General features: G+C 64.3%; 51 protein-coding genes and 2 pseudogenes (1 of these 53 cut by a window edge). 30 read left to right on the forward strand and 23 right to left on the reverse strand.

Going from position 1 to position 55,990, the window contains the following annotated elements; all coding sequences use genetic code 11:
- From ACV1FX_RS26675 to ACV1FX_RS26690, 4 genes and pseudogenes are all read left to right on the forward strand, one after another.
- Positions 1-150: pseudogene (locus ACV1FX_RS26675) on the forward strand (chemotaxis protein CheW); the annotation flags it as partial.
- A gap of 74 nt (positions 151-224) precedes the next feature.
- The gene (locus tag ACV1FX_RS26680; protein WP_008138864.1) at positions 225-590 is read left to right on the forward strand and encodes a response regulator; all 366 of its coding nucleotides are present in this window, start codon (positions 225-227) and stop codon (positions 588-590) included.
- Between the two features lie 76 nt (positions 591-666).
- Complete coding sequence (locus tag ACV1FX_RS26685) at positions 667-1,854, forward strand: protein-glutamate methylesterase/protein-glutamine glutaminase (protein ID WP_473120550.1); 1,188 nt, start codon at positions 667-669, stop codon at positions 1,852-1,854.
- Entirely contained in the window at positions 1,851-2,723 is an 873-nt protein-coding gene (locus tag ACV1FX_RS26690) for a CheR family methyltransferase (RefSeq protein WP_473120551.1), read from the forward strand. The genes ACV1FX_RS26685 and ACV1FX_RS26690 overlap by 4 nt, the downstream gene beginning before the upstream one ends.
- A 61-nt stretch (positions 2,724-2,784) precedes the next feature.
- Here ACV1FX_RS26690 and ACV1FX_RS26695 read toward each other — a convergent pair whose 3' ends face one another.
- From ACV1FX_RS26695 to ctrA, 5 genes are all read right to left on the reverse strand, one after another.
- Positions 2,785-3,945: a glutathionylspermidine synthase family protein gene (locus ACV1FX_RS26695; protein ID WP_473120552.1), complete on the reverse strand. Its 1,161-nt coding sequence runs from the start codon at positions 3,943-3,945 to the stop codon at positions 2,785-2,787.
- A 3-nt stretch (positions 3,946-3,948) separates the two neighbouring features.
- Entirely contained in the window at positions 3,949-4,176 is a 228-nt protein-coding gene (locus tag ACV1FX_RS26700) for a hypothetical protein (protein WP_473120553.1), read from the reverse strand.
- 66 nt (positions 4,177-4,242) lie between these two features.
- Entirely contained in the window at positions 4,243-4,635 is a 393-nt protein-coding gene (locus ACV1FX_RS26705; protein ID WP_473120554.1) for a hypothetical protein, read from the reverse strand.
- A 2-nt stretch (positions 4,636-4,637) separates the two neighbouring features.
- Positions 4,638-5,042 (reverse strand): DUF350 domain-containing protein, encoded by a 405-nt coding sequence (locus ACV1FX_RS26710; RefSeq protein WP_473120555.1) that lies wholly within the window; start codon positions 5,040-5,042, stop codon positions 4,638-4,640.
- Positions 5,043-5,210: 168 nt separating this feature from the next.
- The gene (gene ctrA, locus ACV1FX_RS26715; protein WP_016848562.1) at positions 5,211-5,912 is read right to left on the reverse strand and encodes a response regulator transcription factor CtrA; all 702 of its coding nucleotides are present in this window, start codon (positions 5,910-5,912) and stop codon (positions 5,211-5,213) included.
- A 391-nt stretch (positions 5,913-6,303) separates the two neighbouring features.
- On the opposite strand from ctrA, the gene fliI reads away from it, so the two are divergent.
- From fliI to ACV1FX_RS26750, 7 genes are all read left to right on the forward strand, one after another.
- Complete coding sequence (gene fliI, locus ACV1FX_RS26720) at positions 6,304-7,629, forward strand: flagellar protein export ATPase FliI (protein ID WP_284269950.1); 1,326 nt, start codon at positions 6,304-6,306, stop codon at positions 7,627-7,629.
- A gap of 119 nt (positions 7,630-7,748) precedes the next feature.
- Positions 7,749-8,168, forward strand: coding sequence for a flagellar export protein FliJ (fliJ, locus tag ACV1FX_RS26725; RefSeq protein ID WP_473120556.1), 420 nt, complete (start codon positions 7,749-7,751; stop codon positions 8,166-8,168).
- 185 nt (positions 8,169-8,353) lie between these two features.
- A complete protein-coding gene (locus ACV1FX_RS26730) occupies positions 8,354-8,899 on the forward strand; it encodes a sigma-70 family RNA polymerase sigma factor (protein WP_473120557.1) in 546 nt (181 codons plus the stop codon).
- Between the two features lie 74 nt (positions 8,900-8,973).
- The gene (locus tag ACV1FX_RS26735; RefSeq protein WP_473120558.1) at positions 8,974-9,966 is read left to right on the forward strand and encodes an anti-sigma factor; all 993 of its coding nucleotides are present in this window, start codon (positions 8,974-8,976) and stop codon (positions 9,964-9,966) included.
- Between the two features lie 444 nt (positions 9,967-10,410).
- Positions 10,411-11,373, forward strand: a complete 963-nt coding sequence (locus tag ACV1FX_RS26740) for a helix-turn-helix transcriptional regulator (protein WP_473120559.1) — start codon at positions 10,411-10,413, stop codon at positions 11,371-11,373.
- A 292-nt stretch (positions 11,374-11,665) separates the two neighbouring features.
- Entirely contained in the window at positions 11,666-12,598 is a 933-nt protein-coding gene (locus ACV1FX_RS26745) for a formylglycine-generating enzyme family protein (RefSeq protein ID WP_473120560.1), read from the forward strand.
- A gap of 20 nt (positions 12,599-12,618) precedes the next feature.
- Positions 12,619-13,821, forward strand: a complete 1,203-nt coding sequence (locus ACV1FX_RS26750) for an NAD(P)/FAD-dependent oxidoreductase (protein WP_473120561.1) — start codon at positions 12,619-12,621, stop codon at positions 13,819-13,821.
- Between the two features lie 361 nt (positions 13,822-14,182).
- Here the strand turns inward: ACV1FX_RS26750 and ACV1FX_RS26755 are convergent, their stop codons facing one another.
- From ACV1FX_RS26755 to ACV1FX_RS26790, 8 genes are all read right to left on the reverse strand, one after another.
- Complete coding sequence (locus tag ACV1FX_RS26755) at positions 14,183-14,383, reverse strand: hypothetical protein (RefSeq protein ID WP_473120651.1); 201 nt, start codon at positions 14,381-14,383, stop codon at positions 14,183-14,185.
- 303 nt (positions 14,384-14,686) lie between these two features.
- Positions 14,687-16,828, reverse strand: coding sequence for a flagellar biosynthesis protein FlhA (gene flhA / locus ACV1FX_RS26760; RefSeq protein ID WP_473120562.1), 2,142 nt, complete (start codon positions 16,826-16,828; stop codon positions 14,687-14,689).
- 287 nt (positions 16,829-17,115) lie between these two features.
- Positions 17,116-17,418: a copper-binding protein gene (locus ACV1FX_RS26765; RefSeq protein ID WP_473120563.1), complete on the reverse strand. Its 303-nt coding sequence runs from the start codon at positions 17,416-17,418 to the stop codon at positions 17,116-17,118.
- Positions 17,419-17,433: 15 nt separating this feature from the next.
- Positions 17,434-17,889, reverse strand: a complete 456-nt coding sequence (locus ACV1FX_RS26770; RefSeq protein WP_473120564.1) for a cupredoxin domain-containing protein — start codon at positions 17,887-17,889, stop codon at positions 17,434-17,436.
- A gap of 36 nt (positions 17,890-17,925) precedes the next feature.
- Entirely contained in the window at positions 17,926-19,248 is a 1,323-nt protein-coding gene (locus ACV1FX_RS26775) for a copper oxidase (RefSeq protein WP_473120565.1), read from the reverse strand.
- Between the two features lie 13 nt (positions 19,249-19,261).
- On the reverse strand, positions 19,262-20,686 hold the full coding sequence (locus ACV1FX_RS26780; protein WP_473120566.1) for a TolC family protein: 1,425 nt from the start codon (positions 20,684-20,686) through the stop codon (positions 19,262-19,264).
- 9 nt (positions 20,687-20,695) lie between these two features.
- Positions 20,696-20,983, reverse strand: coding sequence for a hypothetical protein (locus ACV1FX_RS26785; protein ID WP_473120567.1), 288 nt, complete (start codon positions 20,981-20,983; stop codon positions 20,696-20,698).
- 77 nt (positions 20,984-21,060) lie between these two features.
- A complete protein-coding gene (locus tag ACV1FX_RS26790) occupies positions 21,061-21,504 on the reverse strand; it encodes a hypothetical protein (protein WP_473120568.1) in 444 nt (147 codons plus the stop codon).
- A 121-nt stretch (positions 21,505-21,625) separates the two neighbouring features.
- Between ACV1FX_RS26790 and ACV1FX_RS26795 the strand changes: the two genes are divergently transcribed.
- Complete coding sequence (locus ACV1FX_RS26795; RefSeq protein WP_473120569.1) at positions 21,626-22,915, forward strand: MFS transporter; 1,290 nt, start codon at positions 21,626-21,628, stop codon at positions 22,913-22,915.
- Between the two features lie 973 nt (positions 22,916-23,888).
- On the opposite strand, the gene ACV1FX_RS26800 is transcribed toward ACV1FX_RS26795, so the two are convergent.
- Together ACV1FX_RS26800 and ACV1FX_RS26805 are read right to left on the reverse strand one after the other, a co-directional pair.
- On the reverse strand, positions 23,889-24,290 hold the full coding sequence (locus ACV1FX_RS26800; RefSeq protein ID WP_473120570.1) for a DUF4864 domain-containing protein: 402 nt from the start codon (positions 24,288-24,290) through the stop codon (positions 23,889-23,891).
- Between the two features lie 13 nt (positions 24,291-24,303).
- Entirely contained in the window at positions 24,304-24,939 is a 636-nt protein-coding gene (locus ACV1FX_RS26805; RefSeq protein ID WP_473120571.1) for a TetR/AcrR family transcriptional regulator, read from the reverse strand.
- A gap of 240 nt (positions 24,940-25,179) precedes the next feature.
- Between ACV1FX_RS26805 and ACV1FX_RS26810 the strand changes: the two genes are divergently transcribed.
- From ACV1FX_RS26810 to ACV1FX_RS26820, 3 genes are read left to right on the forward strand one after another with little or no spacing between them, the layout of a single operon-like run.
- Positions 25,180-25,671: a (2Fe-2S)-binding protein gene (locus tag ACV1FX_RS26810; protein ID WP_473120572.1), complete on the forward strand. Its 492-nt coding sequence runs from the start codon at positions 25,180-25,182 to the stop codon at positions 25,669-25,671.
- Entirely contained in the window at positions 25,668-26,717 is a 1,050-nt protein-coding gene (locus ACV1FX_RS26815; protein WP_473120573.1) for an FAD binding domain-containing protein, read from the forward strand. Before ACV1FX_RS26810 ends, ACV1FX_RS26815 begins: the two co-directional genes overlap by 4 nt.
- Entirely contained in the window at positions 26,710-28,971 is a 2,262-nt protein-coding gene (locus tag ACV1FX_RS26820) for a xanthine dehydrogenase family protein molybdopterin-binding subunit (RefSeq protein ID WP_473120574.1), read from the forward strand. The genes ACV1FX_RS26815 and ACV1FX_RS26820 overlap by 8 nt, the downstream gene beginning before the upstream one ends.
- A gap of 15 nt (positions 28,972-28,986) precedes the next feature.
- Here the strand turns inward: ACV1FX_RS26820 and ACV1FX_RS26825 are convergent, their stop codons facing one another.
- A complete protein-coding gene (locus ACV1FX_RS26825) occupies positions 28,987-29,535 on the reverse strand; it encodes a cupin domain-containing protein (protein WP_027552747.1) in 549 nt (182 codons plus the stop codon).
- A gap of 149 nt (positions 29,536-29,684) precedes the next feature.
- On the opposite strand from ACV1FX_RS26825, the gene aptA reads away from it, so the two are divergent.
- From aptA to ACV1FX_RS26840, 3 genes are all read left to right on the forward strand, one after another.
- Positions 29,685-31,013 carry an omega-aminotransferase AptA gene (aptA, locus tag ACV1FX_RS26830; RefSeq protein ID WP_473120575.1) on the forward strand — a complete coding sequence of 443 codons (1,329 nt, stop codon included), beginning with the start codon at positions 29,685-29,687 and terminating at the stop codon, positions 31,011-31,013.
- A gap of 73 nt (positions 31,014-31,086) precedes the next feature.
- Positions 31,087-32,352 carry a D-amino acid dehydrogenase gene (locus ACV1FX_RS26835; RefSeq protein ID WP_473120576.1) on the forward strand — a complete coding sequence of 422 codons (1,266 nt, stop codon included), beginning with the start codon at positions 31,087-31,089 and terminating at the stop codon, positions 32,350-32,352.
- A 117-nt stretch (positions 32,353-32,469) separates the two neighbouring features.
- Positions 32,470-32,916 (forward strand): GNAT family N-acetyltransferase, encoded by a 447-nt coding sequence (locus tag ACV1FX_RS26840; RefSeq protein ID WP_473120577.1) that lies wholly within the window; start codon positions 32,470-32,472, stop codon positions 32,914-32,916.
- A gap of 8 nt (positions 32,917-32,924) precedes the next feature.
- On the opposite strand, the gene ACV1FX_RS26845 is transcribed toward ACV1FX_RS26840, so the two are convergent.
- From ACV1FX_RS26845 to ACV1FX_RS26855, 3 genes are all read right to left on the reverse strand, one after another.
- Complete coding sequence (locus ACV1FX_RS26845; protein ID WP_473120578.1) at positions 32,925-33,740, reverse strand: arylamine N-acetyltransferase family protein; 816 nt, start codon at positions 33,738-33,740, stop codon at positions 32,925-32,927.
- 126 nt (positions 33,741-33,866) lie between these two features.
- Positions 33,867-34,043, reverse strand: a complete 177-nt coding sequence (locus tag ACV1FX_RS26850; RefSeq protein WP_473120579.1) for a hypothetical protein — start codon at positions 34,041-34,043, stop codon at positions 33,867-33,869.
- A 10-nt stretch (positions 34,044-34,053) separates the two neighbouring features.
- Positions 34,054-34,287, reverse strand: a complete 234-nt coding sequence (locus ACV1FX_RS26855; protein WP_473120580.1) for a DUF6894 family protein — start codon at positions 34,285-34,287, stop codon at positions 34,054-34,056.
- Positions 34,288-34,500: 213 nt separating this feature from the next.
- Between ACV1FX_RS26855 and ACV1FX_RS26860 the strand changes: the two are divergent.
- A pseudogene (locus ACV1FX_RS26860) lies at positions 34,501-36,557 on the forward strand (PQQ-dependent sugar dehydrogenase).
- Positions 36,514-37,455 (forward strand): SMP-30/gluconolactonase/LRE family protein, encoded by a 942-nt coding sequence (locus ACV1FX_RS26865; protein WP_473120581.1) that lies wholly within the window; start codon positions 36,514-36,516, stop codon positions 37,453-37,455. Before ACV1FX_RS26860 ends, ACV1FX_RS26865 begins: the two are co-directional and overlap by 44 nt.
- Before the next feature lie 234 nt (positions 37,456-37,689).
- Here ACV1FX_RS26865 and ACV1FX_RS26870 read toward each other — a convergent pair whose 3' ends face one another.
- Positions 37,690-38,382 (reverse strand): Crp/Fnr family transcriptional regulator, encoded by a 693-nt coding sequence (locus ACV1FX_RS26870; RefSeq protein WP_473120652.1) that lies wholly within the window; start codon positions 38,380-38,382, stop codon positions 37,690-37,692.
- Between the two features lie 511 nt (positions 38,383-38,893).
- Between ACV1FX_RS26870 and ACV1FX_RS26875 the strand changes: the two genes are divergently transcribed.
- The 8 genes from ACV1FX_RS26875 (at position 38,894) to ACV1FX_RS26910 (ending at position 49,775) form a co-directional block, all read left to right on the forward strand.
- The gene (locus ACV1FX_RS26875) at positions 38,894-40,264 is read left to right on the forward strand and encodes an ABC transporter substrate-binding protein (RefSeq protein WP_473120653.1); all 1,371 of its coding nucleotides are present in this window, start codon (positions 38,894-38,896) and stop codon (positions 40,262-40,264) included.
- Positions 40,265-40,267: 3 nt separating this feature from the next.
- On the forward strand, positions 40,268-41,071 hold the full coding sequence (locus ACV1FX_RS26880; RefSeq protein ID WP_473120582.1) for an ABC transporter permease: 804 nt from the start codon (positions 40,268-40,270) through the stop codon (positions 41,069-41,071).
- Entirely contained in the window at positions 41,068-41,901 is an 834-nt protein-coding gene (locus ACV1FX_RS26885) for an ABC transporter ATP-binding protein (protein WP_473120583.1), read from the forward strand. The genes ACV1FX_RS26880 and ACV1FX_RS26885 overlap by 4 nt, the downstream gene beginning before the upstream one ends.
- Before the next feature lie 176 nt (positions 41,902-42,077).
- On the forward strand, positions 42,078-45,530 hold the full coding sequence (locus ACV1FX_RS26890; RefSeq protein ID WP_473120584.1) for an AAA family ATPase: 3,453 nt from the start codon (positions 42,078-42,080) through the stop codon (positions 45,528-45,530).
- Positions 45,531-45,818: 288 nt separating this feature from the next.
- Entirely contained in the window at positions 45,819-46,658 is an 840-nt protein-coding gene (locus ACV1FX_RS26895; protein WP_473120585.1) for a shikimate dehydrogenase, read from the forward strand.
- A gap of 12 nt (positions 46,659-46,670) precedes the next feature.
- Complete coding sequence (locus tag ACV1FX_RS26900) at positions 46,671-47,513, forward strand: amidohydrolase family protein (protein WP_473120586.1); 843 nt, start codon at positions 46,671-46,673, stop codon at positions 47,511-47,513.
- A gap of 22 nt (positions 47,514-47,535) precedes the next feature.
- Positions 47,536-48,690: an ABC transporter substrate-binding protein gene (locus tag ACV1FX_RS26905; RefSeq protein ID WP_473120587.1), complete on the forward strand. Its 1,155-nt coding sequence runs from the start codon at positions 47,536-47,538 to the stop codon at positions 48,688-48,690.
- A gap of 146 nt (positions 48,691-48,836) precedes the next feature.
- Complete coding sequence (locus ACV1FX_RS26910; protein WP_473120588.1) at positions 48,837-49,775, forward strand: DUF6492 family protein; 939 nt, start codon at positions 48,837-48,839, stop codon at positions 49,773-49,775.
- A gap of 11 nt (positions 49,776-49,786) precedes the next feature.
- On the opposite strand, the gene ACV1FX_RS26915 is transcribed toward ACV1FX_RS26910, so the two are convergent.
- Both ACV1FX_RS26915 and ACV1FX_RS26920 read right to left on the reverse strand, forming a co-directional pair.
- Positions 49,787-50,851 carry an endo-1,4-beta-xylanase gene (locus ACV1FX_RS26915; RefSeq protein WP_473120589.1) on the reverse strand — a complete coding sequence of 355 codons (1,065 nt, stop codon included), beginning with the start codon at positions 50,849-50,851 and terminating at the stop codon, positions 49,787-49,789.
- Between the two features lie 12 nt (positions 50,852-50,863).
- The gene (locus ACV1FX_RS26920; RefSeq protein WP_473120590.1) at positions 50,864-51,904 is read right to left on the reverse strand and encodes a glycosyltransferase; all 1,041 of its coding nucleotides are present in this window, start codon (positions 51,902-51,904) and stop codon (positions 50,864-50,866) included.
- A 338-nt stretch (positions 51,905-52,242) separates the two neighbouring features.
- On the opposite strand from ACV1FX_RS26920, the gene ACV1FX_RS26925 reads away from it, so the two are divergent.
- Entirely contained in the window at positions 52,243-53,679 is a 1,437-nt protein-coding gene (locus ACV1FX_RS26925; protein ID WP_473120591.1) for an oligosaccharide flippase family protein, read from the forward strand.
- A gap of 3 nt (positions 53,680-53,682) precedes the next feature.
- Here the strand turns inward: ACV1FX_RS26925 and ACV1FX_RS26930 are convergent, their stop codons facing one another.
- Positions 53,683-55,371 (reverse strand): Na/Pi cotransporter family protein, encoded by a 1,689-nt coding sequence (locus tag ACV1FX_RS26930; protein WP_473120592.1) that lies wholly within the window; start codon positions 55,369-55,371, stop codon positions 53,683-53,685.
- Positions 55,372-55,898: 527 nt separating this feature from the next.
- On the opposite strand from ACV1FX_RS26930, the gene ACV1FX_RS26935 reads away from it, so the two are divergent.
- Positions 55,899-55,990 carry the beginning of an ABC transporter substrate-binding protein gene (locus tag ACV1FX_RS26935; RefSeq protein ID WP_473120593.1) on the forward strand. It continues 1,267 nt past the right edge of the window, so the window shows 92 of its 1,359 coding nt (coding positions 1-92); its start codon is at positions 55,899-55,901; the stop codon falls past the right edge of the window.

The raw sequence follows: 55,990 nt of genomic DNA on the forward strand, positions 1-55,990 counted from the left end.
CCCGAGGACGGCAAGGAGGAGAACCCCGTCAACCTCGACCCCCGCATGGCCAAGCTTGCCGGCGGCGTCCACCGCCTCGACGGCCAGCTCATGGTCGTCCTCGACGTCGATCGCGTCCTCGAGCTCGCGCCTGAGATGATGGCGGCTTGAGACGACGACGGTCGGACCGCCGACCGATCTGTAATTGGAAGGATCCCTTTGGGGGACAGGAAGTAGAGGCTCACATGAGAACGTGTCTCGTCGTTGATGACTCCAGTGTCATCCGCAAGGTTGCGCGCCGCATTCTGGAAGGCCTCGACTTCCAGATCCTCGAGGCCGAGGACGGCGAGAAGGCGCTGGAAGCCTGCAAGCGCGGGCTGCCCGACGCAGTGCTGCTCGACTGGAACATGCCGATCATGGACGGCTACGAATTCCTCGGCCATCTCCGCCGCATGCCCGGCGGCGACCAGCCCAAGGTGGTGTTCTGCACCACCGAGAACGATGTCGCGCACATCGCGCGTGCGCTGCATGCCGGCGCCAACGAATACATCATGAAGCCCTTCGACAAGGACATCGTGACGGCGAAATTCCAGGAGGTCGGCCTGATCTGACCGTACTGTCCGAGGGCTGGACGGATCCTTCGGCGTTTGTTTTCAACTGAACCGTTTCAGTCTGAGTTGGTGAGTAATGAGTGTTGCGTTCGCAGGCAGTTCGACCATGAGCCCGTCGCGAGAAGGGCCGCTGCGCGTGATGATCGTAGACGATTCCGTTGTCATCCGCGGCCTGATCTCGCGCTGGATCGGCACCGAGCAGGACATGGAAGTCGCAGCCTCCTTGCGCACCGGACTTGAGGCGGTCAACCAGCTCGAACGTATCAACCCCGATGTCGCCGTGCTCGACATCGAAATGCCCGAGCTCGACGGCCTCTCGGCGCTGCCGCAGTTGCTCGCGAAGAAGCGCGACCTCGTCATCATCATGGCCTCGACGCTGACCCGCCGTAACGCGGAGATCAGCTTCAAGGCGCTCTCGCTAGGCGCAGCCGACTACATTCCGAAGCCGGAATCGACCCGCGAGGCCTCCGCCGCCGACATCTTTCATCATGACCTGATCCAGAAGATCCGTCATCTCGGCGCGCGGCTGCGGAGGAAGTCGGCGGTCGCAAGCCCGTCGCTCGCGCCCGTAAGTCCGGCTCCGCCTGCCCGCGAACCGATCGCGCGCCCTGCGGCACCGGCACCGGTCGCACCTGCTGCATCGGCGTCCTCACTCGCCAAGCGTTCCTTTTCGACACAGATGCCAAAGGTACTTCTGATCGGCTCCTCGACCGGCGGCCCGCAGGCGCTGATGTCGCTGGTGACCGACCTCGGCCCGGTGATCGACCGCTTCCCGGTGCTGATTACCCAGCACATGCCGCCGACCTTCACCACGATTCTCGCCGAGCACCTGGCGCGTTCGAGCCGCAGGCCCGCGCATGAGGCGATCGATGGCGAGGCGGTGAAGCCGGGCCAGATCTATCTCGCACCGGGCGGCAAGCACATGCGCGTGGTGCGGAGCGGCGCTGAGCCCGCGATTGCGCTCGACGACGGACCTGCGGTGAATTTCTGCAAACCTGCGGTCGATCCGCTCTTCACTTCCGCCATCGATCTCTGGCATGGCGGCATTCTGGCGGTGATCCTCACGGGCATGGGCTCGGACGGCATGCGCGGCGGCAAGGACATCGTCGCCGCCGGCGGCAGCGTGATCGCCCAGGACGAAGCCACCAGCGTGGTGTGGGGCATGCCCGGTGCGGCCGCGAATGCCGGCATCTGCGCCGCGATCCTGCCGCTCAATCAGATTGCGCCGAAGGTCAATCGGCTGTTTTCGGGAGACCGCTCGTGACGCCGCTGGACTACGAATATCTGCGCAAATTCCTGAAGGAGCGCTCGGGCCTCGATCTCTCTGCCGACAAGACGTATCTGGTCGAGAGCCGTCTGATGCCGCTCGCGCGCAAGGCCGGCCTCGCCGCCATTCCCGATCTCGTGCAGAAGATCAAGAACGGCGACGGCAAGCTTGCGACCGACGTGGTCGAGGCGATGACCACCAATGAGACCTTCTTCTTTCGCGACAAGATTCCGTTCGATCATCTGCGCGATACCATCCTGCCGGGCCTGATCCAGGCGCGCGCGGCGCGCAAAAGCCTGCGCATCTGGTCGGCGGCTTCGTCGACCGGGCAGGAGCCCTATTCAATCGCGATGTGCCTGAAGGAGAAGGGCGCCGCGCTCGCCGGCTGGCGCATCGAGATCGTCGCGACCGATCTGTCGCAGGAGGTGCTGGAGAAATCGAAGGCTGGCGTCTACAGCCAGTTCGAGGTGCAGCGCGGCCTGCCGATCCAGCTGCTGGTGAAATACTTCACCCAGTCCGGGGATATCTGGCAGCTCAATGCGGACGTGCGCTCCATGGTGCAGTTCCGCCAGCTCAATTTGCTCCAGGACTTCTCGCATCTCGGCACCTTCGACGTGATCTTCTGCCGCAACGTGCTGATCTATTTCGACCAGGACACCAAGGCGGTGATCTTCGAGCGCATGGCGAAGAGCCTCGAGGCGGATGGCACCTTGCTGCTCGGCGCCGCCGAGTCAGTGGTCGGCATCACCGACGCCTTCCGTCCCGTCGCTGACCGCCGCGGCCTCTATCAGCGCAACCCGGCGCGTGGCGCGCGTCCGGCCGGTGCGCCGATGCTCGCAGGCATGAGGATCGCCGCGGCGCGGTGAGGTCTCTGCTCTCGTCAGTCCGGGGCGGCGCGCCAGCGCCGAGCCCCGGAATGACGGGGTCTCACAAAATTGCGTGCGGCAAAAAGCGTGAGCTGTTGCCGGTGATCGGACTTTCGTCTTCGCGAATTGATAGTCCGCAGGGCTCGCGGTTGACGAGCCAGCTTCCAACCACGGGATAGAAGCCGGAGAAATTCGGCAATGGCGAGAGGGCCTGGTGGATGAAGCCCTCGGCCCCGTAGGGGCCCGCATGCTCGTCGAGCGGAACGCCGCCGGAGACGAGCGTGACGTTGGCGCCTTCGCGCGACAATAGCGGCTTGCGCACATAGGAGCTGCCGAGCTCGGCCGCGCGCGGGTCATCCTCGAAGAAGGCGGGCAGCAGGTTGGGATGGTTCGGAAACATCTCCCACAGCAGCGGCAGCATGCCCTTGTTCGAAAGCACCGCCTTCCACGGCGGCTCGATCCAGCGCGTCAGCGCCTCCTTGAGCTTGGCGCCGAAGGCGTCGTGGAACATCCATTCCCAGGGGTAGAGCTTGAAGGCGAGCGCAATGTCGCGGTCGTCAAGATCGACGAAACCGCCATCCTTGTCGCGCCAGCCGATTTCCTCGATGTCGAGCAGCGTCGTCGAAAGCCCCGCCTGGCGCGCGGTGTCTTCGAGATAAGCGAGCGTGCCGGCGTCCTCTTCGTTGCCGGTCGTGCCGGTGAGATGCAGGTGCCGGCCTGCTGCGACCGTCTTCCAGGCCTCGATCAGCCGCTCATGGATGGAGTTGAACTGGTCAGCGCGCGCCGGGATGATGCGCCGCTCGATTGCCTGTTCGAGCCAGGTCCATTGAAACACCGCGGCCTCGAAGATCGAGGTCGGGGTATCGGCGTTGTATTCGAGCAGCTTGGCCGGCGACTTGCCGTCGAACTTCAGGTCGAGCCGGCCGTAGAGGCTGCGGTCGTCGCGCTCCCAGCTCTCGGCGATCAGGTCCCAGAAGGCTTCCGGAATCTTCAGCCGCGCAAGCAGCCGCTCATCGTTGATGATGCGACCGGCGAGCTCGATGCACATCGCGTCGATCTCGCCGGTCGGCGTTTCGATCCCGCGCTCGATCTCGTCGAGCGTGAAGGCGTAATAGGCGCGCTCATCCCAATAGCGTTCGCCGTCGATGGTATGGAAGTCGAAGCCGCATTGCTGCGCGGTTTGCTCCCAGTCGTCGCGCTCGGGACAGACGATGCGCTGCATGCGTTAGCCGCCGCCATGGCCGTGACCATGGCCACCGTGTCCATGGACGACATGCAGCGTGCCGCCGAAGCCGCCATAGGTGGCGGGACGGCAATAGGGTTGTCCGTCGATGCCGGGAACGGCCGCCATCCCCGGTCCACAATCATAGGGCCGCCGCACAAATCCCATCGAGACCGCGCCGACCGCGGCGCTGCCCATCAAGGTCAGCACGACCCGTCGCGAACGTTTCATGTCGCTTCCTCCCGACGCCAGTTAAGCAGAGCGGCCAAAGGCGGTGAATTCAAAACTTGGCTTGAGTTATCCGCTCCCCGAGAAGCCGAAGGCATGTGCGAACGAGCCGAAGCCGCCCCGGGTCACGCCGCCAGAGCCCGAGTCGGACGAGCCGCCGGATGAGGAATGGCTCGAGGAGTCGCTGCTGTAGAAGCTCGAGCGCGACGACCAATGGCCGCCGCCGCCGGACGAGCTTCGGCTGGTGCAGGCCGTGTTGGGTTGTGCCGGCGCCGCCACGCCAGGCGCGGGCGGATCGCAGTTCTGCCGCGGCATCAGCGTGTAGGCGGTGGTGCCCACCGCGATCGTGCCCATCACCAGCAGCGCGACATGGCCGGACCGCTTGACCGGCTCCTTTGGCGGCAGCGGCAAGGGCTGTGGCCGGCGCTTGCCGAAATCCTTGTTGGGGCGCTTCTCGGCCATGGTCAGTAGATCATGCAGGCGGCGTTGAGCAGGCCTGCGGCGAGCGAGGACAGGCCGAGCCAGATCGCAGGCGCCATGTCGCCCGCTGCGATCCGCGCCGACAGGTTCGGCACGGGGATCTTCACGACATAGAACACGACGACCTGGACGATCAGCGCGATGAGCGCCCAGATCAGGCAGTCCACCACATTGGCCGAATGGGCGATCGCACTGAACAGCGGAGCGACGAAGCCGAGCAGGCTCAGCCCCAGCGCGATCGCTGCGGCGGAGTCATTGTCGCGGATGAGCTGGAATTCGTTGTGCGGCGTGATGCGGGTGTAGACGAACAGATAGGCCACGATCGCCACCAGCCCGGTGCAGAAATAGACCAGGAAGGCCGGCAGGCCAGCAAGCGATTGCAGGATCATCTTTCCCCCGGGTGTCAGGCCAGTATTCGTCGGCAGGCAGACGATACCGGTTCAACGGTTGGAGGGGGATGAAACTGTGTTCGTGTCCCCAAAAACGAAAACCCCGCCATTTGCGGCGGGGTCCGGTCGGGGAGGAGCGAGCCGAAAGAGCTCGCGGCAGAAGGAAGATCAGGCGGGGATGCGCTCGTCGGCCTCGTGCGGCTCGCGCAGCACATAGCCGCGGCCCCACACGGTCTCGATGAAGTTGCGGCCTTCGGAAGCGTTGGCGAGCTTCTTGCGGAGCTTGCAGATGAAGACGTCGATGATCTTCAGCTCCGGCTCGTCCATGCCGCCATAGAGGTGGTTGAGGAACATTTCCTTGGTGAGCGTGGTGCCCTTGCGAAGCGAGAGCAGCTCCAGCATCTGGTATTCCTTGCCGGTCAGATGCACGCGCTGGCCGCCGACTTCCACCGTCTTGGTGTCGAGATTGACGACGAGGTCGCCGGTCTGGATGACCGACTGGGCATGGCCCTTGGAGCGGCGCACGATGGCGTGGATGCGGGCAACCAGCTCGTCCTTGTGGAAGGGCTTGGTCATGTAGTCGTCGGCGCCGACGCCGAGACCCTTGACCTTATCCTCGATGCCGGCGAGGCCGGAGAGGATCAGAATCGGTGTTTTGATCTTGGAGACCCGGAGCTGCTTGAGCACGTCGTAGCCGGACATGTCGGGCAGGTTGAGGTCGAGAAGAATAATGTCGTAATCGTATAGCTTACCGAGATCGACGCCCTCTTCCCCCAGGTCGGTCGTATAGACGTTGAAGCTTTCAGACTTCAGCATCAGCTCGATCGACTGCGCGACGGCGCTGTCATCTTCTATCAGCAAAACGCGCATGCCAGTTCCCCATAGTCGCCGCTCCGGGCGTCAGGTCGGCCGCATTCGCGGCACTCAACAAAACGCCTTTGAACAACTGATTCGGATCCTGACGTCACATGGTTAACAAAGTCTGATTCTGGAACGCAAGAGCTCGCGGTGCAATTTTTGTCGAATCGCCCTAAGATGTTGCGCAGAAGCAGTTTTCGTCACCCGGTTCCGTTCAAGTTCCACTTTAAGAGACGGGTCTAACCGACTCTCGCGACTCCCCTTCTTCTGTCGGGCAGGCGCTCAGTCACAAAGACAGTGACGCAATGATTAATGATGCGGGTAAACACGAAGTTAAGCGCCGTTCAGAAATGTGGCGAAATTTAAGGGTTTCGTCATGAAGGACCCGAATGAAGGCTGAGTCATGAAGGCGCTTGCCGAGCAGATCGGGGATATCGACGGCGTCAATATATACGGCCGCGTCGTCGGCGTGCGTGGCCTGATGGTCGAGGTTGCCGGCCCCATTCACGCGATGTCGGTCGGCGCGCGGCTCGTGATCGAAACCGGCGCGAACCGTTTCATTCCCTGCGAGGTGATCGGCTTTTCCGGCAACAACGCTGTCGTGATGCCGTTCGCCGGCCTGGAAGGCGTGCGTCGCGGCTGCAAGGCTGTGATCGCGAATGCCGCCAACCAGGTGCGGCCATCGGCGGCCTGGCTCGGCCGCGTCGTCAATGCGCTGGGCGAGCCGATCGACGGCAAGGGGCCGCTGCTGCAGGGCAGCTCGCCAATGCCGTTCCGCAATTCGCCGCCGCCGGCGCATTCGCGGAAGCGCGTAGGTAGCCCGCTCGATCTCGGCGTGCGCGCGCTCAACACGTTCCTGACCTGCTGCCGCGGCCAGCGCATGGGTATCTTTGCCGGCTCCGGCGTCGGCAAATCCGTGCTGCTGTCGATGCTCGCGCGCAACGTCGATGCCGATGTCAGTGTCATCGGCCTGATCGGCGAACGCGGCCGCGAGGTGCAGGAATTCTTGCAGGACGACCTTGGCGAGGAGGGCCTGGCGCGCTCCGTCGTCGTGGTCGCGACCTCAGACGAGCCGGCCTTGATGCGAAGGCAGGCGGCGTATCTGACGCTTGCAATCGCCGAGTATTTTCGCGACGAGGATCAGGACGTGCTGTGCCTGATGGACTCCGTGACGCGCTTTGCGATGGCGCAGCGCGAGATCGGCCTCTCCGCCGGCGAGCCGCCGACCGCCAAGGGCTATACGCCGACCGTCTTCACCGAACTGCCGAAGCTCCTCGAGCGCGCCGGTCCCGGCATGGGAGTTGGTGCCATCACCGCGATCTTCACGGTGCTGGTCGACGGCGACGACCACAACGAGCCGATCGCGGATGCCGTCCGCGGCATCCTCGACGGTCATATCGTGATGCAGCGCTCGATCGCCGAGCGCGGGCGCTACCCCGCCATCAACATCCTCAAATCCGTCTCCCGCACCATGCCCAAGTCGGCCGACCCGCAGTTCTGGCCGACCATCCAGAAGGCCCGCCAGGTCATGGCGACCTATGCCGACATGGAGGAACTGATCCGGCTGGGCGCCTACCGGGCCGGGTCCAGCCCGGAGGTTGACGAGGCGATCCGCCTCCACGAGCCCCTGGAGGCGTTCCTGCGCCAGCGCAAGGACGAAAGTGCCGGTTTGGCGGACGGCTACCGCCAGTTGGCCCAAATCCTCCAGAATTTGGAAACGGAACGCTAACTTTGTCAGGCCATCATCCGCTTCACAGAGTAGCAGAGCCGGTCGGGGCCCAATTTCGGGATCGGGGAGACCGGTGTTGTCCCACGTGCAGCTAGGGGACTTCTGGGGAGTACGAGTCGATGAAGTCACGTGAAACGCTCATTCGCCTGAAGAAATTTCAGGTCGACGAGAAGCGCCGCAGGGTCACCCAGATCGAGAGCATGATCGCGGACTTCCAGCGCATGTCTGTCGATCTCGAGCGCGAGATCCTGACCGAGCAGGAGCGCGCGGGGATCAACGATCCCTCGCATTTCGCCTATCCGACCTATGCCAAGGCCGCCATCCAGCGCCGCGAGAACCTGACCCGCTCGGCCGATGAGCTGAAGGGCCAGCTCGAAGAGGCCAAGGCGGCGCTCGCCGAGGCTTTCGAGGAATTGAAGAAGGTCGAGCTCCTGGACGAGCGCGACCAGGCGCGCGAGCGCGCCGAGGAAAGCGCCCGCGAGCAGGCCGATCTCGACAGCATCGGCCTGATGCGCGCCCGCATGGGCGCCATCGCCTAAGGCGCTCGAAGCCGCCAGCCAGGGAAACACGTTAGCCCGGACCCCAAAAGGTCCGGGTTTTTCGCATGTGATGTCCACAGCGCGGCGCTCGGCCCCCTTGGTGGCGAGCTTTGCTGCGCGCTAAGGTGATGGGGATGCAGGAGCCTCGCGGGAAAGCGGCGGGGCGGCGCGCGTTGGGGGACTGAATGCTGACGCCAGCAGATCTGGTCTGGCTGATCGCAGCGGTGGCGAAGGGCGACGAGGCGGCTTTCGAACGCCTCTACGGCGCCACGCGCGCGAAACTCTATGGCGTCGTGCTCCGTATCTTGCGCCGACAGGATCTCGCAGAGGAGGTCATTCAGGAGACCTACGTCAAGATCTGGAACAGCGCGAGCCAGTTCAATCCGGCGCTGTCCTCGCCGATCACGTGGATGGCGTCGATCGCGCGCAACCGCGCCATCGACCTGGTGCGCAAGAAGACCGAAGCCTCGATCGAGGAGGAGCCCCAGGCGATGGCGGTTGCCGCCGACAGCCCCGATCCGCTCGCGCGGCGCGAGATGACGGAGGAGCTTAAGCGGCTCCTGGAATGTGTTGGTCGGCTCGAGCCGGACCGCCAGAAGCTCGTGCTTCTCGCCTACTATAACGGCTGGAGCCGCGAGCAGCTGGCGGAGAAGTTCTCTGCGCCCGTCAACACGGTGAAAACGTGGCTGAGGCGCAGCATGATGGATATCCGGGAGTGCCTTGGACTCTAGATGATGAGAATGGCACGAGCTAGCGCAACAATGACGGTCCACCTCCCCCCATCGGGAAGAGGTGAAGGACGGTGATGGCCTACACTGAAGACCATATCGCGCTCGCCGCGGAATATGCGCTCGGCACACTCGATGTCGACGAGCGTGTGCAGGTCGAGACCATGATGGCGGTCGACACCGAGTTCGCCGACCTCGTGCAGGCCTGGCAACTCCGGCTGGGTGCGTTGAACCAGATGGTCGGCTCGGTCGAGCCGCGGCCGATCGTGTGGGAAAACATCAAGGCTGCGATCGCGCCGATCCGGGCAACGGAGGAGGCGCAGGCGGTGCCTCAGGAGCCGACGCCTCCATTGCCTGAGACGCCGACGCCTCCATTGCCGGAGGCGCCCGGGCCGCCGGTCGAGCCGGAAGCTGCACCCGACGTCGCGCCGCAATTCGTGCCGCAAGTCCATGCGCCCGATTTCACCGTTTCGCAGGTGCCGATCGTCGACGACACCAACGTCATCTATCTCGAAGGCCGCGTGAAGCGCTGGCGCAGCATCGCGTCCGCCATCGGCGCGCTTGCCGCTGCGCTCCTTGTTGTGCTGTCGCTTCAGATTCTGCGCCCCGATGCGCTGCCTGGCGCGCTGCGTCCTGCGCCGCGGATTCAGACCGTCGAGGTGAAGACGCCTGCCGCGCCGCTTACGCCATCATCGCAATATGTCGCGCTGTTGCAGGGGCAGGGCGGCGGCCCCGCCTTCATCCTCACCATCGATGGCGCGACCAGAAACTTCACTGTGCGTAAAGTGGGCGCCACGCCGGAGCCGGGCAAGAGCTTTGAGCTCTGGCTGATCTCCGACAAGCTGCCGCGTCCGCGCTCGCTCGGCGTGATCAACAATGGCGACTTCACCGCGCGTCCGGTGCTCGCCGGCTACGATGCCGACGTCATCAATGGCGCCACCTACGCCGTCACCGTCGAGCCTGCCGGCGGCTCGCCCAGCGGCCAGCCGACATCCGCGCCGGTATTCTCCGGCAAGCTGATCGAGACGGTGCCGTCCCAGCCGCAGGCGCCGGCCGGCGCGAAGAAGTAGTGACGCCGTCGATCGCGCTACACGCTACCCTATCCACCGCCGTCGTTCCCCGCGACCCGACTACGCCCGGGCTTCGCCGGGGCATGAGGTCTTGGCTCGCCGAAGCTTCAGCGTAGGCGGCAAGCGGGAAATCCAGTACGCCGCGGCGTCTCCGTATCCCTTCACTGCCTCTAGAATACTGGATCGCCCGCCCAGTGCGCAATTGCGCACAAGGCGGGCGATGACAGCGAGAGTGCGACAAGCGCGCCTTCCACACTCGCAATGGCTGAGCCTGTAGTTATCCAGCCCGCGATGTCGCCATGGTCCATCTTTCCGTCGCGTCCCGACAATTCGAGCGGTCTCCAGCGCCCCATTTGAACCTTCTTCCGTTTCGCTGCGTCAAATCCGCGCAATTTGGCTGTGCCGGCGCGGTTCGTGCCGGAGTGAAGGGGCGAGAGATATCGAATGCCGGATCCAGCGAAGCCGCCGGGCATCTTCATTCATCAGTACACGGGGTTGCCGCGCGGCCCGGCATTCGAGCACTGGCGTGAGCGTGCCTTCGGATCGTGCGGGCTCGACGTCGCGCCGAGCCGCGGCGATAGCATCGATTGTCGACTGCAGGTCAGCCTGGTCGGCAACATCGTGCTAGGGATTCCCGAAGGCGCGTCCGCGCAATTCTCGCGCACGCAAGGCGGCCTCGCCGATGGCTGCGACGACCTCGTGCTGATCTCGGCGCATTCGGGTCTCGTCCGCGTCCAGCAGAACGGTCACACGTTCGAGCTTGCGCCTTCGCAGATGGTGCTCGCCGATCTCAGCGTCACCGGCGCGGTCGGCCATACCGAGCAGGATCGTTTCACCACCATCCGCATGCCGCGCCGCGCGCTGCTCGAGATCAATCCGCGCGCCGAGGAGAAGATCTCGCAACTCCTCTCCGACGGCGCGGTCGCCGAAACCATCACGCGCTATCATGCGCTCGCCGCCAATCACGCGCCGCATCTCGATGCAGTCGGTCAGTGCCTCACCGCGCAGCACATGGTCGATCTGGTTGGTCTCATGCTCGGCACTGATGCCGAGCATGCCGCGCTTGCCCGCGGCCGCGGCCACGCCGCCGCGCGTCTGGATCTGATGCGCGCCGACGTGATGTCGGCGCTCGGCCGCAACGATCTCAGCCTGTCGGAAGTCGCAGGACGCTCGGGCCTCAGCCCGCGCCAGGCGCAGCGCCTGTTCGAGCAAGCGGGCACCACGTTCACCGAATTCGTGCTCGAGCAGCGCCTTCTGCTCGCGCGAAAGCAGCTGCAGGATCCGCGATCGCGCGCACGCAAGATCAGCGACATCGCGCATTCCTCGGGCTTTGCGGATCTGTCCTATTTCAACCGCGCATTTCGCAAGCGGTTTGGCGCCACCCCGTCAGACCTGCGCGAGGCGTAATCGCGGCGATATCTGCAATCATGTCGTGAATTCGCCGCCGGCGCACGCCGCGCGTGAAGTTGAGACGTTTTGTCGCCGTCAAAAGCGGTAAGATCTTCACGGCGAAGCTGCTTTCACGCAGCTGCGAAACACGCCTGAAACATTCATCTCGCACCATTCTAGGATTGACGAGAATCGCGGCGGCGCTGTTCGCCCGCGATTGTGCCGATCGCCGACGAGCGTCGTCGGTGTTCAAAGCGCTTTTTTGAAGAAGTCATTTTGAAGGTCACGCTGACGTGACCGGGAGGGTCTCATGGGCGGGTTCATTGACCGGCCGTTTGCCCTGTTTGCATTGCTGATGTCTGCTCTTTCCGCGCCCTTCGCGTCGGCGCAAACGATCGCGCAGGCTCCGACCAACCTGGCATTGGCGAGCACCGATGCGGCGATCCTCGACATGCGCTTGTCGAAGCCATTGTCGCGCGGCGAGGAAGCGGCGCTAAGACCGAAAGATCGCTTCAGGGAATGTGCGCGTTGCCCCGAGATGGTGGTCGTCCCCGACGGCACCTTCATGATGGGTGCGAGCGCAAGCGAGATGGGCAGCACGGAGGACGAGCGACCGCAGCACCTGGTGACGGTGCCACGCTTCGCTGCGGGACGTTGGCCCGTCAGCGTCGATGAATGGAACGCCTGCGTGGCCGCAAGAGCGTGCAATCCTCATTCGACCGAGCCGGCCGAGCATGTGCGCGATCCCGTGACCGGCATCCTCTGGCAGGAAGCCAGCCACTACGTGCAGTGGCTGTCGCAAGTGACGGGCCGCCCCTACCGGTTCCTGAGCGAAGCCGAGCGCGAGTATGTCGCGCGCGGCGGCACGACCACCGCGTTCTGGTGGGGCAATGGCGACGATCCGCATCTCGCCGATGTCGTGGCTGCCAATCTGGTCGCCGATATCGGTATCGTGACGAACGCGACCACGGCATCCACGCCGCCATCGGCCAATCCGTTCGGCCTCTTCGAGGTCCACGGCGGTGTCTACGACTGGGTCGAGGATTGCTGGCACGACAACTACATCGGCGCGCCGAATGACGGCTCGGCGTGGACCGCGGATGATTGCAAGGGCCACGTCCTGCGCGGCGGCGCCTTCAGCCGCGCGCTCCAGACCCGCCGCTCCGCCGCCCGCCTCTGGTTTGGCCCGCCGAACAGGATGAGCTATATGAGTGTGCGCGTGGCGCGGACGCTGGGACCGTAGGCGGCGCAGACAGGACTTGAATGGCGCGTATCGTCGTGCTCGGTGCCGGGTTCGCGGGCCTTTGGGCGGCCATTGGCGCTGCGCGCAAGCGCGACGAGATCGGTGCGGCTGGCCGCGACATCGAAATCGTCGTCGTCGACCGCAACCCTTATCACAACATTCGCGTGCGCAATTACGAGGTGGACCTGAGCGAGGTCGTGCTTCCGCTGTCGCAGCTTCTCGATCCCGTTGGTGTCGATCACAAGCTTGGCGACGTCGAAGCCGTCGACGTCGCGAAGGATAGCGTCACCATCGCCGCGAATGGCGCGCGCGAAAATCTCTCCTATGATCGGCTGGTGCTGGCGCTCGGCAGCGAGGCGCCGCGGCCGAATATTTCCGGTCTCGCCGAGCATGCGTTCGATGTCGACACTTATGCAGCCGCCGTCAGGCTGGAGACCCACCTCGCCGCGCTCGGCCGCAGCGCGCAGGGACGGACGACGGTCGTGGTGGTCGGCGCCGGCTTCACCGGCATCGAGGTTGCCGCGGAGATGCCGGACCGGCTCGCACGCGCCGGCATTGCCGGCGGCCACATCATCCTGATCGATCCGAATCCGGTTGTCGGCGCGACGATCGGCGAGCATGCCCGTCCGGTCATCAATGAGGCGCTCGCAGCGCTCGATGTCGAGACGCGTCTCGGTGTGCGGGTCGAGGCGATGGATGCGGCTGGTGTCCGCTTGAGCTCCGGCGAAATCATTCCGACGCAGACAGTGATCTGGTGCGCCGGCATGCGCGCGAGCCCACTCGCCGCGACGCTGCCGGCCGAACGAGATCGCCTGGGGCGCATCCTGGTTGATCCCTTCATGCGCGTTGCCGGTCTCGCCAACGTCTTCGCGGCCGGCGACGTCGCTTCCAGCTTGGTCGACGGGTTGCATCCGACCGTGATGTCCTGCCAGTTCGCGCGCCCCATGGGCCGCTTTGCCGGCCACAATGTGGTCGCCGATCTCGCCGGTCAGCCGCTGCTGCCGCTGCGGATCGACTGGTATGTGACCGTGCTCGATCTCGGCGGCTGGGGCGCGCTCTACACTGAAGGCTGGGACCGCGAGGTGCGCACGACAGGAGCGGCGGCGAAAGCGACGAAGCAGATCATCAATCACCAGCGCATCTATCCGCCACTCACCGGCAAGAAAGAAGACTTGTTCGACGCTGCTGCACCAACGGTGCAGGCGCCGCCGCCGAGGAAATGAGCGCGTCCGCGTGGCAGGCTCGCGCCGCCTCCTCCGGCGTCATCGTCCGCCTTGTGCGCAATTGCGCACCGGAGCGAACGATCCAGTATTCCAGAGGCCGAGCGATGATTCGGAAAAGCCGCTGCGTACCGGATTTCCCGCCTTCGCGGGGAATGACAGCGGTAGTTGGGGAGAAGCGGTGTGCGATCAGCAAGCGACCGTCAACCGCAAAAACAATCAGCACCCCAGACATGAGAAAGCGCCCGTGGGGGGCGGGCGCTTTCTGTAGTCGACTTGGGGTTGGGGTCGTCTACATATCCACATGGCGACTTTGGGGGGCTGGTAAAGAGCCACGTGAATTCTTGAATTCCGTCAAATCTCCTCAGCGAACCAGTGAAGCGTTCGAACTGGTGATCACAACCGGCTTGCCGGCCTTGATGACGCGGGCGATCTGGGTCATGCCTTCATCGGACCCCGATCGCGCCGTGATGCCGAGGCCTGCCACTGCAATGCCAGCAACGAGGGCGACGACCACGATCTTGAGATGCGTCGACCGATCCGCGCTGTAGATCGAGTGGTTCATGGAAGCCTCCTGCCGCCATCTACCGAAGTAGTCGCCGGCTTCATCGGCGAGGTTCATGCCTTCGGTGCCCAACAACGTAGTATTGGGCGTTTTCGTTCCCAAGAGGCGATCACAAGGGCGTGAAAAGACGTGAACGGCTGCGATCTAAAACATCACGTTCGTGAATATTTATTCAGCTAAGTCAATTCGTTAGCCGGCGCGGCGTGAGTTCCCGAGGTAAATCAGTGGGCTGGCTCGAAACTACAAAAACCAGTTGCCTGTGGCGAAAAAACACGAGTGGAACCCAGGCAAATCAGAGGCAAATCAGATGCTTCCGACCGTTTTCAGCCGCGCCCGCGGATGGATTTCCGCCTGCGACAGCACGGTGGTTTGAGCCCGGAACCGCTCCACCAGGGAACGCACGAAGGGACGAATTGCCGCAGAGGTGACCAGCACCGGCGCCTCGCCCTCGCGCGCCGCACGTTCGAACGCTTCGCGCACGGCGGTCATGAACTCCGAGAGTTTCGAGGGCTGCATCGCCAGGCTGCGTTCCTCGCCCTGGCCGATGATGGATTCGGCAAAGGCTTGCTCCCACTTCGCAGACAATGCGATCAGCGGCAGGTAACCGTTGAACGAGGTGTTCTGCGCGCAGATCTGGCGAGCAAGGCGAGCGCGGACGTGCTCGACCATGGTCGAGGGGTTGCGCGAGAAGGCCAGGGAGTCGGCGATGCCTTCCAATATGGTCGAGAGGTCGCGGATTGAGATGCGTTCGGCGAGCAGGAGTTGCAGCACGCGCTGTATGCCGGATATGGTGACCTGGCTCGGCACGATGTCCTTGACCAGCTCGCTCTGCTCCTTCGGCAGCTCCTTGAGCAGCTTTTGCACCTCGCCATAGGACAATAGGTCAGACATATTCGTCTTGAGCAACTCGGTGAGGTGGGTGGAGAGCACCGTCGCGGCGTCCACCACGGTGTAGCCCTTGAGCGAAGCCTCCTCCTTGAGGCTGGCATCGATCCAGGTCGCGGGCAGGCCGAATGTGGGCTCGGTGGTGTGAATGCCCGGCACCTGCACCTGGTTGCCTGCGGGATCCATCACCATGAACTGGTTCGGCCAGATCTTGCCCGTGCCCGCGTCGACCTCCTTGATCTTGATGATGTAGGTGTTGGCCTCGAGCTGGACATTGTCGAGGATGCGGACCGACGGCATCACAAATCCCATCTCGATGGCGAGCGAGCGGCGCAGCGCCTTGATCTGCTCGGTGAGGCGGTCGGTGCCGTCCGGTCCGTTGACCAGCGGCAGAAGCGCATAGCCGAGCTCGATCTTGAGGTCGTCGATCTTGAGCGCTGCGGAGATGGGCTCCTCGGCCGCGGCGGCGCCGGGCACGCCCGGCGTTCCCGAGGTGGGCGCTGCCTTGGCGGCTTCCTCGGCCCGTGCGGTGGTCCGCTTGTGGTTGCGCGCCGACCAGGCCAGCGCGCCGGCGCCGGCGCCGAGCGCGAGGAAGGGGATGGTCGGGATGCCCGGCAGGATCGCCAGCACGATCATCACGGCCGACGACATCGCGAGCGCCTGCGGATAGCCGGAGAACTGCTTCATCAGCGCCTTGTCGGCCGCTCCGGAGACGCCGGCCTTGGAGACCAGCAGGCCGGCCGCGGTCGAGACGATCAGCGCCGGCACCTGGGTGACGAGGCCGTCGCCGACGGTCAGTAGCGTGTAGCTGCGCCCGGCGTCGGCGAAGGAGAGGCCCTGCTGCGCGACGCCGATGATCATGCCGCCGACGACGTTGATGAAGACGATCAGAAGGCCGGCGATGGCGTCGCCGCGGACGAATTTCGAGGCACCGTCCATTGCGCCGAAGAAGCCGCTCTCGTCCTCCAGCGCCTTGCGTCGCTCCTTGGCGACCTTCTCGTCGATCAGGCCGGCGGACAGGTCTGCGTCGATCGCCATCTGCTTGCCGGGCATCGCGTCGAGGTGGAAGCGCGCCGCGACCTCGGCGATGCGGCCCGAACCCTTGGTGATGACGACGAAGTTGACGATGATCAGGATGGCAAAGACGATGATGCCGATGACGAAATTGCCGCCCATCACGAAGCTGCCGAAGGCTTCGATGACGTGGCCCGCCGCATCCGTGCCCTCGTGGCCGTGCGACAGGATCAGGCGGGTCGAGGCCATGTTGAGCGAAAGCCGCAACATGGTCGAGATCAAGAGGATGGTCGGGAAGGCGGAGAATTCCAGCGGCGCCTGGATGAACAGCGAGGTCATCAGGATCAGGATCGAAAGCGTGATCGAGATCGCCAGGAAGAGGTCGAGGACGAGCGAGGGCAGCGGCAGGATCAGCACCACCAGGATGGTGAGGATGCCGAGCGCTAGCGCGATGTCGCCACGCTTGAGGATGTTGCCGATCTCGGCGAGGGAGGGGAGGCCGGGCTTGGGGGCGCCTACACCTTGACCTGCGGTGACGTCGACCATGGTTGCTGCCTCCCCCCGCGATTGGCGCCCACGCGCGCCAAACGTCTGCGCGGCGGCCGATGGGCCACCGTTCCGAAAGTGAGGCACCGCACTGGCGTCCACGGGAGCTCCCGTTCTACGCGGCCGACGACACTCGACTTCACCCGGCAATTTTTGCCCGGTGTATGGTTAGCAAAAGGTTAACGGGAGGGAGGAGAAGGGGCGAAACTGGCTGTTTCAGCCCGTCATTCCGGGCTCGCGCCAAGAGGTGCGCCCCGGATTGACGATAGTGGGGATGCCCGGCGCCCTTACTTCGCCTTCTGCATTTTCGTCACCGTATACCCCGACGCTGCCTCCTCGGCCTCGAAGGTGACCTTGTCGCCGACCTTGACCTGTTTCAGCATTGCCGGCTCCTTGACGCGGTAGACCATGGTCATCGGCTCATCCATGCCGAGGCTCTTGGCCGGGCCGTGCTTCAGCGTGATCTTGCCCGCGCCCTCGTCGATCTTCTTGACCTCGCCGCTGATCGCGGCGCCCTCGGCCGCGAGGGCGACGAAATTCAGGCTGATGCTCAGCGCCAGCGCGGCGACGATAAGGATGATCCTGCTCATGGGAAACTCCAGTGCTCACTTCACGATGACGCGGCCGACCATGCCGTAGTCGCGGTGATCGAGGATCAGGCAGGAAAATTCGAACGTACCGGCCTTGGTGAATTTCCAGACGATCTCGGCCGTCTTGCCCGGCGCCAGCCGCACGCCGTTGGGGTCGTCGTGCTCCATGTGCGGATGCTTCTTCATCACCTCGGCATGTGCGAGATTCTCCTCCGTGGTGGCGAGCAGGAATTCGTGGTCCTCCTTGCCGACGTTGCGCAGCACGAAGCGGATCTGCTCGCCGTGCCTGACGGTGATGCGCGAGGGCTCATAGGCCATCTCGCTCAGCGCGATCTCGATGGTGCGTGCCGGCTTGCTGGGATCGCCGGGCTCGCCGGCCGAAAAGGTCTCATGTGCGTGATGCTCGTGTGCAAACACGGGCGCGGCCAAAAGCGGAAGTGCCGCAAGTAGTAACGTTGTCGTCTTCTTCATCTTGCTCTCCAGTGGGTAGTTCATCGAAACGCTTGTTCACATCTTCTTCGGCGTGTTCTGCTGCCGCGCCGGCTCCGCGGCAGGCGAGGCGACCTCATAGGCGACGGTGCCTTGCGGGAATTGGTAGGGGCCGGGATCGCTGTAATCGTCGCGCGCGAGGTCCTCGCGGATCTTCATCACCGTGAACATGCCGCCCATCTCGATCGATCCGAACTGGCCTGAGCCGGTCATCATCGGCAGCGTGTTGTCGGGTGCGGGCATCTCCATGTTGCCCATCGCCATGCCCGACTGACCCATCACCATGGCGTCGGGCGCGAGCTTGCCGACCGCACGCGCGAGATCCTTCTTCGAGACACCGATGAGGTTGCGCATGTCATGACCCATCGCGTTCATCGTGTGATGCGACTTGTGGCAGTGGAGCGCCCAGTCGCCGGGATTGTCGGCGAGAACGTCGAACACCCGCACGGCGCCGACCGGCACGTCGGTCGTCGTCTCCGGATATTGCGCGCTCTCGGGAATCCAACCGCCGTCGGTGCAGGTCACCGAAAAGCTGTGGCCGTGCAGATGGATCGGATGGTTGGTCATGCTGAGATTGCCGATGCGCACGCGTACCTTGTCGCCGAGCCGCACGGCTAAGGGATCGATGCCGGGAAACACCCGCGCATTCCAGGTCCACATGTTGAAGTCGGTCATCTCGTTGACCTTCGGCAAATAGGTGCCGGGGTCGACACGATAGGTGCTCATCACGAAGACGAAGTCGCGATCGACGGGGCGGAAATGCTGATCGCGCGGATGCACGACGACCATGCCCATCATGCCCATCGCCATCTGCACCATCTCGTCGGAATGCGGGTGGTACATGAAGGTCCCGCTCTTCTTCATCTCGAACTCGTAGACGAAGGTCTTGCCGGGCGGGATGTGCGGCTGGTTGAGCCCGCCGACGCCGTCCATGCCGCTCGGCACGATCATGCCGTGCCAATGCACCGTGGTGTATTCGGGCAATTTGTTGGTGACGAAGATGCGGACCTTGTCGCCTTCGACCGCCTCGATCGTCGGGCCCGGCGACTGGCCGTTATAGCCCCAGAGGTTGACCTTCATGCCTTCGGCGAACTCGCGCACCACGGGCTCGGCGACGAGGTGGAATTCCTTCCAGCCGCCGTTCATGCGAAACGGCAGCGTCCAGCCATTGAGCGTGACGACGGGGCGATAATCCGGCCCGCTGGCCGGATGCAACGGCGGCTGCATCACCACCTTGTCCATGTGCGGGGCTTCCGGAATCGATGCGGCCTGGACGCGGCCGCTGATCACCGACGCGCTTGCAAGCGCGGCGCTGCCCAAAAATCCTCGGCGGGAAAACATGTCGGCCTCCATCTCAGTGTCCGCCATCGGCAGCCGCTGCCGCGGCGATGGTCGTCGAATTGTCGCTGCCGTCCGCGGGTAGACCGCCGCCGTTGACGACGCTCTGCAACTCGGACTGCGCAAGGAAGAATTTTTGCTTCGCGTCGATCGCCCCGCGCAGCGAGGCAAGGCGCTGGCGTGCCTCCGTGAGCAGCGCGAAAATATCGACCTGCATGCTGGAGAAGCGGAGCTGCATCTCCTCGGTGATGATCTTGCGCAGGGGCAGGATCTCGCGCTGGTAGTGGCTGGCGATGTCATAGGCCGAGCGATAGACATGGTAGGCATCGCGCGCTTCGGAGCGAACGTTGACGGCCCGTTCGGTGAGGCGATTGAAGGCGAGGTTGTAGGTCTCGGCCGCCTGCCGGACGCGTACCTCGCCGCCGTCGAAGATCGGGATCTGGAACTGCACGTCGAAGCCGCGCTCGCGGAACGGCGCGCCTTCCGGCTCCTGCGTGCGGCGGGAGATGCCGGCAAGGTCGAGCAGCGTGACGAAGCGCGTCGCTTCGGTGAGATTGAGCGCCTTTGCCAGCGCCGTGAGCTCGAGCCGCGCGATCTGCAAATCAATGCGATGGGCCACCGCATCGGCCTCGATTGAGGGAAGCGCCAGCGGCCGGTGCGGCAGCGGCGGCAACGCGTTGGGCAGGCGGAAGTCGAGGCCGTCGTCCCACAGTCCCATCAGCCGCGCGAGCCGTTCCCGCGCACTCGTCGCCGCCTGGCGGGCGGTGGCGAGATCGGCGGTGGTCTCGGCATAAAACACCTGCTCGCGGGCCTGATCGAGCTTGCTGATCGATCCGGTCTCGCCAAGCTTCACAGCGAGCTGCGCAGTGGACTCCGCCGTCGACTTCGCGTCCACCAGCAGCGCCACCATCTCATTGGCGGCAACGGCGCGGACATGGGCACGCCGCACGTCCGCGGCGAGCCGTAGCGTTGCCAGTGCCGCGCGGAGCTGCGCCTGATAAAAGCGGTCGCGGGCGATGTCGGAGCGGAACGGCAGCGTCGCCAGCGCTAGGATATCTCCGACCACCTGGCGCTCGACTTCGCTGGCGCCATTGCCCGAAATCCGCGAGACCGAAAAGACCGGATTGGGCGGCAGGCTTTGCTCGACGAGATCGGTCTCGGCCAGCGCCAGCTCGCTATAGGCCGCTTGCAATCCCCTGTTGTTGAGCAGCGCGATCTGCACGGCGGCATCCGCGCTCAGCGTGCGCGAGAGCAGGCGGCGAATGCCGTCGTTGACCGCGTCGGCCCCCTCGGCCGTCCGAACGAAAGCGACATCCTTGTTGATGGTCCGGCTGGTCAGGTCCGCAACGGTGCTCATGCCGCTGTCCGGTGAGAACGCGGCGCACCCGGAAAGGCCAAGTGCGGCGAATGTGAGCAGGCTGCGCGCGAATGGGTTTGCCATGGCGCGCTCCTATTGGTCTGACTTCGCTGGCGGCGCGACACTGTCGTTGCGCTCGCGCCATGGCGAGGCCGTCGCCGGCCGCAGGCTGCTGTAGGGCGCAATCGTCGAGCGGTAGCCGGCGGGCGCGACTTTCACCGTCGGGTCGGCGGGATCAGCGCTCGCCAGCGGCGCGGTCGTCGCGGGCATGCAGCCCGACAATGCGAGCGCCGTTGCGGCCAGGATCGGCCGGATGAATCCAAAGCGCCGTCCGCGCGCCGTAGATACGGCGGCAGACTTCGCCCCGAGAAGCGTAAGCATGGGTAATCCCTGATCTGTCTGATGACCACGAGCCCGCGCGCGCAAAAATGCGCGAGGCCTCACGTCGTGACGTCAGGTCAGGCGATGGGAGGACGGTAGAGCAGGGGCGGCGCCTCGCTGTGCAGGCTGACCGCGATCTCGGGCGCACAGGCAGAGATTGGCTGCACCGGCTTGGCGACGTCGGGCAGGGCAGCCGGCAGCGCGCTCGCGCACATCATCGCGCAGCAGGGACCGGGTGTGCCCTTGCCGTCATGATGATGTTGTGCGGGTGCATCCTGCGCGCCGGTCTGGTGATGCGCATGCGCCGCGGCATGATCATGGCCGCCGTCGGCGTGCATCCGACTCGCACCCTGATGATGCTCTGGCATGAGAGCGACCATCTGCAAGTCATCGCCAAAGCACGGAGCCGGTCCGCTGCCCCAGGCAAGCGCTGCTGCCGGTGCAAGGACGCAGAACAGATAGACGAGGGCGACGAACCGCCCCACCCTGATCCGCATCGATCGCGTCAATTGCAACAACATCTCGTCGACATGCCCATTGCGCGGCAATGATGCACACGCAGATTGCAAACTAACGGCAAAGCACGGTTCCGCCAAGTCGTTCTTACCGCAGCGCACCGTGCATGCCCAATATCGCTGCATAATGCTTGACCGCAAGGCGGCCAGCGAAGAAGGTCGCGCCGTGCACGCGCCAAATCACCCGCAACGACCGGCCGGCTTCACCCCTGATTCGCGTCAGGCGTGGGTGCGGCTCGTGCTTGCGCTCGTGATCGGATCGATCGGCGCGGTCGGAATGTGGGCGGTCGTGGTCGTGATTCCGGTCGTGCAGGCCGAATTCGCAGCCACGCGCGGCGCGGTGTCACTGGCGTTCACGCTCATGATGTTCGGCTTCGGCCTTGGCGGGGTGATCGCGGGCAAGATCACCGATCGCTTCGGTATCGTGCCGGCGATGACGATCAGCATTGCCTTTCTCGGCGTCGCCAACGTGCTGGCCGGGCTGTCGACCATGCTCTGGCAGTTCGTGGCCGTGTATTTCCTGATCGGGCTCGGCACGTCAGCGACCTTCGCGCCGCTGATGGCGGAAGCGTCGCACTGGTTCGAGCGCTATCGCGGGCTTGCCGTGACGATCGTCGCAAGCGGCAATTATATCGCCGGCGCGATGTGGCCGCCGATCGTGAATTGGGGCGTGCAGACCGCCGGCTGGCGCATGACTCACATTGGAATTGGCATCGTCTGCGCCAGCGCGATGACAATGCTGGTTCTGATCCTGCGCGCCCAGATCGGCGACGACAAGGTTCGCAATCACGCGAACGCGCCGCCGCCGCGCGTCGATCTCGGGCTGTCGACCAACACGCTGACGGTGCTGCTGTCGATCGCCTCGATCTCGTGCTGCGTGGCGATGGCGATGCCGCAGGTCCATATCGTCGCCTATTGCGGCGACCTCGGTTACGGCGTGGCGCGCGGCGCGGAGATGCTCTCGCTGATGATGGGCTGCGGCATCGTCAGCCGGATCGGCTCCGGCTACCTCGCCGACAAGATCGGCGGCATTCCCACGCTGCTGGTGGGATCGATCGCGCAATGCTTCGCGCTCGTCTTCTATTTGTTCTTCGACAGTCTGACCTCGCTCTTTCTGATCTCCGCGATGTTCGGCCTGTTCCAGGGCGGTATCGTGCCGAGCTACGCCATCATCGTGCGCGAGGCTATGCCGGCAAGCGAAGCTGCGACCCGCGTCGGCATCGTGATCTTCGCCTCCGTGTTCGGCATGTCGTTCGGCGGCTGGATCTCCGGCCTGATCTTTGACGCCACCGGCTCCTACGCCGCCGCCTTCGCCAACGGCGTAGCGTGGAACGCGCTGAACATCGGCATCGTCGTGCTGCTCCTGATCCGCTCGCGGATGAACGCGGCGAAGGCCGGCGAGCGGTTTGCGACCTGACGGCCGGCGACGACGCCGACGGCGCTCCTCAATCGAATTTTGAAAAAACGCCCCTTGCAAAGTAGGAGACGTCTGCAGATGAGGCGATGCTGATTGGCCGAAACCAACTCGATGTGTCGGGCAAAGCGGGGGTGAAAGATGGTCATCGCGCAATCTGCAGACGACGGAAAGGGCCCCTGAGTATGGGGCCCGCAGGCCTTGCGCAGGGTCAACACTCACGTCGGCTATTTGAAGGGCTCGTTATGCTCAGCGTATTCCGAGTTTGCCCCGTTTGCGGACTATCCGCCGGATCGCCTAGTCCTGAGACGCTCGCAAACGTATTCAACGCTCTCCTCGATCGAAATCTTCGAGGTGTCCAACAACTCGAATCCGCCCGCCTCAGCCTCGCTCCGAAGAAATTTTGCCCAATTCATCATATCGGGGTTGGCCAGATCCGGCTGGTTGCGTTCGTTGCAGAGGCGATGCGTTCGGGTAGCATCGTCACAGTGCACTAACACTATGCGAGCCTCTGAAATTCCGGCAGTTGCCAGCCCCTCCATTATGAACGACAGGCGCATCTGGCCTTCAAATAGAGTAGGGAGAGCATCACGTTCTCTCGCGATCCGAGCCAACCACTCAATAGTCATCGCGCGCTGCCATCCGCCTCCTGGCCCCCATCCCGACCCCCACCCCGCTAAACGTTCCTCCGGTGACGGCACCCCAATGCTATCAAATCGGAACACGCGAGTTCGCTCCGCATATTGCTGCTCTATTCTTTCTGCAATTGTCGTTTTCCCAGAACCCGAAGCACCTGTAAGAATGACTAGCCCCATCGTCGCCACCTCATATGCGTCCTCGACATCTGGGTGCAAACGGTACTGTGATTGATCTGTTGCAGCAACTTCCGGGCTGGCCCCTCTGGGACCTCATGTAATGGCGGCATCTGCGTCGCTGTCGAAAGTTAAACGGACATGGCGGACGCGAGAGTCCACGCCTAAACCGCTTGCCCCGCCTTCAGCAGCGAGCATCCCGTGATCTTGTAGCTGCCGTCGCTCTGCTGCTCGAGCGTGTAGAGTGCTTCCCAGGCTTCACCATTGGCATCGATGATGTTGACGTGCTGGCCGATCCAGTCGCCATCGACCTTGGTCTCGCCGAACTCAAAACTCCTGTGCCGGTAGATCGGCGCGTAGGCATTCTCGACCATCGCCATGAAGATGTCGGCGGCCGGGAAGATCCTCTTGATCGAGGGGGCTGCGTAGGAATAGGCGGCCGCGGCATCGTCGCGGGCAAAAGCCTGCTCCTGGGCGCGGATCACGCTCTTGGCGGCTGCGATGTCGTCGGCCTGCACGGCCGTAAAACTCAGGAGTAACGTGATCAGCAACACCGCGATGCGCATCACTGGCTCCGTATTATCGTTTTTTTCTTGCCGCGGGTTTTGTCTTCTTGATAGTCGCGCGCGGTGATCTCTGGGGCTGCACGCGAAGCCCGTCGATGAAGACGTCGAGAAGCTTTAGGGTAGTCGATTGCCAGCCGGGTTGGTCGTGCATGTAGCACATGCCGAAGAAGGCGCGCAGCAGGTCCTCGGGACTGATGTCGGCCCGCATCTGGCCGGCTGCAACCGCGCGATCGAGCAGTGAGCCGATGGCTTTGGTCAGACGCTCGAACGAGAAAGCATGCAGCTCCGACCCGCTCTGCACCGCAAGTGCAAGCGCTGCCGACATGCCTTTTTTGGTCGTGACGAATTCGACATTGGAGCGCAGCCAGCGCCGCAAGGCGTCGACCGGATCCTTTGCACTCCTGAGCTGTTCGGCGAGCTCGCCGAGTTGCTCGACCTCGCGGCGATATACGGCCTCGAACAGCGCCTCGCGCGTCGGAAAATGCCGATAGAGCGTGCCGATGCCGACACCGGCGCGTTTTGCAACGGCTTCCAGGCTCGCCTCCGGCCCGCCGGCGCTGAACACGGCTTTCGCAGCTTCCAGCACGCGCTCGCGATTGCGTACGGCGTCGGCGCGGGGCTTTCGGATGCTGTCGACCTGATCGTCCATGCAGACCAATCTAGATCACGATCTGGTTAGATTGAACCCTTCGCGTGAGGCATCGCGTTGTTTGCACACGGGGTTTTGACGAATTCCAATATTTTTCGGTTGCTCTTGTTAAACGGAGGCAGCCTCCGTATCTTCGCTGACACGTCGCTTCGGATCGTGTGTGAGCGGCGTGGATCGACGGTGGCCACGGCGGTGGCGCGCCGAGCGATCACTCATGTCCCCATCTGATCGGAGCCCTGTATGACTCACTCCATCAGCCTCACCGTGAACGGTGCCCGGCGCGATTTCCAACTCGATGATCCCCGCGTCACGCTGCTCGATCTCCTGCGTGAGCGCCTGCAGCTGACCGGAACCAAGAAGGGATGCGACCGCGGCCAGTGCGGCGCCTGTACGATCCTGGTCGACGGCAGGCGGATCAACTCGTGCCTCGCGCTCGCCATCAGCCACGACGGGGCCGACATCCTCACCATCGAAGGCGTTGCACGCGGCGACCAGCTTCATCCCGTGCAGGCCGCCTTCATCGCCCATGACGGTTTCCAGTGCGGTTTTTGCACGCCCGGCCAGATCATGAGCGCGATCGGAATGATGCGGGAAGCGCAGGCCGGCGATGATCCTGAACGCATCAGGGAATGCATGAGCGGCAATCTCTGCCGCTGCGGCGCCTATGCCGGCATCGTCGATGCCGTGCTCGAGGTGCAGACCAGTGAAGCCAACCAGAGGCGCTCCGCATGAAGCCGTTCGATTACGTCAGGCCCGCGACCATTGCCGAGGCCGTCACCGCCGCTGCGCAGCCCGGCGCGACCTATCTTGCCGCCGGCACCAATCTGCTCGACCTGATGAAGGGCGGCGTCAGCCGTCCCGATCGTCTGGTCGATGTCACGCGTCTGAAAGGACTCGACCGGATCGAGCATCTCGCCGACGGCAGCCTGCGCATCGGCGCGCTGGTGCGCAATGCCGACCTCGCGCATGACAAGGCCTTCGCAACGGCCTACCCGGCAATCGCCGAAGCGCTGTTGTCGGGCGCCTCCGCGCAATTGCGCAATGCGGCGACCGTCGGCGGCAATCTCCTGCAGCGGACGCGCTGTGCGTATTTCTATGACTCCGCCAGCCGTTGCAACCGGCGCGAAGCCGGCAGTGGTTGCGACGCCCGCGGCGGCGAGAACCGGCTGCATGCGGTGCTCGGCTGGAGCGAGGGCTGCATCGCCACCCATCCCTCCGATTTCTGCGTGCCGCTGGTTGCGCTCGATGCCATCGTCGAGATCGAAGGCAAGGCTGGCCGGCGCGAGCTGCCCCTCGACACGCTGCATCGCCTGCCGGGGGCGGCGCCCGAGCGCGAGACGGCCCTCGAATCCGGCGATCTGATCGTGGCAATACGCCTGCCGGCCACCGCCCGCGATTTCGCAGGCCATGCGCGCTATCTCAAGGTTCGCGAGCGTACCTCCTATGCCTTTGCCGTGGTGTCGGCCGCGGCGGCGTTACAGATCGAGCACGGCAAGATCAGCGAAGTGCGGCTTGCGCTCGGCGGCGTCGCCGCAAAGCCCTGGCGCGCCCGCGCCGCGGAAGCGGTGCTGAAAGGTGCCACGCCCGAGCCGTCCGCTTTCCGCGAAGCGGCACAAGCCGCGCTCGCCGATGCAAAGCCATCCGGCGACAACGCCTTCAAGATCGAGCTCGCGCGCCGCATCGTCGTACGCGCGCTTGCCCTTGCCGCCGCCGGCACGCCCGCGCGCATTCCGGCGCTGCCGGCCTCTCCCTTTGCTACCGGAGCCCTGCATGCCTGAGATCAGCCTCACTTCTGCGCCCGTTCACATCCGCCACGGCTCGAACATGGGCCAGCCATTGACCCGCCGCGACGGCGTCCTGAAGGTCAAGGGGCAGGCCGTCTACGCCGCGGACCATCATCCGCCGGGAATGCTGTTTGCTGTGATCGCGGTGTCGAGCATCGCGCGCGGCCGCGTGACGTCTCTCGATGTCGCGGCGGCCAGGAGCCACAAGGGCGTGGTCGACGTCATGACGACGAAGCACAAGCCTGAGCTCGCGATCGATCCTGACATCAAGACCAACCCGTTCGTATTCCGGATGGAAGTCCTGCAAAGCGATGAGATCCGCTACCCCAATCAGCCGATCGCCGTCGTGATCGCGCAGACGCTGGAGGCGGCGACCGAGGGTGCGGCGCTGCTGGCGCCGCGCTACGAGACGCTGAACCCTCGCGTCGGTCTCGATGCCGGCGAAACCTTTGCGCCGCCCGTCGTCGGCGTCGGGAATCCCGCGCAGGTGCAGCATGGCGATATCGATGCCGGGCTTGCCGCGGCTGACAAGCGGATCGAGGCGACCTACGAGACGCCGCCTCAATATCACAACGCCATGGAGCCGCATGCGATCGTGGCTAGCTGGGACGGCGACACGCTCTCGATCGATACGCCGAGCCAGGCCATGGTGATGGCGCGCGCCCGCGTCGCCGAACTGTTCGCGCTTGCGCCGGACAAGATTAGAATCCGCAGCCCGTTCCTCGGTGGCGGCTTCGGTTCGAAGGGATTTTTGACGGGACCGCAGATTCTCGGTGTCATGGCGGCGAAGCTGGTCGGCAAGCCGGTGAAGCTCGTGCTGCGCCGCGAGCAGATGTATGGCCCGGTCGGGCATCGCGCACCGACGCGGCAGCGGTTGCGGATGGGCGTCGACGCGGACGGGCGCTTCACCGCGATCGATCACCATGCGAAGACGGTGTCGAGCAGCTACGACGATTTCTACGAGCCTGCGGCCGACGCCTCGCACACGCTCTACGCCAGTCCTGCGATCAGGACCACGCATGAGGCCGCGCGCGTCGACACCGGCACGCCGCTGTTCATGCGCGCGCCCGGTGAGGCGAGCGGATCGATTGCGCTCGAAAGCGCGGTCGACGAGATGGCGCTCGCCTGCGGCATGGATCCGCTGGCATTTCGCCTGAAGAACTATGCCGAGGTCGAGCCGACCACCGGCAAGCCTTTCTCCTCGAAGGCACTACGCGCCTGCTATGAGCAGGGCGCGGCGCGCTTCGGCTGGGCGAAGCGGCCGCTTGCGCCACGGCAGATGCGCGATGACTCCGGCCTCCTGATCGGCTGGGGCATGGGCACCGCGACCTTCCCGGCGCTGATGTTCCAGGCGGAGGCGCGCGCGGCGATCCGCAGCAATGGCACCGGCGTGATGGAGATCGGCGCCCATGACATGGGGCAGGGCGCCTGGACCGCGCTCGCGCAGATCGCCGCTGATGGCCTCGGCCTCGACGTCGATCGCGTCGACTTCCGCTCCGGCACCTCGGACATGCCCGATGGCGGCATCGCCGGCGGCTCGGCGCACACGGCGACCGCGGGCAGTGCGATCCACAATGCCGGCGCAGCGGTGATCGCCAAGCTTGCCGATCTCGCCACCCGGGACGAGCGCTCGCCGCTGTTCGGCGCCGGCAATGCCGGCGTGATCGCGCGCGACGGAAAACTGTTCCGGCGCGACGATGAGAGCCGCGGCGAGAGCTATGCCGACATCCTCGCGCGTGCCGGCCTTGCCGAGATCGATGCGCACGGCACCGGCGCACCGAACCCGACGGCGCAAACCGACTACGCCATGCATGCGCATGGCGCGGTCTTTGCCGAGGTGAAGATCGACCCGGAGCTCGGCCAGATCCGCGTCTCGCGCATGGTTGGCGCGTTTGCGGCGGGCCGCATTATCAATCCGCATCTGGTGCGGAGCCAGCTCCTCGGCGGCATGATCTGGGGTCTGTCCTTTGCGTTGCACGAAGAGGCCATAACCGATCGGCGAACGGGGCGGATCATGAATGCCGATCTCGGCGAATACCACATTCCCGTGAATGCCGACGTGCCGCCGATGGATGTGCTGACGGTCGAGGAGCACGATCCGCACGTCAACGCGCTCGGCATCAAGGGCGTCGGCGAGATCGGCATCACCGGCAGCGCCGGCGCGGTGGCGAACGCGGTGTGGCATGCGACAGGCGTGCGCGTGCGCCGTTTCCCGATCCGGATCGAGGAGCTGCTGACGCCGCTCTGACAAATCGCTGTTCGCTCAGAACGTCGGTGGCGTACAGGCCGAGATCACCTCGCACGGCTTGCCGCCGACGCAGCGGAAGCGGTGTGGTCGGCGGCTTTCGAAGTAATAGGCGTCTCCGGGATTGAGGATGCGCCGCTCGTCTTCGACGGTGACCTCGAGCTTGCCGGAGATCACGACGCCGCCTTCCTCGCCGTCATGCACCAGGGGTACGCGGCCGGTGTCGCTGCCGGGCTCGTAGCGCTCTTTCAGGATCTGCAGGCTCCGGCCGAACAGATTGTCGCCGACCTGGCGGTAGGAGATCGGCTTCTTGCCGACCTCGGTCAGCTCCTCCGCGCGATAGAAGATCTTGCGCCGCGTCTCCGGCTCCAGCGCGAAGAACTCGGCGAGCCCCATCGGAATGCCGTCGAGGATGCGCTTGAGCGCGCCGACGGACGGGTTCATCTGATTGGATTCGATCAGCGAAATCGTCGAATTGGTGACGCCCGATCGTTTGGCGAGCTCGCGTTGCGACAGCTTGTGGCGCGCCCGGATGAATCGCAGCCGTCCACCGATGTCGACGCTCATGGCCCAGATCCCTGTTGCAGGTGTTGCGGATCGCGCAAATATGGACCGACCGGCCCAATCAAATCAATGGCTTGCGGTCACGCAGAAAAGGACTTGTTGCGCTATCAAAGCCGTGGCTCTGCTAGTCTGTCAGCAAAGGAGCGGCGCGCGTGACCCTTCATCAGATTCCGAACACCATCAAGACCGATTCGCACTGGATGCCGTTCACGGCCAACCGCCAGTTCAAGAAGGCGCCGCGCCTGTTCTCCTCGGCCGAGGGCATGCATTACACCACCGTCGACGGCCGCAAGGTGGTCGACGGCTCGGCGGGCCTGTGGTGCGTCAACGCCGGGCACGGCCGCAAGCAGATCGCCGCTGCGGTCGAGAAGCAGCTCATGACGCTCGATTTCGCGCCGTCCTTCAACATGGGCCATCCGCTGGCGTTCGACTTCGCCGAGCGCCTCGCCGAGATCGCCCCGAAGGGGCTCGATCGCGTCTTCTTCACCAATTCCGGCTCTGAGTCGGTCGACACTGCGCTCAAGATCGCGCTCGCCTATCATCGCGCCACCGGCCAGTCGAGCCGCACCCGCCTGATCGGCCGCGAGCGCGGCTATCACGGCGTCGGCTTCGGCGGCATGTCGGTCGGCGGCATGGTGGCGAACCGCCGCGCGTTCGCAACGCACCTGCCGGGCGTCGATCACATCCGCCACACCCATGATCTTACCCGCAACGCCTTTGCCAAGGACCAGCCGGCGCATGGCGCCGAGCTTGCCGATGATCTCGAGCGCCTCGTCGCGCTGCACGGCGCCGAGACGATCGCCGCCGTGATCGTCGAGCCGGTGCCGGGCTCGACCGCGGTGCTGCCGCCGCCGGTAGGCTATCTCAAGCGCCTGCGCGAGATCTGCGACAAGCACGGCATCCTTCTGATCTTCGACGAGGTCATCACCGGCTTCGGCCGCTTGGGTACGCCGTTCGCCGCCAATTTCTTCGGTGTCACGCCGGACCTGATGACGACGGCCAAGGGCATCACCAACGGCACCGTGCCCTGCGGCGCCGTGTTCGCGAGCCGCAAGGTTCACGACGGCGTCATGACCGGCCCGGAGGGACAGATCGAGCTGTTCCACGGCTACACTTATTCAGCGCACCCGGTGGCCTGCGCCGCCGGCATCGCGACGCTCGACATCTACAAGGATGAGGGCCTGCTCACCCGCGGCGCAGGGATTGCCGACTACTGGCGCGATGCGCTGCATTCGCTGAAGGGATTGCCGAACGTCGTCGACATCCGCAATTGCGGCCTGATGGGCGCGGTCGAGGTCGCGCCGCGTGATGGCGCTGTCGGTGCGCGTGGCTATGACATCATGGTCGATTGCTTCAACACGGGTCTTTACCTGCGCATGAGCGGCGACTCCTTCGCAATGTCGCCGCCCCTGATCGTCGAGAAGAGCCACATCGACCAGATTGTCTCGATTCTCGGCGACGCCATCAAACGCGTGGCCTGATAATTGCTCTCGCGGTTCTCGACCAGTTGTTCTTGCTAGCGGCGCGACAAACGCCGCGGGAGTGGTGTGAAACGTGAAAGTCCTGATCCTCGGCAGCGGTGTCATCGGTGTCACCTCTGCCTACTACCTCGCACGCGCCGGCCATGAGGTGACGGTCGTCGACCGTCAGCGCGAGCCGGCGCTCGAGACGTCCTTTGCCAATGCCGGCGAGGTCTCGCCCGGCTATTCCTCGCCGTGGGCAGGCCCCGGCGTGCCGGTGAAGGCGATCAAGTGGCTCCTGATGAAGCATGGTCCGCTGGTGATCCGGCCCAAGGTCGATCCCGTGATGTGGGTCTGGCTGCTCAAGATGCTGCGCAACTGCACGTCCGCGCGCTATGCCGTCAACAAGAGCCGGATGATCCCGATCGCGGAATATAGCCGCGACTGCTTGCGCGATCTGCGCCGGGACATCGGCATCCAATATGACGAGCGCTCCAAGGGCACGCTCCAGCTCTTCCGCTATCAGGCCCAGCTCGACGGCACGGCTGAGGACATCGCCGTGCTCAAGCAATATGGCGTTCCCTACGAGGTGCTCAATCGCGAGGGCTGCATCGCGGCCGAGCCTGCCCTCGCCGGCGTGAAGGAAAAGTTCGTCGGCGGCCTGAGGCTGCCGGAGGACGAGACCGGCGACTGCCACATGTTCACGCAGGCGTTGGCGGCCGAAGCCGAGAAGCTCGGCGTCCGATTCATGTTCAACACGTCCATCGATGGCATCGTTGCGGACGCCTCGCGTGTCACCGGCGTTGCGACCGGCGCCGGCCTGTTGCAGGCGGATGCCTATGTCGTCGCGCTCGGAAGCTGGTCGTCGCGGCTTGTTGCTCCCCTCGGGATTTCTCTGCCGGTCTTTCCGGTGAAGGGCTATTCGATCACGGTGCCGATCACGGACGCCTCCGGTGCTCCGGAATCGACCGTGATGGACGAGAGCTACAAGGTCGCGATCACCCGGCTCGGCAATCGCATCCGCGTCGGCGGCACCGCGGAAATCTCCGGCTATTCCGACAAGCTGTATGCAGCGCGAAGAGCCACGCTCGATCATTCGGTGACGGATCTCTTCCCGCGCGGCGGCGATCTCTCCAAAGCCACGTTCTGGAGCGGCCTGCGGCCGATGACGCCGGACGGCCCGCCCGTGATCGGCGCCACGCGCTATTCGAATCTCCATCTCAACACCGGCCACGGTACGCTCGGCTGGACCATGTCCTGCGGCTCCGGCCGCGTGCTCGCAGACATGCTCTCGGGCAAGAAGCCGGACATCGACACCAGCGAGCTGACGGTCGATCGCTACGCGCATCGGTTTGGGTAAGGCTTTATCCATTCGTCATTGCGAAGAACGGAGCGACGAAGCAATCCAGACTATCTCCGCGGCAAGATTCTACGGAGGTTGTAGTACATTTGCGGCAATCAACAAAGGATCCGGTAAATGCAGATGGAACAGTCGTTCGCCGACTACGAGATATCGACCGATCCGCACCGCCTGGACCTGGACGTCATTTACAAATTCCTGGCGGAAGACAGCTATTGGGCGCGCGGGATCCCGCGCACCGTTGTCGAGCGCGCGATCGAGAATTCTCTCTGCTTTGGTGTGTACCATCGCACGCAGCAGGTTGGCTTTGCCCGGGTCGTCACTGACAAGTCGACATTCGCTTTGCTTGCAGACGTCTTCATACTCGAGACCCATCGCGGCAAGGGACTGTCCAAATGGCTGATGCGCTACGTCGTCGGTCACGACAACCTGCAAGGTCTGAGGCGTCTTCTCCTCGTGACCCGCGACGCGCATGGCCTGTATGGCCAGTTCGGATTCGAGCCGCTCGGAAGCCCGTCCCGCTTCATGGAGGTCCTGCGGCCGGACGTCTACCGGCCGTCCTGACGGCTGCGCTATCCTCCAATCCTCGAAAAGATCTCCGCGATCGGCACCGGCGGCTCGACATTGAACGTCTCGCGCAGCACCTGGCCGAGCTCGTCGGCGTTGTCGATCGCGCGCTCGCTTTTCAGCTCGCCGTCGCGTCCTTCGATCCTCAGCCGGCGGTTGGCGAGCTTGTAGCGCGTATCCGCTGCGACACGCTCCATGATCAGCGTGCTGGTGAAGGGCGGGATGGAGCTCGTCGAGGTGAAATAGTTGCCGAGCTCGTAGTCGGATTGAAGCTGTGGGACCAGGTCGAAGACATACATGGTCCGCCAACCGCTGGGCTGTTTCGCACTGATCGAGAACAGGCCATCGGACTCGCCGATGCGGTAAGTGCCCATCGCGGTACGCTGCTCGATCTCCGTGCGGAACTGCAAGGGGCCATCCATGATGCAGACGCCGAATCCGACATCGGCGATGTAAGGACCCTCGGGCAGGTCGACCTTGAGCAGCATATGGACCTTTGGACCAAACGGACTGTCGGGTGGCGACATCCAGCGCACCCGGGCGGCAAGGCCTGTGACGCTGAAGCCGATGTGCTCGAGCGCCGCCTTGAACAGCGCATTCTGCTCGAAGCAATAGCCACCGCGCCGGGAGTCGACGAGCTTGGCCTGCACGGCCGGCAGATCGAGGTGGACCGGCCGGCGCAACAGCGGATTAAGCCCTTCGAACGGGATCGCATCGACGTGCGCGCTATGGAGTGCCGTGAGGGTCGCCAGATCCGGCTTCACCGCCGCGCCATGGCCGATGCGCGCCAGGTATTTGTCCAGGTGGAATTCATTCGGCATGAAATGGTCCCCGCTGCCTGAAACGGCGGGCAGGGTAGACAAGGCCGTTTCCGGTTGAAAGCTCTAATCGTGGCGGGAAAGGGCGGGACCGGGACGGACGACGTCCCTCGATCCGGTGGGCGAGGCTCAGAGGCTGCCGTCTGGCCCGCGGTTGCCGTGCTTGGCGTGCCATTTCGGCCCCGGGCCGCGCATGTAATGAAGCTCGGGACGGTAGGGGCTGCCCGCGAGCTTCACCAGCGCCTGGCACCGCGTGGCGATCGCGGAGACGTGGTGGCGAAGCAGCGTGAGCGAAGCGATCCGCATGGCAATGTCCTCAGTGCGCCTTGCCGAGCATGGAGCTGAACGGCAGGTCGAAGATCTCCTCGCCGTCATCGTCGCTGACGTGCAGGATCCAGTCGCGCCAGTCTTCGTCGCCGGGCACCATGATCATTGAGCGCATGATTTGCGCGGCGCGGTCGCGGGCCTCGGTCAGGTTCGAAACGGCGGTGCCGCGCCGGTCGATCAACATGCCGTCAGTATTCGAGCAATGAAAATAAACTTGGACCATAGCCGTCTCCTCGAGAGAGCGATCCGGGTGTAATCAACCCATAACATTCTGACGTTGCCGGAAATATTCGGGTTCAACCCGGTAAGGGAATTTACGGATGTTCCGATTCACGGGACGGTGAGCGCGTTACCGATCCTTAACCTTCGGCTGGACGGCCCTGCTTTGGCATGGAACTCTTGGTTCGCTAAGGGGAGGGGGAAGTCCTTGCAATTCATGGGAAGTGCCTGCGGCCGGTTGCGCGCGCTCGCTGGGGCTGTGCTGGTTGCCGGTCTCGGCTTTGCGCCGACGGCATCGTCCGACCCGATCCGGAAAAGCGGCTATGCGATCGGCACGGATATTTGCGGCAGCGGCGACCTCGCCTTCCCGAGACTCAAGATCGACCTCCGGCAAGGGTTTTGCGCGGGTCTCGTCGCCAGCGAGGAGGACCATCTCAAATTCCCGCGATCGATCGTCCAGATCCCCGGCCATGAGCTGTTCGTGGTCGCCGACATGGGCGGCTGGGGCCACACCGATGGCCGTCTGCTGCTGCTCGATCCCCGCGCAGGCGAGGGCAAGCGGATCAAGGAGTTGCTCACGGGGCTCGAATATCCCTTTGGTCTGGCGATCGGCCCCGACAAGAAAATCTATGCGTCCACCGACGAGACGGTTTTCCGCGTCGATCCGCTCGCCGACAATCCTCGAAGCACGGTCGAGACCATCCTCCATCATCTGCCGGGGCGCCGGCTGACGCTGCCTGACGGCACCAAGCTCGAGGAGAGCGCCCATCCGCTCAAGCAGTTCGCGTTCGACCGCACCGGGCGGCTGTTCGTCAATGTCGGCTCCCATAGCGACGACTGCATCAGCCATCTGCCAATCACGCGGCCATGTGCGCCGGCGGAAGGTGCCTCGGCGCTCGCCGCGATCTGGATGTTCACGCCGCCTTCAGGGGGCGTCTTCCCCGCATTGAAGCCCAACGATCCCGATCCGCAGCACGAGGTCTATGCGCGGGGCTTGCGCAACTCGATGGCGCTGGTGCTGCACCCGCAGTTTCCCGATCCCGGATACGCCTTCCTGCAAGGCGAGAATGGCCGCGACCTGCCCGATGTCTTCAAGCCGAACGAGGAGATCAACGCGAGCCGGGCAAGCACTATGGCTGGCCCTATTGCTACGACCTCTCGACGGCGAGCCCGGAATTCAGGCTGGTGCTGCAATCGGGCCGCTACAAGAACCTCTGCACCAACGGCGCGCTCTACAGGCAGCCGATTTCGCTGCTGCCGCCGCACGGCGCGCCGCTGGGAATGCTCTACTATCACGGCCAGAAGTTTCCGGAGCTGGAAGGCAGGCTGCTGATCGCCCTTCATGGCTATCGTCCGACCGGCAGCCGTCTCTTGATCTATGACGTCGACGACCACGGCTTCCCCAAGGTGAGCCCGCCGCCGGTCCGCTACCATGTAAGCTGCGCCGCCGAGCCGACGCGCAGCTTCCAGACCGACGCGGGCGAGGTCGCGGCTGCGCCCTTCGAGGAACTGATCGCCGGCTGGCACCGCGTCAACGGTGCGCGGCCGCAGGGCGCGCCCGTCGGCATCACCGTTGCGGAGGACGGCGCGATCTGGCTGGTCGAGGACAAGAACCAGACCGTGATCCGGATCGATCGCGCCGATGGCAATGCGCCGGAACCGCTCCCCTGCGACATGCGCATCGCGGCGCAGATCGACCAGCTCGCCGCCTTCGTTGCCAAGGATGCGCAGAACAGGGATCGGCTCTCGGCGCTGCGCAAGGGGCTCGTGGAGAAGCATTGTGTCGGCTGCCATTCGGATTTCGGACTGAAGCAGGGCCAGTCCGACGCCGAGAAGGACCAGATAGTGCTGCGCTTCATGTTGTCACAGGATGGCTGGATCTTTCCCGGCGATCCCGGATCCGGGAAGCTGCGCACGCGCCTGCGCGGGATCGGCGCCGAGAAGCTGATGCCGCCGGGCGGCGAAGCGCTGGCGAAGACCGAGCCTGGCTATGCGCGCCTGCTCGACTACGTGGATTCGCTGGTTGCCAACATGGTTCCGGGAACACGCATGCGTATCAAGCCTGGCCCGCCGACGCGCAAGTTCGTCGCGCGCAGCGGCAAGGAATGCGGCGAAATCCCGGCTGCCAAGGTCGTCGTCGTGACACAAAGGACCGCTGTAGACAAAGCCGGCTTCAGCCGGTTCTACCGCCCAGCCGATCAATATCTCAACGGCGAATGCACCGACGACGATGGCTACTACATCCAGCAGAACGATCTGGTGCCTTTGCAGTAGCGTGCTCCTGGCGATCGCCGCGCAGCCGGCCTTTGCCGAGATGAAGCTGTTCGAAAGCGCGCAGGTGACGCCGGCGGGCGAGTACACCTTCGGCATCGAAGGGCCGGCCGTCGATCGCGACGGCAATCTGTTCGTGGTCAATCTCGGCAAGCCCGGCACGATTGGCAGGTTGCCGGCGGGCGGTGCGGCTTCCGAGACGTTCGCCGAGCTTCCGCAAGGCAGCGTCGGCAACGCCATCCGATTCGATCGCGACGGCACCATGTTCGTCGCCGATTACAAGGGGCACAACATATTCGCGCTTCTCAAGGGCAGTGCGGAGCCGCAGCTGTGGTTTCATTCCGACGAGCTGAAGCAGCCCAACGACATCACGATCGCGCGCGACGGCACGATCTATGCGAGCGATCCGAACTGGAAGGCACGCGAGGGCCATGTCTGGCGCATCGCCAAGTTGACGGACGGATCAGTGCAGGGCCAGCTCATGACGGCGCCGCGCGCGATGGGCACCACCAACGGCATTGATCTCAGTCCCGACGGCAAGACGCTCTATGTCGGCGAATCCAACAGCGGCGAGGTCTGGTCTTACGCCATCCGCGGTTCGGAGCTCACCGAGGCGAAACTGATCAAGACGTTCCAGCCCGACACCATCGACGGCCTGCGCACCGACGTCAGCGGCAGGCTCTATGTCGCGCGCATTCTCAAGGGCACGATCGCGATCATGAAGCCCAATGGCGCAGTCCAGCGCGAGATCTCGCTGAAAGGCAAGGAGCCGACTAACCTCGCCTTCGGCGGCGACGACGGCAAGACAGTCTTCGTCACGCAGCGCCAGGGCGGATTCATCGAGGCCTTCCGCACCGATCAGCAGGGCCGCGAGCATTGCCTGCAACGCGGCCGTTGCTGAACTACGATTCGCGCTGCGTGCAGGGCACGCAGCGGCGCCGCGCTTGCATCGTAGCGTCGCCGGGATCAAGACATCATCCGATCCCGATGCGATGGAGCCACCCACGTGAAAGCCGTCTATGGCGAATTGTGAAGCGTTTTTCCCTCGCGATAGGCGCGGAACGCGTTTGCGCGGAGATCATGCACAAACAACAATCTAGAGCCCGATGATGATGCATCTCAATCTCATCGCGCTTTAGTCCTTGAACAGGATCTTCTCCAACAGGTCGATCCTCTTGATGCGGATCACGCTGCCGTCGATGGCGATGATGCGGCGGTTCTGGAAGCGCTTCAGCATCATGGTTACCCATTGCCGGGTTGAGCCGACCATGGCTGCGATCTGGTCATGGGTGATCTTGCGGTCGATGACGATCGTATCGCCGTCGGGATTGCCGTGAAGCTCCGACAGGTTGAGGAGGAGCTGGGCCAGCCGCTCGATGACCGATCGCGTTCCCAGCATCTGCGCCATCGACGAATAGCACTTGCCCTTCGCGATCAGCCCGTCGATCAGCGCCAATGCGAAGGTCGGCATGTCCGTGAGCAGCTTCGCCAGCGCCGCGCCCGACAGGACCGTGATCTCGCAGGACTCGATGGCGATGCCGGACCACATGTGGATGCCGCCGCCGGAGATCTCCGGTCCGCCGATGAAATGCCCGGGCGTCCAGTAGGCCAGCGTGATCTCGCGTCCCGACGGCGCCGTGTAGTAGACGCGCACCTGACCGCGCCGGATGATGAAGATGCCGTCATGCCCCTCGCCCTGGCCGAAGACCATGGCGCCCTGCGGCACGAGGACGGTCCGGCCGGCGGCCTGGACCCGCGCCTTCTGTGCAGCCGACAGGCGGTCGAGAAATTGCGCGCCGACGTTCAGGCCGTCGACAGTCTCGCTCATGAACAATGCCGAAGCATTTGTCGTGGCCCGCAGGGCGCGCGCGGTTCCGACGTCCTCCGCATGGCGCCAGTCGAGCCCGATGGCCGGAAGCCTTCGGCTTCGCGACGTCGTCGCCGCCTCTTTGAGTGTCGTCATCGCTGTCCGTCTGCGCTCGGCATCTGCAACTAGGTAAGAGCGATGCGGATGGAATGTCCATCTCTTTGAATGCGTCCAAATGTACTTAGCAAAGCTCTTGCGCCGGTCGTGTGTCGTCGAAACGATTTCATCTGCCGACGGCTTGCTTTCGAGAAAAATCATTCGATGTCGTGCATTCGAAACGGCGACGAAGTTGCGATACGGACGGTCGCGACCGCGCGACGCAAGTAATTGCTTCAACGCAAACGACCGAAACCCAATAGTTGCGGCGAGTGATTTCACGCCGGTGCGGTCAGCCCGGCCATTGTGAGCCGAGGACCGTTGCATGATCTCTTTTGGCCCTGTGAGGGGAAGCGTCGCCGCCATCGTCGTCACGATGGCTCTCGTCGGATCGTCGCATGCCGAGACGATCAGGGTCGCGGTCGGAACGCAGGACACCACGATCAACTGCGCGACCGGTGGCTTGCTGATCCGCGAGCTCAAGCTTCTGGAGAAATTTTTGCCGCATGACGGCAAGTACAAAGATGTCACTTACGACATTCAGTGGAAGAACTTTACCAGCGGTGCGCCGCTGACCAACGAGATGGTCGCGGGCAAGCTCGATTTCGGCGCGATGGCTGATTTTCCGGGCTCGCTGAACGGCGTCGCCTTCCAGAAGGCCGGGCGCCGCAGCCTGTTCATCAGCGTGCTGTCGGGAAGCACCAAGGGCAGCGGCAACGGCATCGTCGTGCCGACGAATTCGCCGGCCCAGTCGCTCGACGATCTCAAGGGCAAGACGATCTCCGTTCCCTTTGCATCGACCTCCCACGGCATGCTGCTGCGTGCGATCGAGGCCAAGGGCTGGAATCCCGAGACCGACGTCAATATCATCACGCAGGCGCCGGAAGTCGCCGGGCCGGCCTTGCAGGCCGGCAAGATCGAGGCGCATGCGGATTTCGTCCCGTTTGCCGAGCTGTTTCCCTGGCGCGGCTTTGCCCGCAAGATATTTGATGGCGCGCAGGCCAACGCCCCGACGTTCCATGGCGCGCTGGTCGATGCCGAGTATGCGGAGAAATACCCGGAGGTCGTCGTCGCCTACCTGCGCGCGGCGATTGAAGCGGATCGCCTGATCGCCGAGGAGCCGGAGACCTACAGCGAGCTGATCGCCAAGGTCACCGGCATCGAGGCCGAGGTCGACTATCTCTTCCATGGCCCGCTCGGGCTCCAGACCCGCGACGTCACCTGGAAGCCCGAATATCGCCAGGCGGTCGCGACCTCGATCAAGACGCTGAAGCTGCTCAAGCGCGCCGACAGCGATCTCGACATCAACCAGTTCGTCACCGACAAGTTCATCCGCGCCGCGCTTGCGCAAGTCGGCCGCGACTATGATGCCGAGCTGAAGAATTACGCTCAGCTTGCATTGAAGGCGAAGGATGCGGCGACCGGCGCCGAGATCTCCGACTTCAGCCGTGTCGCGCAGATCTGGGTCAAGGGCGAGCCGCATGTCCGCAACTTTGCTTCGCCCGAGAACGCGCTGAAGGCGCTTGCGGGCCTCGAGAAGGACGGCAAGGCCATCCGCGTCGTCTATGCGCAGGATCGAGAGAGCGGCATCAAGCTGTTCGCGAGCCAGGCCTGGTTCGTCCGATCGGCGAATGGCGAGCTGAGCGCCTTTCTGCTCAAGGACGCCGCCGAGCGCTGGTCGAAGCAGCATGGCGGCGAGGTCGTCGACTTCAATGCCGCGCGCGAGTCCCTCGTGGCGAGCCGGTGAGCCATGGCAACCGCCTCGGTAGCGGACCGTCTTGCGCGCGCGCGATGGCTGATCCGCGGCCTCTCGATCCTGGCTTGCATCGCCCTGTGGCAGCTCGTCTCGACGCTGCATGTCAATCTGGGCGTCGTCACGTTCCGCAACGTGCCGCCGCCGACCGAGGTCGTGCAGTCGGCCGTCGTGCTCCTGAAGTCGCCGAAGCTTGCCGCACATATCTCGAGCAGCCTGTGGCGCGTGCTCGCCGGATATGGCGCTGCGGTCGTTGTCGGCGTGATCTTCGGCTTTGCGATCGGCCGGTCGCGTGCAGTGAGTGACTTGCTGCTGCCGCCGCTCGAATTGCTGCGGCCGATTCCAGCCGTGGCCTGGATCCCGCTCTCGATCCTGATCTTCCCATCCTCGGAATTGTCGATGATCTTCATCACCTTCATCGGCGCGCTGTTTCCGATCGTGCTCAATACGGTCCATGGCGTCGCCAATGTCGATCGCCGGCTGGTCGCCTCGGCACGCAGCCTCGGCGCCTCGGGCGTCTCCATCCTGCGCGAGGTCGTCCTGCCGGACGCCGCGCCCAGCATCGTGACCGGGCTCGCCATCGGCATGGGGACGTCATGGTTCTGTCTGGTTACGGCGGAGATGATCTCGGGCCAGTTCGGCATCGGCTATTACACCTGGGAGGCCTACACGCTGCAAAACTATGCCGATATCATCGTCGGCATGTTGATCATCGGCCTTCTGGGCATGGGCAGCAGCTGGCTGCTCACGACCGCCGGCCGGCTGCTGATGCCCTGGCGCAACCCGGCGGTCGTGCGATGAACATCCGAGTCTCCGATATTCCCGTGCGCAGCGTCGGCCGGATCGATATTGCCGGTGTCTCGATTTCGCTCGGCGTAGGCGCTGACGCCTTCGAGGCGGTGGACCGGCTGAATTTTACCATCGCGCCGGGCGAGTTGGTCTGCGTGCTCGGTCCTTCCGGCTGCGGCAAATCCACCCTGCTTGGCGCGCTGGCCGGACACCTGAAGATCACGGCGGGCGAGCTCGCCCTGGATGGGCAGCCGATCCGCGGCCCGAGCCCGGATCGTGGCATGGTGTTCCAGCAGCACACGCTGTTTCCGTGGAAACGGGTGCAGGACAACGTTGCTTTCGGCCCGAAGATGCGCGGGGTCGGCAAGGTGGAGCGGCGGCGCGCCGCCGACGAGATCCTGAAGCTGGTCGGATTGTCGGGATTCGAGCGGTTCTATCCCTCGCAACTGTCCGGCGGCATGCAGCAGCGGGTCGAGATCGCACGCGTCCTGATCAACCAGCCGCGCGTGCTGCTGATGGACGAACCCTTCAGCGCCCTCGATGCGCAAACGCGCAGCCTGATGCAGGAGGTCCTGCTCGACATCTGGAGCAAGATCCCGACCACGACGGTGTTCGTGACCCATGACATCGATGAGGCGCTGTTTCTGGCGGACCGCATCGTGGTGATGAGCGCGAGGCCCGGGCGGATGATCGAGGACTTCGTCCTGCCGTTCGCGCGGCCGCGCAGCCACGATCTCGTGACCGAGCCCGATTTCGTACGCCTGAAACGCCACGTCATGCAGCTTCTGCGGCGCCCCGAAGGTACCGAGCCATTGGCCCGCCTCAGTCCGCTCGGCGTGTAGCTCTCAAGACACCCCCGCTCGCCGGCGGGGGAGTGTTGTCGTGCCTTCTCGATCCAGTTGGGCTATTGTTCAAAAAACTGTGAAACGCGTCCAGTCCGAGGCAGAGTTTTGGCTCTCAAAGTCCGTGGTTGAGGGCATATTCTCTTCGACGGAGTGTGCAGTCGAACGGAAGCAGCATGCTGGAGACGGAGCCAGGTACGGCGACGGAAACGGATTTGAAGGGCTGGCTTGAGGGCGCGGGGCTCGGCCAATACACCGAACTTTTTGCACAGCATCGCCTCGACCTCGACGTCATGTCCGACCTGACGGAGGCCGATCTCGCGGAGCTTGGCCTCCCCCTCGGCGATCGCAAGCGGCTGCGCCGGGCGATGGCGACGCTGCTCGCGTCCGAACCGGCGGAGTCTTCGCCCGCCCCGCGCGTTGCGGCGCGCGCCGAGGTCGGCGCCGAGCGGCGCCAGCTCACCACCATGTTCTGCGACATGGTGGATTCGACGCCGCTTTCGACCCAGTTCGACCCCGAAGACGTCCGCGACGTGATCGCGAGCTTTCGCGAGACCTGCGTGCGCGTGGTCAGGCACTATGAAGGTTTCGCCGCCCGCTTCGTCGGCGACGGCATCCTGGTCTATTTCGGTTATCCGACCGCGCATGAGGATGACGCCGAGCGCGCGGTGCGGGCCGGGCTCGAGATCGTGCGGGTGCTGTCGTCTGCTCGCGCGATCGAGCCGCGCGGCGCGTTGAGCCATGTGCCGGCGGTGCGCATCGGCATCGCCACCGGTCTCGTCGTGGTCGGCGATCTCGTCGGCCAGGGCACCGAGGAGCGCGATTCCGCGGTCGGCGAAACCGTCAATCTCGCGGCGCGGCTGCAGGGACTGGCGCCGCCGAACGGCGTGGTCATCTCCGCGTCCACCCAGTCGCTGCTGAAGGGCAAGTTCGACTATCGCAATCTCGGCGTCCAGGCGCTGAAGGGGCTTTCCGAGAAGGTTCAGGCCTGGCATGTGGTACGGGCCTCGCGCGTGGAGACGCGCTTCGCCGCGGCCATGGGTACGCGGCTGACGCCGCGCGTCAATCGCGAGGAGGAGGTTTCGCTGCTGACGGGGCGCTGGCAGCAGGCGAGGCAGGGCGACGGACAGGTCGTGGTGCTGTTCGGCGAGCCGGGGATCGGCAAGTCCCGCATCGTCCAGGAGATATTCGGGGCCATCGCGGACGAGCGGCACCGGCTGATATCGTTGCAGTGCTCTCCGTACTATACCTCGACAGCGTTCTATCCGTTCAGCGCTCAGCTCGAATTCTCGCTCGGGCTGGACCGAGAGGATGCGGCCGCGATATCGCTCCCCAATCTCGAGGCCGCCGTGGCCGCTGCGGGAAGCGAGGTCGCGCAGGTGACCCCGCTGTTCGCCGCGCTGCTGTCGATCCCGACGGGCGACCGCTACCCGCCGCTCGAGCTGTCGCCGCAGCAGCAGAAGGACGCGACGGTGTCCGCCATCGTCAACCATCTGCTTGGGCTTGCACGCGAGCGGCCGCTCGTCATCGCTTTCGAGGACCTGCACTGGATCGACCCGACCTCGCGCGAGGTCATCGATCTCCTGATCGACAAGGTGCAGAGCCAGCCGATCCTCATCGTCATCACCGCGCGGTCGGAGTTTCAGCCGAGCTGGAACGCGCATTCGCACATCACGACGCTGGTCTTGAACCGGCTGAGCCGGCATTTGCGCACGACGCTGGTCGAGCGCGTCGCGGGCCGGGAGCTGCCCAGGGAGGTCGTCGAGGAGATCATCGTCAAGACCGACGGCGTGCCGTTGTTCCTGGAGGAATTGACCAAGACCGTCCTCGAATCCAACCTGCTCACCGAACGGCACGGCCGCTACGTGCTGTCCGGCGAGTGGCGGCAGCTCGCGATTCCGGCCACGCTGACGGATTCGCTGATGGCGCGCCTCGACCGCATGGGACCGTTCAAGAAGATCGCGCAGATCGGCGCCACCATCGGCCGCGAGTTCTCCTACGAAACGCTTCACGCCGTCGCCGACACGCCGGCCGACCAGATAGAGGCGGCGCTCGATCATTTGGAGGAAGCGGGCCTGATCGTGCGCCGCGGCCACCCGCCGGAAGCGCTCTACGCGTTCAAGCACGTGATGATCCAGAATGCGGCGCATGCCAGCCTGCTGCACAGCGAGCGGCGCAAGCTGCATGCGCGGATCGCTCAGGTGCTCGCCGAGATGTACCCGGAGAAAACCGCGCGCGAGCCCGAGCTTCTCGCCCATCATCTGACCGAATCCGGCCAGAGCGAGGGCGCCGCGGGCTTCTGGCTCAAGGCCGGCAAGCAGGCGGCGAAGGCCGGCGGCAATCTGGAGGCGATCGGGCATTTGCGCCGGGGCCTGAGCGTCGTTCAGGCCAACGCCCGCATGCAAGGTGCCGACGAGATCGAGCTCGAGTTACGCATCGCGCTCGGCAACGCGCTGATCGCAGCCAAGGGCTACGCGGTGCAGGAGGTCGAGGAAAACTACATCCGCGCGCTCGAGCTCGGTCAGCGGCTCGGCGATGAGGAGAAGACGTTCGCGGCGACGCGCGGGCTCTGGGTCTGTCATTTCATCCGCGCGGATCTGACGCGCGCGCACGATCTCAGCGTCGAACTGTTGAAGTTTGCCAAGCGCGTGCGGCAGAGCGAGCGGGCGCTATCGGCACAGCAGACCGGCTATCTCATGGAGGCCCATCGCGCCATCGCGATGACCATGCTCTATCGTGGACGTTTTGCGGCTGCCCAGTATCATCTGCACCGCTGCGTGAATCTCTACAGCCCCGATTTGCACGCCGACCTGATGGTGCGGCACGGCACCGATCCCGGCGTCGTGTCGCTTTCCTATCTCGGCTATCTCCTGTGGTTCCTTGGCCGCTCCGATGCGGCGCGCCAGCATAGCGAACAGGCGATCGCCAATGCCGAGAAGATCCGCCATCCCTTCACGCTCGCCTTCGCGCTGGTGTTCGGCGCCTATCTCTGCCAGCACCTGCGCGACGTCGAAGGCACCCGCGATCACGCCAACCGCGCCATGATCATCGCGATCGAGCACAATTTCCTGCACTGGAAGCAGCAGGCTGCGATACTGCGCGGCTGGGCTCTGACGCAGCTCGGCGACATCGACGATGGATTGAGCCAGATGCGCGTCGGCCTCGACGAGTACGAGGCGATGGATTCCTGGCTCGCCGGCTGCTGGTTCAGATGCCTGTTGGCCGAGGCCTATGCCAAGGCCGGGTTCCGCGAGGCGGCCTTGCGCGCGCTCGATGGCGCGCTCGCGACTGCACGGCGCACCGGCGATCACTCCTACCTCGCCGAAGTCTATCGGTTGCAGGGCGAGATCACGCTCGCCGAGGGCGGGCCGACCTCGGCCCATGACGCCGAAGGTCTCTACGAGCTCTCGCTCGACGTCGCCCGCAAGCAGGGCGCGCTGTCCTGGGAGTTGCGGACCACGATCAGTCTGGCGCGGCTCTGGCAGGATGCGGGCAAGGCGGGGCAAGCCGAACGGCTGCTCGGCCCCGTCGTCGGCAAGTTCAGCGAAGGCTTCCTGACGCCGGATCTGACGCAGGCCGTGCAACTGCTGAAGGAGCTCGGCACGCAACGGGTCGACGTGGAGCGGTAAGCCTCGCCCTTGGGTCGGAACGGCTTCCGCGCTCCCGCCGCTAGTGCTTCCACGGCTTTGCTCAAGCCTGCCGACTTTCGGCCAGAGCCGGCGCTCGCCTCGCTTTTCGCAGTATGGCGATGCGCGTCCGGGCCTTTGGCCCGAGATTCAGATTGCCAGCGATTGGCGTTCCGCATAATAGTCTTGTACACTTGACCAATAACGAAGGTCTGCCGGCCGTTTGCGCCGGCAAGGCCCGGTCAATGCGCGGCCATAAGCGCGCCCGCCAACGGAGGATGGATCGAAAGCATGTCCGCAAACGGCTTCGGACTCGCTGGCGTCATCGGAATGCCGGTCGCGCATTCGCGCTCGCCGGTGATTCACAATTATTGGCTGAATGCCCACGGTATCCGCGGGGTCTATGTACCGCTTGCGGTTCAGCCCGAGCGGCTGAAGGAGGCGCTGCCCGGCCTTGTCGCGCTCGGCTTCCGCGGCTGCAACGTCACCATGCCGCACAAACAGACGGCGATGGCACTGCTCACGCGCATCAACGACACCGCGCGCCGCATCGGCGCCGTCAACACCATCGTCGTCGAAGAGGACGGCACGCTCTCCGGCTTCAACAATGACGGCAACGGTTTTGTGCAGAGCCTGCGCGACTCGCGCGCAGATTGGCGTGCCGACGAGGGACCGATTTTGCTGCTTGGCGCCGGCGGGGCCTCACGCGCGGTGGTCGTGGCGCTGCTCGAAAATGGCGCGCGCGAGATCCTGATCGCCAACCGCACGGCGGACAAGGCGGAGACCTTGGCGAACGAGTTCGGCGCATACATCCGCACGATCGCCTGGGCGGACCGCAGCGCCGCGGTCGGCGACAAGGCCCTGGTCGTCAACTGCACCGATCGCGGCATGGTCGGCAAGGACGCGCTCGAGATCGACCTGTCGCGGCTGAAGCAGTCGACGCTGGTCGCCGATCTCATCTACACGCCGCTCGAGACGCCGTTTCTGGCTGACGCCCGCGCGCGCGGCTGCACGACCGTGAACGGGCTCGGCCTGCTGCTCAACCAGGCGCGGCTCGCTTTCAAGGCCTGGTTCGGCGTCATGCCCGACGTGACGCCCGATCTCATCAAGGCCATCGAAGCGACCTTCTAGAAGCACTTCGCCATGATCCTGCCGGCGTGTCCCAAGATCGATTGCCACATCCACGCCATCGATCCCGTGCGGTTTCCTTACCCGCCCGATACGCCCTATCGGCCGAGTGGGCAGGAGATCGCGCCGGCCGCGCAGCTCCTCCGTGTGTTCGACGTCTTCGACGTCAGGCACGCGCTCGTCGTCGCCACCAACACCGGCTATGGCAGCGACAGCCGCATCCTGCTCGACGCGCTCGCGCAAGGGAAAGGCCGCTTCAGGGGCGTCGCGGTCGTCGAGAACGACGTCGATGTGAAGGACCTGGAGCGGCTGAAGGCGGCTGGCGTAATCGGCGTCGCCTTCAACGTCCCGTTCCACGGCACCGATCACTATCGCAACACCGCGTCTCTCCTGGCGAAGCTGGCCGAGCTTGGCCTGTTCCTCCAGATCCAGGTCGAGCAGGATCAACTGCTCGCCTTGCTGCCGCTGATCGACAAGTCGAACGTCAAGCTGGTGATCGATCATTGCGGGCGGCCGCCGGTCGAGCAGGGCCTGAACGGCAAGGCCTTCCAGGCGCTGCTGGCGATCGGCCGTATGCGCGATGCGCACATCAAGCTGTCGGGCTACTACAAGTTCTCGAAGCTGCCGCATCCCTACGAAGACGCCTGGCCGTTCATCGCGGCGCTGGTCGATGCCTTCACGCTCGATCGTTGCGTCTGGGGCTCGGACTATCCGTTCCTGCGCGCGCCGGAGCGGCTGGATTATGGGCCGCTGCTCGCGGTGTTGAGCCGGCTCTTTCCCGATCCGGCCGATCAGTATCGCTTGCTGTGGCGAACGCCGGCAAGGCTGCTCGACCTCGGCCCAGACCAATCAACATAACAAAGAATAGAGGGAGGACGTCATGAAAGCCTTGGGAAAATGGAGCGGCATTGTTGCCGCCGCGTCGCTATGGGCAGGCGTCGCGCAGGCGCAGACGACGGTCTACATCCCCGATGTCGTCGAGCTATCTGGCCCCGGGGCGGTCTCCGGCACCAATTGGCGCGATGGTGTGGCACTTGCGATCGACGAGATCAACGCCTCCGGCGGCATCCTGGGCCGCAAGATCGAGACCGAGCATCTCGACACCCAGAGCAATCCCGGCGTCTCGCGCGCCCAGGTGCAGAAGGTCTTGGACAAGGAGCCGTATGTGGTGCTCGGCCCGATCTACTCCGGCTCGGTCAAGGTCAACATGGCGCTGACGCAAGCAGCCGAGATTCCGCAGATCGTCGGGGCGGAAGCCGCCGATATCACCGCGCAGGGCAATCCCTTCGTCTTCCGCACCGCCTTCGGCCAGCAGTTCTCCATGCCGAAGATCGCCAACTATCTGCACGACAAGCTCAAGGTAAAGTCGGTCGCGCTGGTCTGGGTCAACAATGATTTCGGCAAGGGAGGCCACGACAATTTTCTGAAAGAGATGAAGGCGCGCAACATCGACATCGCGGCCGACATCTCGACCGAGCAGGGCCAGGTCGATTTCGGGTCCGACGTCATCAAGCTGAAGAGCGCCAAAGCGGACGCCGTCTTCGTCTACACCAACGAGGAGGAGAGCGCGCGCTTCCTGATCGAGGCAAGAAGGCAGGGCCTGTCGACGCCGCTGTTCGGCGAGACCACGCTGCTCAGCCAGAAGGTCGTCGAGCTTGCCGGCCCAGCTGCCAACGGCGTGCGCGGCCATGTCGGCCTTTCCGCCGATGCGCCGGTTCCGGCGATCCATCACTTCGCGAAGAAGTTCAGCGCGCGCTACAAATACTGGCCCGACCACAACGGCATCAAGGGCTACACCGCGGTCTATCTCGTCAAATACGTCACCGAGAGGATCGGCAAGTTTGACAGCAAGGCTTTCGGTGCGGCCATGAAAGGCCTGACGCTGACGCCGGACAAGGCCCCGGGCATGCTGATGGAAGCAAGCTGGGACCAGAACGGCGACATCGATCGTGCGAGTTTCCTGGCCGAGATCGTCGACGGCAAGCAGAAGATCGTCGAGACCCTGCCGAAGCTGAAGGGCGCGAAGGGGGAGTGAGCTGCAGCGTTCCAGTGTTTCGCAAGAACAAGCCGAGCATACATATAGCTGGGCTTTACCTTGATTTGGAATGTGAGTTTCGCGCTGCACCACGCCCCGGTAGATTGGCCCGCGATATCCCCTGACAACCCGGCCTGAGCTTGCTCATGCATTCCGTTGCCCTGCTGACAGCCAGCTACGCCAAAGACCTCGAGCGCTTCTCGCTGCTCGCCGAGAGCATCGACACGTGGTTAACGGGATATACCAGGCACTACGTCGTCGTTAACGACGAGGATGTTCCGCTGTTCGCGCGGTTCGCTTCCGATAAGCGCGTCATCGTGCCGGTGTCGCGCTATCTGCCGCGATGGTTGTTTGCCGCACCCCCGTTCCTGCGGCGGGGCAACCGGAAGGTCTGGTTGTCGCTGTTGTCCTCTCCGGTGCATGGCTGGCATGTCCAGCAGATCGTCAAGATCGCGGGCGTGCTTGGCGCGTCCGAGCAGCGCGTCTGCATCCTGGACTCGGACAATCTGTTCTTCCGCGAGTTCGACGTCGGCCAATATGCTGGCTCGGCGAAAGCGCCGCTGTTCGTCACGCGCGGTGCGATCGGGGCCGAAACTCCGTTGCATTGCCTTTGGTTGCGCACCGTCGATCAGCTGCTCGGAATGCCTGAGACGCGCGTCCCCGCGGATGACTATGTCGGCAATGCGCTGGTCTGGGACAAGGACTCTGTGCGGGCGATGACCGACGCGATCAAGTCGGCGACGGGAACGAACTGGATCCTGGCGCTGTGCCGCCGCAAGAAATTCTCCGAGTATCTGCTCTATGGCCACTTCGTCGCCCATTCGCAAAAGCATCTGGCGGCGCATGAGATCACCGAGGACAGCATTGCGGTGTCGCACTGGGAGGATACAAGGCTCGATCGCGCTGCGATCGAAGCGATGATGCGCGCCGCTTCGCCCAGGCAGGTTGCGCTCTGCATCCAGTCCTACTCGTCGACCTCGATCGAAGACATCCGCGACGTGTTCCGCCTGCGCTCGTTCGCGCCGAGTCTCGCGCCCGCCGCCGGTGATGGCGCCGCGTTCGAAGCTCCGAAAACGGTGCGATAACCGGAAGCCGCTCAGGCAGCTTTCATGAATTTGCTGATCACGTCCATGAGCGGCTTCGGCTGAAAGCTGCCGTCGAGCGGCAGCGGACGGTTCGGCTGCTTGTCGGGCCGCTTGAAGGTCCCGTTGATCCAGCTGTAGCGATCCGAGATGCCCCAGCTCAGGATCGAATTGAGCGGTCCGCTTGCCGTGATCGCCGTCAAGAGGTCGTCCACGCGCTTCGCCACGATGGCGTCACGCTGCGCCGGATCCCCGGACAGTTTCTGGTCGTCGACGTCGAGCTCGGTGACGAGGACCTCGAGGCCCCAGGAGCGCAGCTCGGCGACGAAGGCGGCGAGCCCGTCCTTGTCGATCTCGAGCTCGGCATGCAGATGCGACTGCAATCCGACCGCCTGCAGCGGAACGCCCTGATCGAGCAGGTCCTGGATCAGGTTGCGATAGGCTGCGCGTTTGGCGATGAAACTGTCCTTGGCCGACTCGATGTCGTACTCGTTGATCGCGAGCTTCACGAACGGATCGGCGGCTGCCGCCGTGCGGAAGGCGAGGGGAATCCAGCGCTCGCCCAGCATGCTCGACCAGTAACAGTCGCGCCGATCGGTGACCTTGCGCGGATTGTCGGGGATCGGCTCGTTGACCACGTCCCACGAGGTCAGCTTGTCCTTGTAGTAGGCGACGACGGTCGAGATGTGATCGACGAAGGCCCGCTCGGCGACCTTCGTCTCCTTGATCTGTTTCGTCCAGTCCGGGATGTCGTGATACCAGGCGAGCGTATGGCCGCGCATCGTCAGGTCATTCGTCCTCGCAAAATCCAGGATCGCATCGGCGCGTTCGAAGGCAAAGGTGTGCGGATCGGGCCGCAGCATCGGCCATTTCAGTTCGAGGACCGGAACAACCTGCGTGCAATATTTGCTGATGGCCTCGCCAAGCCGCGGATCGGCCTGCAAATCCCACAGCGTGGCCGCGGCGCCATAGCCGGGTCGCCGGCTGAGCAGCTTTGAGGTCTGGGAACTCGCCGAGGAACCGGCTGCGAGCGTCGCAGCCGAGGCGAGGAGAAATTCGCGCCTGTCGAGGCCCGACATGTTGCGCACTCCCTAACGCGCCGACAGGCGCTGCATCACGGCTTGCGCGATCTCATAGTAGTGCAACGCGCCTTTTTCGAGCGTGAGGTTGTCGAGTATGTAGTCGCGCGGCTTGAAGTCGCCCGCTTCGCTATGCGCCCAGAACTCCGCCCAGCTTGCTCTAAAACCATCGGCATTGGCGAACTTCATGCCGCAGCGCTCGTCCCAATAGGGCACCGAGGTGACACCGCCCTCGAAGCGGACCTTATGCGGAAAATAGCCGGGGTCCTGCCACGCGCCGCCGCGCTCCCAGGCGAAGACGGAAACATTGCTGGCGAGTGCCTGCTGGCAGGCGATGCCCTGGCTCTCGTGCTCGCACAGGAAGATCATGGTCCGGCAACGCGCGAGCGCGGCCTTGTAGTCGTCCTCCTTGTAGCTGCCGTAGCGAACCTCCTCGAAAGAAAGACCGCTCGCCCTCAGATGCGCGCGGATCGGTTCGATCAGGTCGATCTCGTAGCGGTCATGCTCCCAGCGGACCTTGTCGTAGAGCAGCACGTCGACGCTCTTCCGCGCAGCGGGCAGCGGCGTCCAGACGTCTGTGTCGATGCCGACCGGCCAGGCCTCGACATTCGGCCAGCCGGGTCGGCACATCTCGACATACCACTGGCAGGGCACCACGATGTGCTTGATCGGCGCGCGCTTCAACAGATCCGGATCGTCGATCGGGTGATTGTACATGGCGACGCCGAGCAGGATCGGATTCTTCCACGCGATGCGATCCAGCACGAAAGGCCGCCCGATGATGCAGGCGAGCTCCTCGGGGTGCTTGCGAATGTAGCGATAGTCGTTGACACGATAGCGGATGCCGAGCCTGTCGAGACCCGCGCATAGATTGAGGAACACGCGCTCCTGCCCGCTGATCCACGGCTTGCCGAACAAGAGGCGCCTGAGCAGCGGCCGCAGATGCCGGTCGCCGCGAAACCAGCGATCGTCCCTCTCCTCGAAGAACAGGTTGAGCACCATCCGCTCGCCACGCGCGGTTTCCGGCTGTATCGGGGACAACGCTGTGCTCATGCTCTGGCCGGCTCCCTTGCGGCCGGCGTCGGAAAGGCACAGATCGGCCCGAGCACGCTCAGCAACTTCCATGTTAGTCGGATCCACACTTGGCGACAGTCGGCGATGCTCGAAAACCACTTGTTTCTATTGGGTGATCGAGCCTACGAGTTCAAGGCAACCGCAAATTTAACGCTAACGTACGAAATAGAGCCTAATGGGAAATTCATCGGTCCGATTAGCCTATTTATGTGAGTATTCTCGGACATGCTGCGGCGCAATCGCCAAAATCGCGAAACCAAGGTCCGACTGATTAACGAATCGTTAATTGGCTGGAACAGTCACGCTCCAGTGTTCGCATGCTGAATCGCCATTTCTCCATCTATCTCGCGGCCTACATCCTGCCGGCCGCCGTGGGCTTTTTCGCGATCACGACCTACACGCGGCTCCTGAGTCCTGCGGAGTACGGCGTCTACGTTGTCGGCCTCAGCATCGCCGGCATCCTGGGAGCGATCTTCTTCGCCTGGATCAGGCTGTCGGTCTCCCGCTATCAGGCGATGTCGTCGGAGGTGGATTTCCGCGGCACGGCAATGGTTGCCTTCGCGCTCACTGTCGCCGCGCTCTGCGCCACGGCACCGCTGACGTTCCTGTTTCATCGCGACATCAGCTTCGAACTGCTGCTTGCCAGCATGTTTGTGGCCATCACTGCGAATGCGGTCGATATTGGCCAGGAATTCGAGCGTGCCAAATTGCGTCCCTACAGGTTCGCGACGATCGCGATCGTGCGCAGCCTGTCGAGCGTCGGGTTCGGGCTGCTCGCGATCTGGCTGGGCTGGGGCGGGCTGGGTCTGCTCGCGGCGTTCGGGCTCGGTTCGCTCACCGGCATCATCCTCAATCTCGCCGGTGACGGGACGAAGATTGCGCGCTGGCAGAAGAGCCAGCTCACGCAACTCGCCCGCTACGGCTTGCCGCTGACCATCGGCGGCCTTTCGGTTGCGCTCTACTCGACCAGCGACCGTCTGATCGTCGCCTACCTCCTCGGCAAGGATGCCGCCGGCATTTTCGGCGTCGCCGCCGATCTGCCACGACAGTTCCTCGTCATGCTGGCCTCGAGCGTCGCTGCGGCCACCGTGCCCATCGTGTTCCGAACGTTGAGCCAGGAGGGCCACGCCGCGACCCGCGAGCGGCTCAACGAAAGCCTCGAGCTCCTGCTCGTCGTCATCATGCCGGTCGCGATCTGGCTTGCGCTCGCCGCGGACCAGGTCGCCGGAACGCTCGTCGGCGTCGACTTCCGAGCCGGCGTGTCGGCGCTGCTGCCGATGCTGGTCGTCGCGCGAATGCTCGGCATCGCCAATCAGTTCTACGTCCAGATCAGCTTCCAGCTCGCCGAGCGGCCTTTCATCCTGGCTGCCCAGTCGTTCCTTACGCTGGTGCTGAGTGTCGCGCTGATGTTCGCCCTGATCTCGGGCTTTGGGCTGTATGGTGCAGCGCTGGCGACGTTCGCGACCGAAGCCATCGGCTTCGTAGCGGCGGTCGTCCTGATGCGCCGCGCCTATCTGCTGCCGTTCGATCCAAGCCGGCTCGCGGGCGTGGGCGTTGCTTCGGCGATCATGGCGGCGGCGATCCTCGCGGTGCGCTTCCAGGTCAATGGCACCGGCCTGCTGTCGCTGATTGCGGTGAGCCTTGCCGGCGGCATCGCTTATGCCGGCGCAGCCTGGCTGCTCAATGTCGCGAACGCCAGAACGCTGACGCTGCGCCTGTTGCGAAACTTCAACCGGAAAGCCCTCGGCGTCTAGCTACTAGCCGCGACCGACAAGATGGGCCGCGGAGCGCCAGGCATGATGTGACATCGCCTGGAGGCTGCGGACAGTTTCGACGCGAACGAGTGCAGCATCGGTGGTGAGGGTTGCATTGGCGACCGCGCCGAGCGTCGCGCTGCGGTGGCGGCGCAGCACTTCGCCAAGTTCTGTCGTACAGCGCTCGAGCTCGGCGATGGCCTCGTCCGTCGCGACCGCGCGCGGGCCGCTCATGGCGTCAGTGCCATGCGGAACCGGCGTGACGGCAGGCGATCCGGATGGGCGGGGCGGCACTGCTACGCCGCGGGCAATCGCGGCTGCGCTACGCATCACTTCAGCACATAGTTCTCCCGCGCGGATGTCCTCCGGCCCCTCGCTCACGGAAGCGAAATTGATTCCGCTATTCGCCACGTCAGTCAGCCGAGACGCGTGGTCGAGTGCGTGCAGTGTGCTGGTCAGACGCCCTTGCTCGTCCTCGGTGTCAGGCGGTCCGGTCACCTCCGACAAGAATATCTGTGCCTGGCGCAGGGCGTCGGCGGCGTCCTGCAGCGAGACGGTGTCTCTCCCGAGGCGAACTGGTGCGGCGCGGCCAGCCAGTGCCGCCTCGACCCAGGCGGACACCGTTACGAGCACGCGTGCGATCGTTCGGCGCACCGCTTCGACGGCCACGATTGGAGTCACGAGCGCCGAGGGATCAAGGCACCGCGTGAGCGGCGAGCCCCGCTCGGGCAGGATACGCTCGACCAGGCGCGTGAACTGGTTGACCAGCGGCAGCAGGACCACCACACCAACGACATTGTAGGCGGTGTGATATCCGGCTAGCAGCGTGACGCCATCGATGCTGTCCGAAGCGCGCACGAGCAGAGGGATGGTGACGGGAAAGAGCACGAGCGCGATGACGGCGGCGATGAGCTTGAAAAGCACATAGGCGATAGCCAGCCGCTTGGCGGTCGTGCTCGCGCCAATCGCGGCGAGGGCGGAGCTCGTTGCAGTTCCGATATTCTGGCCGATGATCAGCGCACAGGCCTGATCCAGCCCGATTGCACCGGCGAAATGACCGGACAAGGTCACCGCCACGGCGGCCGTGGACGACTGCATCAGAGCAGTCATCACGAGGCCGATGACGACGAGCGCCAGCACGCCGAACAGGCCCGACCACCACCGTCCCTCGGGGTCGGCGAGCACGGCAGGAAGGTCCGCGGGGTGCAATCGTTCGGCGAGCCCGCCCATGCCCTGCTGCAAGGTGGTCAGCCCGAAAAGCACGAGCCCGAATCCGGCGAGCGCGGCTCCGGCGCCGGATATTCGTCCGCGAGCCAGAAGCTTGGTCAATGCACCGACGAAGATCATCGGCAATGCTGCGGCGGTGAGCGAGACGCGGACGCCGATGAGCGCGACCAGCCAGCCGGTCCCCGTGGTGCCGATATTGGCGCCGAACACCAATCCCAAGCCTTGCTGGAACGTCAACAGGCCGGCGCTGACGAGACCGATCGTCGTCATCGTCGTCGCACTCGACGACTGCACCAGAAGCGTGACGACAGCGCCCCAGAAGGAGCCGTGCAACGGCGTCGCGGCCGCCTTGCTGAGCACGGTGCGCAGGGCGGAGCCGGCCAGCGCCTTCAGGCCTTCCGTCATCACGGTCATGCCGAGCAGGAAAAGACCGACGCCGCCGAGTACCGAGATTGCCGTGGACATGCGGGCTCCTGAAGTGAACGACGATCAGGCCAGCCCCGTTTGACTGTAGCGCAGTTGTCGGAGTGAAGGCAGACGGCGACACGGCGTGGGAACTGCGCCGCATTGAACGTTCAGTAAAATAATTTGCTAAACATGACCCCGGGCGAGTCGACTGCACGAAACGAGGCTGCGTTGCCGCGGCTTGCGTTCAGGGGCGCCAAGCAATTCTCGCCAATCGCGCTTATTTCGCTGCATCGCAGCAGGCTGACGGCTGAACGCAGTCTCGTTGAGCCTTTCGTCGGGCTCGTTAAAAACCGGCTTGACGGCCTCCGGAATTTAGTAATAGGTTTAGTATTACAAAAAAATAAACATCGCGCATCGAGCTGATGTGTGGGAGGAGCCCAGCCCGTCCGGATCCGTTTCCGGGCGCGGTCAGTCTCGTTCTTCATCATCTCATCGCTCATCAACTCGGTTTCAGGGTCTTGGCGTCGTTCCGAAAAGGGCGCGCCGAGCGGGTTCGGTGGTTCAACGATAGAGAGGAAACTGACATGCGAAGACTCAAATGGCTTAGTAGTGCAGTGACATCCGCGGTCCTTGGGGCAGCCGCGCTGGCGGTCGTGGGTGGCGGCGAAGCTGCGGC

It is taken from the genome of Bradyrhizobium ingae (genome assembly GCF_055791185.1).

What these genes read in the sequence shown, in the direction of transcription:
- ACV1FX_RS26775 (WP_473120565.1), bottom strand. Translation starts at nt 19,248, where the DNA reads ATGTTTTCCCGCCGAGGATTTTTGGGCAGCGCCGCGCTTGCAAGCGCG.
- ACV1FX_RS26735 (WP_473120558.1), top strand. Translation starts at nt 8,974, where the DNA reads ATGGCCTACACTGAAGACCATATCGCGCTCGCCGCGGAATATGCGCTC.
- ACV1FX_RS26910 (WP_473120588.1), top strand. Translation starts at nt 48,837, where the DNA reads ATGCATTCCGTTGCCCTGCTGACAGCCAGCTACGCCAAAGACCTCGAG.
- ACV1FX_RS26730 (WP_473120557.1), top strand. Translation starts at nt 8,354, where the DNA reads ATGCTGACGCCAGCAGATCTGGTCTGGCTGATCGCAGCGGTGGCGAAG.
- ACV1FX_RS26920 (WP_473120590.1), bottom strand. Translation starts at nt 51,904, where the DNA reads ATGAGCACAGCGTTGTCCCCGATACAGCCGGAAACCGCGCGTGGCGAG.
- ACV1FX_RS26915 (WP_473120589.1), bottom strand. Translation starts at nt 50,851, where the DNA reads ATGTCGGGCCTCGACAGGCGCGAATTTCTCCTCGCCTCGGCTGCGACG.
- ACV1FX_RS26710 (WP_473120555.1), bottom strand. Translation starts at nt 5,042, where the DNA reads ATGATCCTGCAATCGCTTGCTGGCCTGCCGGCCTTCCTGGTCTATTTC.
- ACV1FX_RS26900 (WP_473120586.1), top strand. Translation starts at nt 46,671, where the DNA reads ATGATCCTGCCGGCGTGTCCCAAGATCGATTGCCACATCCACGCCATC.
- ACV1FX_RS26865 (WP_473120581.1), top strand. Translation starts at nt 36,514, where the DNA reads ATGGCTACTACATCCAGCAGAACGATCTGGTGCCTTTGCAGTAGCGTG.
- ACV1FX_RS26750 (WP_473120561.1), top strand. Translation starts at nt 12,619, where the DNA reads ATGGCGCGTATCGTCGTGCTCGGTGCCGGGTTCGCGGGCCTTTGGGCG.
- ACV1FX_RS26740 (WP_473120559.1), top strand. Translation starts at nt 10,411, where the DNA reads ATGCCGGATCCAGCGAAGCCGCCGGGCATCTTCATTCATCAGTACACG.
- ACV1FX_RS26805 (WP_473120571.1), bottom strand. Translation starts at nt 24,939, where the DNA reads ATGGACGATCAGGTCGACAGCATCCGAAAGCCCCGCGCCGACGCCGTA.
- ACV1FX_RS26770 (WP_473120564.1), bottom strand. Translation starts at nt 17,889, where the DNA reads ATGAAGAAGACGACAACGTTACTACTTGCGGCACTTCCGCTTTTGGCC.
- ACV1FX_RS26815 (WP_473120573.1), top strand. Translation starts at nt 25,668, where the DNA reads ATGAAGCCGTTCGATTACGTCAGGCCCGCGACCATTGCCGAGGCCGTC.
- ACV1FX_RS26840 (WP_473120577.1), top strand. Translation starts at nt 32,470, where the DNA reads ATGCAGATGGAACAGTCGTTCGCCGACTACGAGATATCGACCGATCCG.
- ACV1FX_RS26925 (WP_473120591.1), top strand. Translation starts at nt 52,243, where the DNA reads ATGCTGAATCGCCATTTCTCCATCTATCTCGCGGCCTACATCCTGCCG.
- ACV1FX_RS26875 (WP_473120653.1), top strand. Translation starts at nt 38,894, where the DNA reads ATGGCTCTCGTCGGATCGTCGCATGCCGAGACGATCAGGGTCGCGGTC.
- ACV1FX_RS26780 (WP_473120566.1), bottom strand. Translation starts at nt 20,686, where the DNA reads ATGGCAAACCCATTCGCGCGCAGCCTGCTCACATTCGCCGCACTTGGC.
- ACV1FX_RS26850 (WP_473120579.1), bottom strand. Translation starts at nt 34,043, where the DNA reads ATGCGGATCGCTTCGCTCACGCTGCTTCGCCACCACGTCTCCGCGATC.
- ctrA (WP_016848562.1), bottom strand. Translation starts at nt 5,912, where the DNA reads ATGCGCGTTTTGCTGATAGAAGATGACAGCGCCGTCGCGCAGTCGATC.
- flhA (WP_473120562.1), bottom strand. Translation starts at nt 16,828, where the DNA reads ATGGTCGACGTCACCGCAGGTCAAGGTGTAGGCGCCCCCAAGCCCGGC.
- ACV1FX_RS26700 (WP_473120553.1), bottom strand. Translation starts at nt 4,176, where the DNA reads ATGAAACGTTCGCGACGGGTCGTGCTGACCTTGATGGGCAGCGCCGCG.
- ACV1FX_RS26895 (WP_473120585.1), top strand. Translation starts at nt 45,819, where the DNA reads ATGTCCGCAAACGGCTTCGGACTCGCTGGCGTCATCGGAATGCCGGTC.
- ACV1FX_RS26790 (WP_473120568.1), bottom strand. Translation starts at nt 21,504, where the DNA reads ATGTTGTTGCAATTGACGCGATCGATGCGGATCAGGGTGGGGCGGTTC.
- ACV1FX_RS26845 (WP_473120578.1), bottom strand. Translation starts at nt 33,740, where the DNA reads ATGCCGAATGAATTCCACCTGGACAAATACCTGGCGCGCATCGGCCAT.
- ACV1FX_RS26930 (WP_473120592.1), bottom strand. Translation starts at nt 55,371, where the DNA reads ATGTCCACGGCAATCTCGGTACTCGGCGGCGTCGGTCTTTTCCTGCTC.
- ACV1FX_RS26885 (WP_473120583.1), top strand. Translation starts at nt 41,068, where the DNA reads ATGAACATCCGAGTCTCCGATATTCCCGTGCGCAGCGTCGGCCGGATC.
- ACV1FX_RS26905 (WP_473120587.1), top strand. Translation starts at nt 47,536, where the DNA reads ATGAAAGCCTTGGGAAAATGGAGCGGCATTGTTGCCGCCGCGTCGCTA.
- ACV1FX_RS26765 (WP_473120563.1), bottom strand. Translation starts at nt 17,418, where the DNA reads ATGAGCAGGATCATCCTTATCGTCGCCGCGCTGGCGCTGAGCATCAGC.
- ACV1FX_RS26680 (WP_008138864.1), top strand. Translation starts at nt 225, where the DNA reads ATGAGAACGTGTCTCGTCGTTGATGACTCCAGTGTCATCCGCAAGGTT.
- ACV1FX_RS26685 (WP_473120550.1), top strand. Translation starts at nt 667, where the DNA reads ATGAGTGTTGCGTTCGCAGGCAGTTCGACCATGAGCCCGTCGCGAGAA.
- ACV1FX_RS26810 (WP_473120572.1), top strand. Translation starts at nt 25,180, where the DNA reads ATGACTCACTCCATCAGCCTCACCGTGAACGGTGCCCGGCGCGATTTC.
- ACV1FX_RS26745 (WP_473120560.1), top strand. Translation starts at nt 11,666, where the DNA reads ATGGGCGGGTTCATTGACCGGCCGTTTGCCCTGTTTGCATTGCTGATG.
- ACV1FX_RS26705 (WP_473120554.1), bottom strand. Translation starts at nt 4,635, where the DNA reads ATGGCCGAGAAGCGCCCCAACAAGGATTTCGGCAAGCGCCGGCCACAG.
- ACV1FX_RS26870 (WP_473120652.1), bottom strand. Translation starts at nt 38,382, where the DNA reads ATGAGCGAGACTGTCGACGGCCTGAACGTCGGCGCGCAATTTCTCGAC.
- ACV1FX_RS26855 (WP_473120580.1), bottom strand. Translation starts at nt 34,287, where the DNA reads ATGGTCCAAGTTTATTTTCATTGCTCGAATACTGACGGCATGTTGATC.
- ACV1FX_RS26785 (WP_473120567.1), bottom strand. Translation starts at nt 20,983, where the DNA reads ATGCTTACGCTTCTCGGGGCGAAGTCTGCCGCCGTATCTACGGCGCGC.
- ACV1FX_RS26890 (WP_473120584.1), top strand. Translation starts at nt 42,078, where the DNA reads ATGCTGGAGACGGAGCCAGGTACGGCGACGGAAACGGATTTGAAGGGC.
- ACV1FX_RS26795 (WP_473120569.1), top strand. Translation starts at nt 21,626, where the DNA reads ATGCTTGACCGCAAGGCGGCCAGCGAAGAAGGTCGCGCCGTGCACGCG.
- ACV1FX_RS26755 (WP_473120651.1), bottom strand. Translation starts at nt 14,383, where the DNA reads ATGAACCACTCGATCTACAGCGCGGATCGGTCGACGCATCTCAAGATC.
- ACV1FX_RS26695 (WP_473120552.1), bottom strand. Translation starts at nt 3,945, where the DNA reads ATGCAGCGCATCGTCTGTCCCGAGCGCGACGACTGGGAGCAAACCGCG.
- ACV1FX_RS26820 (WP_473120574.1), top strand. Translation starts at nt 26,710, where the DNA reads ATGCCTGAGATCAGCCTCACTTCTGCGCCCGTTCACATCCGCCACGGC.
- ACV1FX_RS26800 (WP_473120570.1), bottom strand. Translation starts at nt 24,290, where the DNA reads ATGCGCATCGCGGTGTTGCTGATCACGTTACTCCTGAGTTTTACGGCC.
- ACV1FX_RS26880 (WP_473120582.1), top strand. Translation starts at nt 40,268, where the DNA reads ATGGCAACCGCCTCGGTAGCGGACCGTCTTGCGCGCGCGCGATGGCTG.
- fliI (WP_284269950.1), top strand. Translation starts at nt 6,304, where the DNA reads ATGAAGGCGCTTGCCGAGCAGATCGGGGATATCGACGGCGTCAATATA.
- ACV1FX_RS26825 (WP_027552747.1), bottom strand. Translation starts at nt 29,535, where the DNA reads ATGAGCGTCGACATCGGTGGACGGCTGCGATTCATCCGGGCGCGCCAC.
- fliJ (WP_473120556.1), top strand. Translation starts at nt 7,749, where the DNA reads ATGAAGTCACGTGAAACGCTCATTCGCCTGAAGAAATTTCAGGTCGAC.